This is a genomic window from Nocardia altamirensis NBRC 108246 (genome assembly GCF_001612685.1).
Lineage (GTDB): Bacteria > Actinomycetota > Actinomycetes > Mycobacteriales > Mycobacteriaceae > Nocardia > Nocardia altamirensis.
The window spans coordinates 1-57,671 of sequence record NZ_BDAY01000022.1; the positions used below are offsets into that span (position 1 = coordinate 1).

Annotated in this window: 50 protein-coding genes (1 of these 50 running past the window's edge); 24 read left to right on the top strand and 26 right to left on the bottom strand. The window is 66.7% G+C overall.

Features of this window, described 5'->3' with window-relative positions; translation table 11 throughout:
• Nucleotides 1-519: 519 nt before the first annotated feature.
• Nucleotides 520-1,617, top strand: coding sequence for a helix-turn-helix transcriptional regulator (locus tag NA11_RS14440; RefSeq protein ID WP_084654621.1), 1,098 nt, complete (start codon nucleotides 520-522; stop codon nucleotides 1,615-1,617).
• A gap of 7 nt (nucleotides 1,618-1,624) precedes the next feature.
• Here NA11_RS14440 and NA11_RS14445 read toward each other — a convergent pair whose 3' ends face one another.
• Nucleotides 1,625-3,007: an FAD-binding oxidoreductase gene (locus tag NA11_RS14445; RefSeq protein ID WP_069162390.1), complete on the bottom strand. Its 1,383-nt coding sequence runs from the start codon at nucleotides 3,005-3,007 to the stop codon at nucleotides 1,625-1,627.
• A 68-nt stretch (nucleotides 3,008-3,075) separates the two neighbouring features.
• On the bottom strand, nucleotides 3,076-6,129 hold the full coding sequence (locus tag NA11_RS14450) for an AfsR/SARP family transcriptional regulator (protein ID WP_069162391.1): 3,054 nt from the start codon (nucleotides 6,127-6,129) through the stop codon (nucleotides 3,076-3,078).
• 214 nt (nucleotides 6,130-6,343) lie between these two features.
• Here NA11_RS14450 and NA11_RS14455 point away from each other — a divergent pair, with 214 nt between their 5' ends.
• Both NA11_RS14455 and NA11_RS14460 read left to right on the top strand, forming a co-directional pair.
• Nucleotides 6,344-6,946, top strand: a complete 603-nt coding sequence (locus tag NA11_RS14455; RefSeq protein WP_069162392.1) for a TetR/AcrR family transcriptional regulator — start codon at nucleotides 6,344-6,346, stop codon at nucleotides 6,944-6,946.
• Nucleotides 6,947-7,215: 269 nt separating this feature from the next.
• The gene (locus NA11_RS14460) at nucleotides 7,216-8,268 is read left to right on the top strand and encodes an enoyl-CoA hydratase/isomerase family protein (protein ID WP_069162393.1); all 1,053 of its coding nucleotides are present in this window, start codon (nucleotides 7,216-7,218) and stop codon (nucleotides 8,266-8,268) included.
• Here the strand turns inward: NA11_RS14460 and NA11_RS14465 are convergent.
• Nucleotides 8,212-8,802: a TetR/AcrR family transcriptional regulator gene (locus NA11_RS14465; RefSeq protein ID WP_069162394.1), complete on the bottom strand. Its 591-nt coding sequence runs from the start codon at nucleotides 8,800-8,802 to the stop codon at nucleotides 8,212-8,214. The two genes, NA11_RS14460 and NA11_RS14465, sit on opposite strands and share 57 nt — an antisense overlap.
• Nucleotides 8,803-8,952: 150 nt before the next feature.
• Here NA11_RS14465 and aguA point away from each other — a divergent pair, with 150 nt between their 5' ends.
• From aguA to NA11_RS14490, 5 genes are all read left to right on the top strand, one after another.
• A complete protein-coding gene (aguA, locus tag NA11_RS14470) occupies nucleotides 8,953-10,044 on the top strand; it encodes an agmatine deiminase (protein ID WP_069162395.1) in 1,092 nt (363 codons plus the stop codon).
• The gene (locus NA11_RS14475) at nucleotides 10,041-10,721 is read left to right on the top strand and encodes a VC0807 family protein (protein ID WP_069162396.1); all 681 of its coding nucleotides are present in this window, start codon (nucleotides 10,041-10,043) and stop codon (nucleotides 10,719-10,721) included. Before aguA ends, NA11_RS14475 begins: the two co-directional genes overlap by 4 nt.
• Before the next feature lie 146 nt (nucleotides 10,722-10,867).
• Entirely contained in the window at nucleotides 10,868-12,088 is a 1,221-nt protein-coding gene (locus tag NA11_RS14480) for a cytochrome P450 family protein (protein WP_069162397.1), read from the top strand.
• 127 nt (nucleotides 12,089-12,215) lie between these two features.
• Nucleotides 12,216-14,030 carry a PDR/VanB family oxidoreductase gene (locus NA11_RS46610; RefSeq protein ID WP_245745876.1) on the top strand — a complete coding sequence of 605 codons (1,815 nt, stop codon included), beginning with the start codon at nucleotides 12,216-12,218 and terminating at the stop codon, nucleotides 14,028-14,030.
• A gap of 44 nt (nucleotides 14,031-14,074) precedes the next feature.
• Nucleotides 14,075-14,680, top strand: coding sequence for a PadR family transcriptional regulator (locus NA11_RS14490; protein ID WP_069162398.1), 606 nt, complete (start codon nucleotides 14,075-14,077; stop codon nucleotides 14,678-14,680).
• 1 nt (nucleotide 14,681) lies between these two features.
• Here NA11_RS14490 and NA11_RS14495 read toward each other — a convergent pair whose 3' ends face one another.
• From NA11_RS14495 to NA11_RS14515, 5 genes are all read right to left on the bottom strand, one after another.
• On the bottom strand, nucleotides 14,682-15,122 hold the full coding sequence (locus NA11_RS14495) for a nitroreductase/quinone reductase family protein (RefSeq protein WP_069162399.1): 441 nt from the start codon (nucleotides 15,120-15,122) through the stop codon (nucleotides 14,682-14,684).
• Between the two features lie 59 nt (nucleotides 15,123-15,181).
• Nucleotides 15,182-17,218, bottom strand: coding sequence for a M3 family metallopeptidase (locus NA11_RS14500; protein WP_069162400.1), 2,037 nt, complete (start codon nucleotides 17,216-17,218; stop codon nucleotides 15,182-15,184).
• Nucleotides 17,219-17,327: 109 nt separating this feature from the next.
• Nucleotides 17,328-18,101, bottom strand: a complete 774-nt coding sequence (locus NA11_RS14505; RefSeq protein WP_084654622.1) for a DJ-1/PfpI family protein — start codon at nucleotides 18,099-18,101, stop codon at nucleotides 17,328-17,330.
• Nucleotides 18,102-18,242: 141 nt separating this feature from the next.
• Nucleotides 18,243-19,565, bottom strand: a complete 1,323-nt coding sequence (locus NA11_RS14510) for a bifunctional o-acetylhomoserine/o-acetylserine sulfhydrylase (RefSeq protein WP_069162402.1) — start codon at nucleotides 19,563-19,565, stop codon at nucleotides 18,243-18,245.
• Nucleotides 19,566-19,602: 37 nt separating this feature from the next.
• Nucleotides 19,603-20,163: an OsmC family protein gene (locus NA11_RS14515; protein WP_069162403.1), complete on the bottom strand. Its 561-nt coding sequence runs from the start codon at nucleotides 20,161-20,163 to the stop codon at nucleotides 19,603-19,605.
• Between the two features lie 30 nt (nucleotides 20,164-20,193).
• Here NA11_RS14515 and NA11_RS14520 point away from each other — a divergent pair, with 30 nt between their 5' ends.
• A complete protein-coding gene (locus NA11_RS14520; RefSeq protein ID WP_141717583.1) occupies nucleotides 20,194-22,200 on the top strand; it encodes an NACHT domain-containing protein in 2,007 nt (668 codons plus the stop codon).
• Between the two features lie 38 nt (nucleotides 22,201-22,238).
• Nucleotides 22,239-22,901, top strand: coding sequence for a peptidylprolyl isomerase (locus tag NA11_RS14525; RefSeq protein WP_069162405.1), 663 nt, complete (start codon nucleotides 22,239-22,241; stop codon nucleotides 22,899-22,901).
• An 81-nt stretch (nucleotides 22,902-22,982) separates the two neighbouring features.
• Here the strand turns inward: NA11_RS14525 and NA11_RS14530 are convergent, their stop codons facing one another.
• Nucleotides 22,983-23,795 (bottom strand): MBL fold metallo-hydrolase, encoded by an 813-nt coding sequence (locus tag NA11_RS14530; protein WP_069162406.1) that lies wholly within the window; start codon nucleotides 23,793-23,795, stop codon nucleotides 22,983-22,985.
• A 161-nt stretch (nucleotides 23,796-23,956) separates the two neighbouring features.
• Nucleotides 23,957-24,751, bottom strand: coding sequence for a helix-turn-helix transcriptional regulator (locus tag NA11_RS14535; RefSeq protein ID WP_069162407.1), 795 nt, complete (start codon nucleotides 24,749-24,751; stop codon nucleotides 23,957-23,959).
• Nucleotides 24,752-24,800: 49 nt separating this feature from the next.
• On the opposite strand from NA11_RS14535, the gene NA11_RS14540 reads away from it, so the two are divergent.
• The 3 genes from NA11_RS14540 to NA11_RS14550 all read left to right on the top strand — a co-directional run bounded on the left by NA11_RS14540 (nucleotide 24,801) and on the right by NA11_RS14550 (nucleotide 26,603).
• Entirely contained in the window at nucleotides 24,801-25,232 is a 432-nt protein-coding gene (locus tag NA11_RS14540) for a DUF2000 domain-containing protein (protein ID WP_218023301.1), read from the top strand.
• Between the two features lie 249 nt (nucleotides 25,233-25,481).
• A complete protein-coding gene (locus NA11_RS14545) occupies nucleotides 25,482-25,835 on the top strand; it encodes a hypothetical protein (RefSeq protein WP_069162409.1) in 354 nt (117 codons plus the stop codon).
• Nucleotides 25,836-25,925: 90 nt separating this feature from the next.
• Entirely contained in the window at nucleotides 25,926-26,603 is a 678-nt protein-coding gene (locus NA11_RS14550) for a hypothetical protein (protein WP_069162410.1), read from the top strand.
• A 31-nt stretch (nucleotides 26,604-26,634) separates the two neighbouring features.
• Here NA11_RS14550 and nicT read toward each other — a convergent pair whose 3' ends face one another.
• On the bottom strand, nucleotides 26,635-27,765 hold the full coding sequence (gene nicT / locus NA11_RS14555) for a Nickel transporter NicT (RefSeq protein ID WP_069162411.1): 1,131 nt from the start codon (nucleotides 27,763-27,765) through the stop codon (nucleotides 26,635-26,637).
• A gap of 133 nt (nucleotides 27,766-27,898) precedes the next feature.
• On the opposite strand from nicT, the gene NA11_RS14560 reads away from it, so the two are divergent.
• The 3 genes from NA11_RS14560 to NA11_RS14570 all read left to right on the top strand — a co-directional run bounded on the left by NA11_RS14560 (nucleotide 27,899) and on the right by NA11_RS14570 (nucleotide 30,420).
• Nucleotides 27,899-28,375 carry a Fur family transcriptional regulator gene (locus NA11_RS14560; RefSeq protein ID WP_069162412.1) on the top strand — a complete coding sequence of 159 codons (477 nt, stop codon included), beginning with the start codon at nucleotides 27,899-27,901 and terminating at the stop codon, nucleotides 28,373-28,375.
• A 145-nt stretch (nucleotides 28,376-28,520) separates the two neighbouring features.
• Nucleotides 28,521-30,041, top strand: coding sequence for a catalase (locus NA11_RS14565; protein WP_069162413.1), 1,521 nt, complete (start codon nucleotides 28,521-28,523; stop codon nucleotides 30,039-30,041).
• Between the two features lie 49 nt (nucleotides 30,042-30,090).
• A complete protein-coding gene (locus NA11_RS14570; RefSeq protein WP_069162414.1) occupies nucleotides 30,091-30,420 on the top strand; it encodes a plasmid stabilization protein in 330 nt (109 codons plus the stop codon).
• A gap of 73 nt (nucleotides 30,421-30,493) precedes the next feature.
• On the opposite strand, the gene NA11_RS14575 is transcribed toward NA11_RS14570, so the two are convergent.
• Nucleotides 30,494-31,177 (bottom strand): TetR/AcrR family transcriptional regulator, encoded by a 684-nt coding sequence (locus tag NA11_RS14575; RefSeq protein WP_069162415.1) that lies wholly within the window; start codon nucleotides 31,175-31,177, stop codon nucleotides 30,494-30,496.
• A 343-nt stretch (nucleotides 31,178-31,520) separates the two neighbouring features.
• Between NA11_RS14575 and NA11_RS14580 the strand changes: the two genes are divergently transcribed.
• The 3 genes from NA11_RS14580 to NA11_RS14590 all read left to right on the top strand — a co-directional run bounded on the left by NA11_RS14580 (nucleotide 31,521) and on the right by NA11_RS14590 (nucleotide 34,323).
• On the top strand, nucleotides 31,521-32,279 hold the full coding sequence (locus NA11_RS14580) for an MBL fold metallo-hydrolase (protein WP_245745878.1): 759 nt from the start codon (nucleotides 31,521-31,523) through the stop codon (nucleotides 32,277-32,279).
• Nucleotides 32,280-32,344: 65 nt separating this feature from the next.
• Nucleotides 32,345-33,322, top strand: a complete 978-nt coding sequence (locus NA11_RS14585) for a dipeptidase (RefSeq protein ID WP_245745879.1) — start codon at nucleotides 32,345-32,347, stop codon at nucleotides 33,320-33,322.
• 2 nt (nucleotides 33,323-33,324) lie between these two features.
• A complete protein-coding gene (locus tag NA11_RS14590; RefSeq protein ID WP_069162418.1) occupies nucleotides 33,325-34,323 on the top strand; it encodes a 2-dehydropantoate 2-reductase in 999 nt (332 codons plus the stop codon).
• Between the two features lie 68 nt (nucleotides 34,324-34,391).
• Here the strand turns inward: NA11_RS14590 and NA11_RS14595 are convergent, their stop codons facing one another.
• The 3 genes from NA11_RS14595 to NA11_RS14605 form a co-directional block, all read right to left on the bottom strand.
• Entirely contained in the window at nucleotides 34,392-34,661 is a 270-nt protein-coding gene (locus NA11_RS14595) for a GlsB/YeaQ/YmgE family stress response membrane protein (RefSeq protein ID WP_069162510.1), read from the bottom strand.
• A 274-nt stretch (nucleotides 34,662-34,935) separates the two neighbouring features.
• Nucleotides 34,936-36,312, bottom strand: coding sequence for a flavin monoamine oxidase family protein (locus NA11_RS14600; RefSeq protein ID WP_069162419.1), 1,377 nt, complete (start codon nucleotides 36,310-36,312; stop codon nucleotides 34,936-34,938).
• A gap of 104 nt (nucleotides 36,313-36,416) precedes the next feature.
• On the bottom strand, nucleotides 36,417-36,941 hold the full coding sequence (locus NA11_RS14605; RefSeq protein WP_069162420.1) for a hypothetical protein: 525 nt from the start codon (nucleotides 36,939-36,941) through the stop codon (nucleotides 36,417-36,419).
• Between the two features lie 258 nt (nucleotides 36,942-37,199).
• Between NA11_RS14605 and NA11_RS14610 the strand changes: the two genes are divergently transcribed.
• The 3 genes from NA11_RS14610 to NA11_RS14620 all read left to right on the top strand — a co-directional run bounded on the left by NA11_RS14610 (nucleotide 37,200) and on the right by NA11_RS14620 (nucleotide 40,541).
• Nucleotides 37,200-37,739: an SEL1-like repeat protein gene (locus NA11_RS14610; protein ID WP_069162421.1), complete on the top strand. Its 540-nt coding sequence runs from the start codon at nucleotides 37,200-37,202 to the stop codon at nucleotides 37,737-37,739.
• Nucleotides 37,740-37,929: 190 nt separating this feature from the next.
• Nucleotides 37,930-39,009 (top strand): zinc-dependent metalloprotease family protein, encoded by a 1,080-nt coding sequence (locus tag NA11_RS14615; protein WP_245745880.1) that lies wholly within the window; start codon nucleotides 37,930-37,932, stop codon nucleotides 39,007-39,009.
• Nucleotides 39,010-39,167: 158 nt separating this feature from the next.
• Entirely contained in the window at nucleotides 39,168-40,541 is a 1,374-nt protein-coding gene (locus NA11_RS14620) for a phosphatase PAP2 family protein (RefSeq protein WP_084654623.1), read from the top strand.
• Between the two features lie 5 nt (nucleotides 40,542-40,546).
• Here NA11_RS14620 and NA11_RS14625 read toward each other — a convergent pair whose 3' ends face one another.
• Together NA11_RS14625 and NA11_RS14630 are read right to left on the bottom strand one after the other, a co-directional pair.
• Nucleotides 40,547-42,535, bottom strand: coding sequence for a phosphocholine-specific phospholipase C (locus NA11_RS14625; RefSeq protein WP_245745881.1), 1,989 nt, complete (start codon nucleotides 42,533-42,535; stop codon nucleotides 40,547-40,549).
• Nucleotides 42,536-42,865: 330 nt separating this feature from the next.
• Complete coding sequence (locus NA11_RS14630; RefSeq protein ID WP_069162424.1) at nucleotides 42,866-43,630, bottom strand: alpha/beta fold hydrolase; 765 nt, start codon at nucleotides 43,628-43,630, stop codon at nucleotides 42,866-42,868.
• A 214-nt stretch (nucleotides 43,631-43,844) separates the two neighbouring features.
• Here NA11_RS14630 and NA11_RS14635 point away from each other — a divergent pair, with 214 nt between their 5' ends.
• Complete coding sequence (locus tag NA11_RS14635) at nucleotides 43,845-48,077, top strand: MupA/Atu3671 family FMN-dependent luciferase-like monooxygenase (RefSeq protein WP_069162425.1); 4,233 nt, start codon at nucleotides 43,845-43,847, stop codon at nucleotides 48,075-48,077.
• Here NA11_RS14635 and NA11_RS14640 read toward each other — a convergent pair whose 3' ends face one another.
• The 9 genes from NA11_RS14640 to NA11_RS44775 all read right to left on the bottom strand — a co-directional run bounded on the left by NA11_RS14640 (nucleotide 48,078) and on the right by NA11_RS44775 (nucleotide 57,087).
• Nucleotides 48,078-49,586, bottom strand: coding sequence for an aldehyde dehydrogenase family protein (locus NA11_RS14640; RefSeq protein WP_069162426.1), 1,509 nt, complete (start codon nucleotides 49,584-49,586; stop codon nucleotides 48,078-48,080). It lies immediately after the preceding gene.
• Nucleotides 49,587-50,210: 624 nt separating this feature from the next.
• Nucleotides 50,211-51,614 carry an AMP-binding protein gene (locus NA11_RS14645; RefSeq protein WP_069162427.1) on the bottom strand — a complete coding sequence of 468 codons (1,404 nt, stop codon included), beginning with the start codon at nucleotides 51,612-51,614 and terminating at the stop codon, nucleotides 50,211-50,213.
• Nucleotides 51,607-52,209, bottom strand: a complete 603-nt coding sequence (locus NA11_RS14650) for an energy-coupling factor transporter transmembrane component T family protein (RefSeq protein ID WP_069162428.1) — start codon at nucleotides 52,207-52,209, stop codon at nucleotides 51,607-51,609. The genes NA11_RS14645 and NA11_RS14650 overlap by 8 nt, the downstream gene beginning before the upstream one ends.
• The gene (locus NA11_RS14655; RefSeq protein ID WP_069162429.1) at nucleotides 52,206-52,886 is read right to left on the bottom strand and encodes an energy-coupling factor ABC transporter ATP-binding protein; all 681 of its coding nucleotides are present in this window, start codon (nucleotides 52,884-52,886) and stop codon (nucleotides 52,206-52,208) included. The genes NA11_RS14650 and NA11_RS14655 overlap by 4 nt, the downstream gene beginning before the upstream one ends.
• Nucleotides 52,883-54,010, bottom strand: a complete 1,128-nt coding sequence (locus NA11_RS14660; RefSeq protein WP_069162430.1) for a thiolase family protein — start codon at nucleotides 54,008-54,010, stop codon at nucleotides 52,883-52,885. Before NA11_RS14660 ends, NA11_RS14655 begins: the two co-directional genes overlap by 4 nt.
• Nucleotides 54,007-55,125 carry a class I adenylate-forming enzyme family protein gene (locus NA11_RS14665; protein WP_069162431.1) on the bottom strand — a complete coding sequence of 373 codons (1,119 nt, stop codon included), beginning with the start codon at nucleotides 55,123-55,125 and terminating at the stop codon, nucleotides 54,007-54,009. The genes NA11_RS14660 and NA11_RS14665 overlap by 4 nt, the downstream gene beginning before the upstream one ends.
• Complete coding sequence (locus NA11_RS14670) at nucleotides 55,118-55,702, bottom strand: biotin transporter BioY (RefSeq protein ID WP_174567690.1); 585 nt, start codon at nucleotides 55,700-55,702, stop codon at nucleotides 55,118-55,120. The genes NA11_RS14665 and NA11_RS14670 overlap by 8 nt, the downstream gene beginning before the upstream one ends.
• Before the next feature lie 93 nt (nucleotides 55,703-55,795).
• Nucleotides 55,796-56,143: a DUF2277 domain-containing protein gene (locus NA11_RS14675; protein ID WP_069162433.1), complete on the bottom strand. Its 348-nt coding sequence runs from the start codon at nucleotides 56,141-56,143 to the stop codon at nucleotides 55,796-55,798.
• 62 nt (nucleotides 56,144-56,205) lie between these two features.
• Nucleotides 56,206-57,087 carry a LysR family transcriptional regulator gene (locus tag NA11_RS44775; protein ID WP_069162434.1) on the bottom strand — a complete coding sequence of 294 codons (882 nt, stop codon included), beginning with the start codon at nucleotides 57,085-57,087 and terminating at the stop codon, nucleotides 56,206-56,208.
• A 129-nt stretch (nucleotides 57,088-57,216) separates the two neighbouring features.
• On the opposite strand from NA11_RS44775, the gene NA11_RS14685 reads away from it, so the two are divergent.
• A protein-coding gene (locus tag NA11_RS14685) for an acetolactate synthase catalytic subunit (protein ID WP_069162435.1) crosses the window boundary here: on the top strand, nucleotides 57,217-57,671 show its 5' end (the start). The gene runs 1,273 nt beyond the window's last position; the window shows 455 of its 1,728 coding nt (coding positions 1-455); the start codon lies at nucleotides 57,217-57,219; the stop codon falls past the right edge of the window.

A 57,671-nucleotide genomic window follows, 5' to 3' on the forward strand; every position in this document is an offset into this window, starting at 1 on the left:
GGTTACTTGGCTGTGGTCCGGTCCAAAGATCTTTTAGAAGTGATCTTGGGAAGTTGAGCGGAGAGAAATGGTGCGTGTCGTGCGGCGTGTTGCAACCATAAGACTCCGCTCAACGGCCGTCTGCAACCATTTCTCTCCGCTCAACGGGGCAACAACCATTTCTCTCCGGTCAACGAGGTTCGGCAACCATTCGACTACCGCCCGATGGGCTCAGCAACCATTTGACTACCGTCGATGGTGCCCAGGTTGAGAGTTGGTGCGGTCGTGTCCCGTTCGTGTGGGTGGCGGTTCACGAGTGGTACATGGTCGAGGCATTTACGGCGTGTCGCCTCAACCATGTACCACTCGTGAGAGCGCACCTCATCGAACGGGACGTGGGTGTTCGGGTACGACCCCTCGTGTGCGACCCGAACGCGGCTTGTGGTCCGTTATGACCATTAGCGTTCCGGGTTCGGGGCGCGTCCGACCACCCCTGGTTTCGGGGGTTCACGGGGGTGGGGTGGGGACGATACTGGGGGGATGTCTTCGAAGTCGCTGGATGTGCTGACTGCTGGGGTCGAGCGGGCTTGCCGGACCAGTTCGGGGGCGGTGACGTTGCAGCGGGTTGTTGCGGCGACGCTGCGGGAGGCGGTGCCGTTCGATGCGTGGTGTGTGTTGACCGTCGACCCGGCTTCGATGCTGCCGACGGGCGGGTTTCACCGCGAGGGACTGCCGCTCGAGTACATGAATCAGTTCGTCGAGATCGAGGCGAGGGGTGAGGATGCGCTCGCGTTGCCCACGCTCGCGCGCGGGCAGGAGCGGGCGATGAGCTTGAGTGCGGCGACGGGTGGGCGGCCGGAAACCAGTTCGCGGTATCAGGAGATTCTGGTGCCGACCGGTATGCCGCACGAGATGCGGTTGCTGTTCAGCACGAACGCGAAGGTGTGGGGCGCGCTGGTGATGTTCCGCAGCGCGGATGCGGCCGATTTCTCCGCTGCCGAAGCCGAATTGGCCAGCGCCGCGACCGGAATGGTCGCGGAGGCGATCCGGCGGGAAATGGTGCTCACCGAGGTGGCCGCGGCCGAGGATATCGAAGGACCAGGGCTACTGTTGCTCGATCCTGATCTCGGCCGGATCAGCGCGACCGCGGCGGCCGCGCATTGGCTGCACCAGGTGGATGACGACATCGATAGGCGTCGCGAATTACCTTACTGCGTCCTGAATTTGGCACGGCAGGCGTGGTCTCGCCCTGGTGCTGCCCGCAGTCGAATCCGCACCAGGGCAGGCCGCTGGCTCACCTTGCACGCCGAGCGGTTGACCGGCGCCGACGACCAACTCTCGATCATCATCGAGGCCACCCGCCCGGTCGAGATCGCCGCGCTGATCGCCGACAGCTACCGGTTGACCGCTCGCGAACGCGAGGTCGTCGGCCTGCTCGCGCGCGGGTACTCGCGCACCGAAATCGCCAGAGTCCTCACGGTTTCCGCACACACGGTCGACGACCACATCAAACGCGTCTTCGGCAAACTCGATGTCCGCAGCCGTGCCGAACTCACCGCGAAGCTCTTCTTCGACCAGCATGTGCCGCGCATCGAGAACGAGATCCCGGTGGGCGGCACCGGCTGGTTTCTTCGCTGATTCAGCGCTACGTGTGTTCCGGCGGAATGTTCTGGTTCAGGTGAAAGACGTTGTCCGGATCGAATTGTCGCTTCAGCGCCGTCAGCCGCAGCCACGCGGGTTCGCCGTAGGCCTCACGAACCCGGGACGGCCCCTCGTCGAACAGATGGTTGACGTAGCCGCCGCCGGCCGACCACGGCCGCAACGACTCCCACGTCGCCCGCGTCCACTCCCGGTGCGCAGTACCGAGATCGGTCCGATCGGGCCACATCGCGGCCACCGTGAGCATCGCATCCGCGCCACGGAACCCGAAGGCCGTGTCCTGCGCCGGAACCCGCGCGATCGCACCGCCCGCGATCCGCACCAATATCTGCGACATCGGCGATGTCATCTGCTCGGCCGCGGCGATCAGTCGCTCGATGGCCGTATCGTCCAGCGGCCCAAGCCATTCCGATCGCGCATAGACCGAGAGCCCGGCCGGCGCCGACTCGTCGACCATCGATTGGAGCGCGGTGTAGGGCATCGGGCCGAACCCGTCCACCAGGGGCGTGCCCGCCGTGCGCAGCGGTCGCAGTGCCGCTTCCCCCGCGGCGAGGTCGCCGGTGTAGCAGCCCGACAACGCGACGATCGGCTTCCCGTGCAACTCCGGCGGCAGGAACGGAGCAGGTGGTGCGCTGATCAATGCGGCATTGAGCCCGAGATCGTCGTCGGCGTCCCTGGCAACGTCCAGGAACACCGACAAGGCACCCGCGGCCTCCGCCAGCGGATACAGCGCCACCCCGGCATACATCGGCACCGGAATCGGATTGAGCCGCAACGTGAATCGAGTGACGACCCCGAAGTTCCCACCGCCGCCGCGCAACCCCCACAGCAGCTCGGGGTGCGCGTCTTCGCTGACCTGCATGATCTCGCCGTCGGCGGTGACCAGCTCAGCCGCAACCAGGTTGTCGCAGGTCAGGCCGTACCGCCGGGACAACCAGCCGATGCCGCCACCCAGCGTCAATCCCGCGACGCCGGTGCTGGAGATCTCCCCGCCTGGCACCGCGAACCCGTGGGCTTGGGTCGCCGCATCGAGTTCGCGCCACAGCACTCCCGGCCCCACGTGCACGAGCCGCTGTTCGGAGTCGACATCGATCGATGTCATCAGGCTCGCGTCGATCACCAGCCCGCCTTCGCACACCGACAGTCCAGGCATGCTGTGCCCACCACCGCGCACCGCAATGGCGAGATCGTGGCGAACGCCGAAAAGCACTGCCAGCGAGACATCTTCGGCCGTGACGCAGCGCGCGATGAAGGCGGGAAAGCGATCGATACCGCCGTTCCACACCTGTCGCGCCGCGTGATAGTCCGGATCGCCCGGCTGAATGAGCGTGCCGCGAAAGCCGGCCAGGCCGACAGTATGTTTCGTCATAGCAACAGCGTCGCGAAATCAGCAGACACCAACCATCCCCGATTCCGGGGGATTCGCCTATCTACCGGTCAGCACTGGTGCTTGCAGAGCGTCGACACCCGCGCCACCACCGGCGCCACGGGTATCGACGTCCGGCGTGCGGCAAGCTGTTGCTGTACGTCCTGGAGCCGGTCGATATAGGGCTGCCAGCCGAATCCCGACTTGGCGTAGTGGCCGGTGACCCGGCCCACCAGCACCGCGGCAGCTTCGGTATCACCGGAGGCGACGGCGAGCGCCGCGGAGACGGGCCGAGCGGCCAGCCAGTGCAGGCTGCCGGGCGCCACTTGCGTATACACCGAATCGAGCACTGATTTCGCCGCGGTCAGCTCACCCCGGTGGATCAGCACGTCGGCCAAATCTATGTCGGCCATGCTGATTTCGTGCGCGAGGTAGGACTGGGCTGTGCGGCAATGTTTTTCCGCGAGTTCGAGCCTGCCTGCGGCCACGTCGACTGCGGCACGCACCAATTCATTGCGCGCCAAGACTTTACGATCGTCCAGCTGCCTGGCGTACCTGTCGGATTCGTCCGCTGCCGGCAACGCTTCCGAGTAGCGCGCCAATGCGACAAGTGCCCTGGCTCGATTGCTGAGTCCGCAGGCAAGGCCGTGCTCGTCACCGCGTTCCCGATCGAGCTGTACCGCTCGATGGAAGCTCTCCAGCCCGTACTCGGCCAGTCCCGCGAACAGTTGCGCGGTGCCGCTCGCCTCGGCGAACGACGCCATTCTGACGACGTCGGCGCTGCGGCGCGCCTGTGTTTCACCGGCTTCCAGGGTGGCGACGGCCGCCCCGAGCTGTCCGCGGGCGATGTCGACTTTCCCACGGCGGTACCGGATGTCGAGGGCGAGCGCGGCGTCGCCGATACCGTCGGCGAGTTCAGCGGCCGCGGCGAGGGCGCGGGCCGATTCGTCGTATCGGCCGAGCATCGAGAGGTGCAACGCGTAGCTGTACCACGCGTGCGCCCGCTCCGGGGCGGTGGCGCCTGCCGCGTCGATCAGCGCCTCGAAGTGCCTGCCCGCCTCTTGATGCCACGCTCTGGCCGTCCAAGGTTTGTGCATGGCCGTGGCCAGTTGCAGTCCGCGCAGCGCCCACGGTGCGCCGACCGCGTGCTCGAGCGCCTCCAAGACATTGGGCCATTCGGTGAACACCGTGGCGATCGACTCCGCGGTCTCGAAGCCGTCGGTCTCCCCCGCCGCACGCACAAGGTCAAGGCACCATGCGACGTGTCGTTGCCGGGCGGGCGCACCCTCCCCGGTCACCGCGAGCATGGTCAGCGCGTAGTCACGCACCGTCTCCAGCAACGCGAAGCGGCGCTGCCCGGCGCTGAACAGCACGGTGGCCAGCCCTCGGTCCACCAGACCGGCCAATGCCGGTGCGACATCGGTCTTTTCGAGGCGACCGGACGGCACCACCCATTCCGCGGCCTCCAGCACGAACCCGCCTGCGAAGACCGAGATCCGGCGCAACACCGCCTGTTCCACCGGATCGAGGAGCTCATAGCTCCAGTCCAATGCCGCGCGCAGGCTCGAATGCCGGTCGCTGCCTCCGGTGCGGCGGCCACCCATGAGCAGCCGGATGCGTCCGTCGATCCGTTGGGCGAGTTGGGCAATGGTGAAGGTTTTGGTCAGTCCGGCGGCGAGTTCGATGCCGAGCGGGAGCCAGTCGACCGCCGCGCACACCGCGGCAACGTCGGATTCTTCGGCGGTGATCACCGGGCAGATCGCCCGCTCGCCGAACAAGGTGAGTCCGGCGGCGTGGTCGAGCGGACCGATCCGGATCACCACCTCCCCCGGTAGGCTGAGCGCACGCTGTGACGTCACCAGCACGGTCAGGCCGGGCACCCGCAGCGTCTCGACGATCGAGATGACCTCGCCGAGTACGTGTTCGGCGTTGTCGAGCACCAGCAATGCGCCGGTCAGCGCCGCGCTGACCGCATTGGGACACCCTTCCGGTGTCGCGTCGACCGCGACGGCGATCGCCTGGTTGATGGTGTCGCTGCGATGCAGGGACGCCAGCTCGACGAACACCACGGACCGCCCGGCCTCGGCCACCCCGCGCGCCGCCTCCAGCGCAAGCCGGGTCTTACCGCTGCCCGGCCCGCCGACCAGCGTCACCACCGCGTGCTGCGACAGGCTGCCGACCACCGCCGCCAGCTCGCGTTCCCTGCCGACGAACCCGTCGCCGGCCACCGGACGCACTGTGTCGCTTGCCGTTCGGACCACGTCGGGTAGTCGGAACTCGCTCGGTGTGCCGAAGACATCACTCTGCACCGATCGCGGCGGCTGCAACGCGGGATCGTGCCGCAGGATCCGCAATTCCAGCTCGGCCGTCTCCGGCGTCGGGTCGACGCCGAGCTCTTCCGCCAGCGCCTTGCGCAGCCGGTGCAGCCGGTCGAGGGCATCGGCCTGGCTCCCGGTGCGGTACAACGTCAGTGCGGACAACCGGGCGAGGGGTTCGTGCAACGGGTGCTCACGCACCAATGTGGTGAGCTCCGTGGATATTTCGGCACCGGAACCGAGGTGCAGCGTCGCGTCCAGCTTGGCGACGAGCAACCCGAGCCGCCATTCGTCGAGCCTGGCCGATTCCACGTGGGCGAACGGCGCGGACATCAGGTCGACCAGCGTCGGTCCACGCCACCAGCCCAGCGCCTCCTCGGCGGCCGACCGGACCGCGGCGTACTGTCCGGCACGCTGCGCCGCGTGCACGCGTTCCGCGGCCGCCTCGGCGGCAAGGAGATCCGCGATGGTCGCGGTGGTCCGATATCCCGCAGGCGATCGGGTCACCGCGTCGCCGTGTGGGCCGAGCGCCGCCCGCAGTCTCGAAATCAGTACGCGCAGCCGCTGAATCGGCCGGTGCAGGTCGGCGTCACCCCAAAGGTCTTCTGCCAGACGCTGATCCGGGACCGGAACGCCGCGCGCCAGCGCCAACCTGACCAGTGCCGCGCGCTCGAGCGGCCGGTCGACGCCCATGTCGCGGTTGCCGTCGCGCACCAGCACCGGGCCGAGGATGTGCACGTCCACTCGATCGTGCCCGAGGCCGCGCTCCGACCGCAGATCCAGTTCGCTTGCCACCTTATGGATCACCATGTCATCCCCCTCGGCGAACAAGCGAGTCGCAGGTTCGAGTTTCGCGTCGGCGCAGGCCGGTGTTCGTTGAACAAACTGTCCCACAACAACTTCAACGATCGCGCCCGTCGTTGTATGTCATTGCGAACTCCTCAGTCGTTTCGTTCCCCCAACCCGCTTTGCAAGACGTTGTTACTGTAATGGGATACTTGTCCCATAACAAGAGGAGCGCCCTATGGCAGAGCGTGAGAAGCAGAAGCTGCGCACGCGGCGCGCACTGCTCGAAGCCGCGCGCGAGATCGTCCAGGCGGGCCGCCCGCTGACGATCGCCGAAGTCGCGGACCGGGCGGAGGTCGGCACCTCGACGGTGTACCGGTATTTCTCCACGCCGCAGCAGCTCATCGCGGAGATGCCGCTGCCACTCGCGGACGATTTCCTGGCCGATCTCCCGGAGGATCCCGCCGGACGGCTGCACACCATCATCGACCGCGTGTGCGACATGCAGTTCGGAGACCAGACCGTGTGGCGCACGGCGATGATGATGAGCCAGCAGCGGTGGCTCGAACATTTCGACCGTGCCGAGGAGAACATCCCGCTCCGGCCCCGCGCACGAGTCGAGATGACGCGCACCGCCCTCGAACCGCTGTCGGACGTGCTGCCACCCGCCGCGCTACACCGGCTGACCATGGCGATCCTGGTCGTGTACGGCACCGAGGCGATGGTCTCCGCATTCGACGTCGGCGCGATCGGTCCCGCCGAGGCCCGCGATGTCATGCAGTGGTCCGCGCGGGCACTGCTGGACGCCGCGCTTGCCGAGCATTCCGCGATGAGCCGCTGACACCGCTCGTCGCAATTCGCCATAGCATTCAGCATCGCGGGCTGGCGGGAAATCGCCTACCCCCGATTTCAGGGGGTTGTTCGCGAGAACCGCCATTTGTCGTGCGCATTCGACGTGCAGAACTGGCGCTAGACCGATACTTGTGAGACATTTGACGTACTTGCGTCTCACGACCTTGGAGTGGCCGCCCACCGAGAAGACCGGGGCTGGTGAGGCACGAGCGAACTACCGGGTTGCGCAACGTTCCGATACGCCAAGGAGTTTCGCCGATGAATCTGCTCGAGATTTCCCGCACCGGAGCGGTGCTCACCGCCGCGTTGAACAATCCCCCGTTCAACTTCCTCACCAGCGCACTGCTGGACGAACTCCACGAACTACTCGATGAGGTAGACAAGGATCCGCAGGTCAGAGCCATTGTGTTGACCAGCGCGGTGCCGGAGGCGTTCGTCAGCCACTACGACATCACCGAAATACTGGAGGGCACGAGCCGCGTCGGGCTGGCCGTCGGCCCGCGACTGACCGGCATCGGACTGCGGTTCGTCCGCGCGCTCAATCGCGGTGGCGCGATGCGCAGGCTCCTCGACCGAACCCCGGCGGCCGGGATTCTCGCGCTGCTCCGCTATCACGACCTGGTCGCCCGGATGCGCCGGTCGGACAAGGTATTCGTCGCCGCGATCGACGGCATGGCGCTCGGCGGCGGCTGCGAACTCGCCCTCTCCTGCGACATCAGGTTGATGGCCGACGGGCCCTACACGATCGGCCAGCCCGAAATCCTGCTCGACCTCATGCCTGGCGGCGGCGGCACGCAAATCCTCACGCGCACAATCGGAGCCGGGCGGACCCTCGAGCTCGCGCTGGAGGGACGGCCGCTGACACCGACGGAAGCCGCGGAGATCGGGCTGATCCATCGCGTCGTGCCACCGGAAGCGCTTGCCGCAGAAGCGGCGCTCACCGCCGCACGACTGTCGACCAGGTCGCCGCGGTCGGTCAAAGCGATCAAGGACGCCGTATATCGTTACGGCACTGGACGACTCGAGCGCGGGCTGGCGTTCGAGCGAGCGCAATTCCTCGCGATGGCCAGCCAACCCGGCACCAAAGCCGCGCTCGGCGAATACGCGCGGCTGGTTCAGCTCCACGAACAGGACGGCGGCAGCGTCGCCGAGTTCTCGGAACGCTACCTGCCCTCGCTGGTCGCGGGAGAAATACTGCACGCCGCGGCCCAGGCCGTGCACACGCGAGGCAGCCAGAGCGCCAACGCCATTCGATCACCGCGCCAGCTCGACAAGCCAGTCACGGACCCAGGACCTGGCGAGGCGGCGTGATCGTGCCGGGGTCATCCTGGCCGGTTCGGTAAGGACGGCGACCGAGAGTCCGTCCAGCAGCGCGAGGAGTTCGCCTGCGGCATCGCGAGATTCATCGGCGCGGTCCGGATTCGCCGCGGCGAGGGCCGTGGCGAGCAGGTCTTCGGTTCCCTGCCACTGCCCGCGATGGAGCGCGGCGATGCGCGGATCGTGCGCTGCCCTGGCGACCAGGGCCAGCCACATCCGCGCAAGCCTGTCGTCCGCGCTCGGCGTGAGCAGCAGCTCGGTGAGGCCGAGGAGCCGCTCCTCGGGGCCGAGCGCGGTGACGCCGGATTCGTGGAAGCGCCTGCCCGCCTGCTCGGCCACGTGATGCCAGGCGGCGATCAGCAGATCCGTTTTGGTGGCGAAGTGATACTGCACGGTGCCGATCGCCACCCCGGCCCGGCCTGCGAGATCGCGAATGCTGACGCCCTCGATGCCGCCCTCGGCGATCGCGTCCGCGAGCCGCTCCAGCAATTGACCACGCCGGTCGGCGACGGCGGAACCCTCGACCATCTGCACTCCTCCGTACGGTTGACGGGCCACGGCAAGCCTCCGTCATCGTCTCATACTTTCGTATGAAGTCTGGTTCTCAGCCCATGTCAAGCCATTATACGACTGTATGGTCAAGGCGTTGCACTGAGCTGCGAGCCGAATGGACACCTCATGCGAATCGAACTGAAAACGCACCCCGCCGCCGACGGATTCCGGATGCCCGCCGAGTGGGACCCGCACACAGGCTGCTTCCTGGCCTGGCCGGAGAACACCTACTTCTGGCGGCAAGGCGCGAAGCCGGCACAGGATGTCGTCGCCACGATCGCCGACGCCATCGCCACGACCGGCGAGCAGGTGACGGTCACCGTGTCGGCCCGCCAATACCTGCACGCCCGCCTGCGATTGACCGCCGCGGTCCGGGTGGTCGAGGTGTCGACGGCGAACGCATGGGCGCGCGATATCGCACCGTCGTTCGTCGTGGACGGCGCCGGTGGACTGCGCGGCGTCGACTGGCGATTCAACGGCTACGGCAACCGCTCACCGTACTGGCACGCCGACGACGCCTACGCCGCGAAATTGCTGGATCTCGAACGCGTCGACCGCTATTCGGGACCGGTGGCGTTCGAGGGCGGCATGCTCGATGTCGACGGGCTGGGCACCGGGCTGGTAGCCGAGGAGTGCCTGCTCGACCCCGCACGGTACCGAAATCCGGACCGCGACACCATCAACGCCGCCGTGCGTGACTTCCTCGGCGTCGACAAGCTCATCTGGCTGCCCTTCGGCTTGGTCGACGACGGCACGGCCGGGCACATGGACAACATGGCGCGCTTCGTCGCGCCCGGCCAGGTGCTGCTCGCGTGGACCGACGACGAACGCGATTCACAGTTCGAACGCAGCGCCGCGGCGTTGGCCCGGCTGACCAGCGCGACCGATGCGACGGGAAATCCGTTGACCGTGCACAAGATTCCCATTCCCGGACCGCTCCACATGACCGAGGAAGAAGGCGCGGGCACCGACCTCGGATCCGCGGTGAACCGCGCCGGCGAACGACTTGCCGGTTCCTACGTCAACTTCTATCTCGCCAACGGCGCCGTGCTTGTGCCGCAACTGGATCCGGCCACCGACGCCGAGGCCGTCGCCGTGCTCGGCGCACTGTTTCCGTCGCGCGCGGTGGTACCGCTGCAGACCAGGGATCTCCTGCTCGGCGGCGGCAACATCCATTGCGCGACACGGGAGATACCCGAGCCCGGCGGTACTCGATGAAACGGGACTACGCCAAAATCGCCTGGCTGGTCTGCGATATCGGGCTTTCGCCCGCCGCGTACTACCTCACCAGGGCACTGGGTTTCGAGATCGTGGCGTCGCTGGTGACGGCGACGGCGGTGGCCGCGCTCTGGCTCGCCGTCGGCATGATCAGGACCCGCAAAGCCGATGGGGTCGCCTTCGTCATGATGGCCACCTACGCGCTGATGCTCGCGATGGCGGCGGCGACCGAGGACGCGCGGCTGATCCTGGTGCGTGATCCGCTGATCAGCATCGCCATCGGCGCGCTCTTTCTGGTCAGCTGCCGCACCTCGCGCCCGGCTACCGCCTACCTCGCTCAGCGCTTGCACGAGGAGGAACCGAACGCCGAGCAGGATCCGCGATACCTCTCCGGGCATCGGGTGCAGACCGTGGTGTGGGGCGTCGCGCTCGTCGCCGAATCGGCGCTCCGGATAGGGCTGATCTTCGCCGTGCCCGTCTCGGTGGCGGCGGGTCTGTCGCCCGCGGTGGAACTCGGGCTGACCGCGTTGCTGATCGGCTGGACCATCTGGTACCGCATCCGCCACAGCCACGGGTCCACAACGCCTGGCGCACAAGATGATTCCTCGTCAGCTGCCGCCGAACTCCTGGTCGAGGACGACTCCTACCGGCGCAGTCCGCACGTCGAGGCCTCATGAAACTCGGGCCAGAAGGCAGCGCCGATCCCGTGAGAACGACCAAGGCCCGCCCGTTGACGATTCGGTACCGTGGGTGCCGTGCGGCCGTCGGCGGCCGCACGGGTGGGTGCGATCGTTCGGGATCGCAATAAGCAAGGGAGGGAATCATGGTCGACACGGAGGCCGAGAACCGCATAGAACAGGTCGACAAGACGTTCTTCGACGACCCGCACGAGTACTACCGTCGCTGGCGCGAACGCGGTCCGGTGCTGCGAGTCCAGTTTCCCGTCGGCGAGCCGGTGTGGGTGGTCATCGGCTATGCCGAAGGGCGCGCGGCACTCGCGCACGCACGGCTGCGCAAAAGCATGGCGGGCGTCGCCGAGCTGATGCGCCGGAGAAACCCTGACGCGTCGATGGATTCGCAAGCCATAGCGCTGTCGTCGCACATGCTCAACACCGATCCGCCCGAGCACACCCGGCTGCGCAAGATGATCAACAAGGCGTTCACCGCTCGCCGGGTTGCGGTGCTGCGCCCAAGGATCGAGCAGATCACCGCCGAATTGCTCGACGCGATGGCCGAACACGACGAGGTCGACCTGATCGAGGCGTTCGCGACGCCGCTGCCGGTCACGGTGATCTGCGAGCTGCTCGGCGTGCCGTTCACGGATCGCACGGAGTTCCAGTATTGGACCAAGGTGATCGTCTCGACGTCCGGCGAGGTGGACGAGCGCAACCGCTGTTACGCCGAAATGGCAAGCTACCTGACAGATCTGGTGCAGGCCAAGCGAACCGACCCCGGGGACGACATCCTCTCCGGCCTGGCGCAGACCCGCGAAGACGACGACCAGCTCACCGACCAGGAGCTGGTGGCGATGGCGTTCCTGCTGCTGATCGCCGGGCACGAGACGACGGTGAACCTCATCGCCAACGGCACCTACGCGTTGCTGCGCAACGAATCCCAGTTCGAGGCGCTGCGCAAGGATCCGTCCGCCGTGCCCGCTGCGGTGGAGGAATTCCTGCGCTTCGAAGGCCCGGTCGACTGGGCGACGGTGCGCTACACCGAGGAACCGGTGACGATCGGCGACACCGAGATTCCGGCAGGGGAATTCATCTACGTCGCCTTGTCCGCCGCCAACCGCGACCCTGCGCGCTACCACGATCCCGACGAACTCGACACCACCGGTGACACTTCCGGTCACCTGGCCTTCGGCCACGGCATCCACTTCTGCGTCGGGGCGCCACTGGCCCGGGTCGAAGCCGAGATCGCCTTCTCCGCACTGCTCCAACGGTTCCCGGATCTCACGCTGGCAACGTCGTCGGAGGAGCTGACCTGGCAACCGAGCCTGCTCATCCGCGGTCTCGCTGCACTGCCGGTCAACCTGCGCTAAGAGACGCCAACGCCCTCCCCTCTGATTCGGGTTTCGAACTCAGGGTGTTCCCCGATGTGGACCAGCGCCGGGCTGCACATACTGGATTAGTCGATATCGACTAATCCAGTATGCAGAGGTCACACCGATGTCATCGCAGACTCGCACCGCCGTACCGACGACACCGACACCCAGTCGGCGGAACGCACGAATCGTGTTGTCCAGCTTCGCCTTCTTCATGCTCGTCGCCGCGGTGCTGCCACCGCTGTTCCCGCCGACCATCGCTTGGGCACACCGGCCGATGTCCTACCTCCTGGCCGCGCTCAGTGCCGGTCTGGCGCTCCTGATCACCGTGCGGCCAGCGACGCCGCGCACGGTACTGCTGACGATCGGCTGGGTGCTGGTCATCGCGACTGTGCTGCAAGCCTTTGCCGTCGGCGACGTGGTCGCCATGTTCGGGACCTGGCTGGTGGTGCCCGCGCTCGCGCTGCTCGCCGGACAGTTGCGGCCGCGCGGGCGCAAGGTATTGCTCGCCGCGCACGTGCTCTCCGGCGCGCTCTGGGCAGGCATCGGACTCACCGTGTGCGCGATGGCGGTTGCCGCGATGCACGCAGGCGACGTTCGCAGCAGCGCAGCAATTTACGAGCTGATGGCGGTTTTCGACATCACGCTGCTGCCGTGGGCGAACTTTGCCACTATCCTCACCGGGCTCGCCCTCGGGCTCACCACCGGTTGGGGGCTGCTGCGGTACTACTGGGTGGCCGGCAAAATGGTTATCGCCGTTGGCATTCTGATGATGGCCTTCGGATTCGTGCACGACACTTTGGAAGTAGCCGGGGAACAGGCCGAGCACTTGGCGGCAACCGGCGGGACGACCGCCGATCTGACCAGCGCCGCCGACGTGGTGCTGTGGAGCTTTGTCGCGGCGACGCTCGGTCTCGTTGTCGCGATACTGCTGTCGCTGTACAAGCCGGGCGGGCGGACCCGGCGTGGACGACGGCTGTTGCCCGCCAAGAGCATTCGGCAGCCCGAGCGCAAGGCGACGGTCGCCGACATGCGGCCGATCGCCGACGATACCGTGGCCCTTACCCTCCGCGCCGAAGACGGTGCGCCACTGCCGACCTGGGCGCCCGGTGCGCACATCGATGTGGTGCTGCCGTCCGGACGGGTTCGGCAGTACTCGCTCTACGGCGACCCCGCCGATGCCGACAGCTATCGGATCGCGGTGCTGCGCGAGCCGAACGGGCGTGGCGGATCGAACGAGATCCACGCGATGCCGGTGGGCACGACGATCGGTATTCGCGGACCGCGCAACAACTTTCCGCTCGTGGACGCCACGGCGTACCTGTTCGTCGCCGGTGGCATCGGGATCACCCCGTTCCTGCCCATGATCGACCGGCTCGAGCGCGCGTCGGCGCCGTGGCAGCTGCTCTATCGCGGACGGTCGTTGTCCAGCATGGCTTTTGCCACCGCGCTGCGGCACCAGTACCCCGGCCATGTCGCACTACTGCCCAGTGACGCACACCCGCGTCCCGACCTCGCCGAGGTACTGGGCAAGACCCCGACCGGTGTCGCGGTGTACGGCTGCGGGCCGCAAGGGCTGCTCGACGCACTCGAGGCGGCCATGGCCACGCAGTGTCCGCACGGGACACTACAGGTCGAGCGATTCGCCGCCACCGAACGCACGGCCGAAAACCTGCCCTTCGAGGCCGAGTTGCGGCGCTCGGGTGTCGTGGTGCCGGTGCCCACTGATCGGACGCTGCTCGCGGCCATCGAAGACATCGTGCCGACGATCGACCGTTCCTGCGTGGACGGCATCTGCGGCAGCTGCGCGACCAGGGTGCTCACCGGACGTCCCGACCATCGCGACGACGTCCTGCAACCCGGCGAACGCGAGCGCACCGATATCATCTATCCCTGCGTCTCTCGTGCACACGGGAAGCGCATCGTGCTCGACGTGTAGCGAGGTCGCTTCGTCGATGGTCCGCGACACGAGGAGGATCCGCGGTGACACAGCGGGATCCGCTCCGCAATCTGCTCGCGGTAACCGTGCTCGGATACCTGCTCGAACGCCCGATGCACCCCTACGAGTTGGGGAAACTGCTCAAGCAACGGAACGCCGGTCTCAGCTTCGACTACAAGCACGCCTCGCTCTACATGGTTGTCGAGCAGTTGAGCCGCGCCGGATACATCGAACCCGATCGGGTCGAGCGCGACGGGCAACGCCCCGAACGAACCGTGTACCGCTACACCGCATCCGGCCGAGCGCGACTGCTCGACCGGATGCGCGAACTGGTGTCGGTGCCCGCCACCGAGCATCGGCAGTTCGAGGCCGCGCTGGCGCTGATCGTGACCCTGCCGCCGCAGGAGATCCCCGAGCTGCTCGAACAACGCAAGCAGGCGCTCACCGAGCAGGCCGAGCGGCAGCGGAAGTCGTTGCGCAACAACGAAGTCGACCCGCTGTTCCTGATCGAGTACGACTATCGCCTCGAGCTGATCCAGGCCGAACTCCGCTTCATCGAACGGTTCAGCGAGCTGGTCAGGAAGGAGCCCGCCGCGCTCGGCGACTTCTGGCAGTCGCTGCATGCGCGCTGGGGTCCGGCCGCCACCTGAGTCAGTTCGCGGAGCCGACGGGGGTCAGCAGGACGAGCGGAATCTCGCGAGTCGTCTTCTCCTGGTACCCGCCGTAGGTCTTGTACGAGGCGACCACGCGTGGCCACAGCTTCGCGCGCTCTTCCGGCGTGGCGGGCTTGGCCTTCATCGGCTGGCGCGGTCCGTTGCGCACCGACACCAAGACGTCGGGGTTGTCGCGGAGGTTGTGGTACCACGCCGGGTGGACCGGGTCGCCGCCGCGGGAGGCGACGACGACATAGGTGTCGCCGTCGACGAGCGGGGCGGTCAGCATCACCGCGTGCGGGCGACCCGATTTGCGTCCGGTCGTGACCAATTCGATCGACGGCATGCCGCCGAACTCGCTGCCCAACTTTCCGCAACTGACCGCCAGCAAGAGCCGGTGTCCCGTGTTCATGGCTTTCAATGCAATGTTCGGAGGCATGACGTCCTTTCGGTTTACCGTTAAAGTATCTGATACTCACGGTAACGGTCTATAGTCCGTTAGTCGGAGAGCCCGCGCCGGATCAGCAGCGGCTCGATCTCGGGCGCGCGTCCTCGAACCGACTCGAACGCCGCCATCGGGTCCACCGAACCGCCCATGGCCAGCAGCTCGCGCCGGAACACCTCGCCCTTCGCCCTGATCGACGCGGCGCCGTCGCCGAACCACTGCACCGTGTCGGCGTCGAGCACCTCGCTCCAGATATAGGAGTAATAGCCTGCCGCATAGCCGCTGGCGAAGATGTGGGCGAAGTACCCCGTGCGATACCGGGGTGGGATCGCTGCCATCGAAACGCCCGCTTTGCGCAGCGCCTCGTCCTCGAATGTTTCGGCATCCGTGCCCGCCAACGCTTCGCCGCCGGAGACTCGATGCCAAGCCCAATCCAGCAGTGCCGCACCGAGATACTCGACAGTCCGGAAACCCTCACCGAACCGCCTGGCCGTCGCCATCCGTTCGATGAGCTCGGCGGGCATCGGTTCGCCGGTCTCGTAATGCTTGGCGTAGTTCGCCAGCACCTCGGGGCGATCCATCCACATCTCGTTCACCTGCGACGGGAATTCGACGAAGTCCCTCGGCACCTCGGTCCCCGAGAACGAGGGGTACTGGACATCCGAGAACAGCCCGTGCAGCGCATGGCCGAACTCGTGGAACAGCGTCCGGACGTTGTCCCAGGTGAGCAGAGCAGGCTCGCCTGCAGGGGGTTTCACGATGTTCAGGTTGTTGACGACCACCGGCCGCGTTCCCAAAAGGCCTGACTGGCTGACCAATTCGTTCATCCACGCGCCACCGCGCTTCGACGGGCGGGTGAAGAAATCACCGAGGAACAACCCCAGCGCGCTGCCGTCAGCGTCGAACACCTCGAAGACCCGCACCTCCGGGTGGTAGCCGACCAGATCATCCCGCTCCAGCACGGTGATCCCATACACCTGCTCGGCGGCGAAGAACACCCCGTCACGCAGCACCCGATCAAGTTCCAGATAAGGACGCAACGCATCGCCATCCACCGAGAACCGTTCGGCCCGAACCTTTTCCGACCAGAACTGCCAATCCCACGAGCGGAGGTCGGCGTCCTCGCCGTCGGATGCTTGCATTGCCGCCGACAATTCCGCGGCCTCCCGCTCGGCGTTCCCGACCGCGGGCGGGACCAGCCTGCCGAGCATCTCGTCAACCGCCTCAACAGTTTTCGCCGTCTGGTCGGCGACCGAGTACGCCGCATAATCCGGGTAGCCGAGCAAGGTGGCCTGCTCTGCGCGCAGCGCGGCGATCCGGATCGCGAGGTCGTTGTTGCCGCTCGCGCCACGCCCCAGCGATGCCGTCATGACCCGCTGCCGCACCTCCCGGTCCGCAAGTTCGGCGAGGACAGGCTGATTGGAGACGTTCTGCAGACTCACCACCCATGCTCCGGCGTGCCCCAGTGTGCCGGCGTTCTCCGCCGCGGCAGCCACCGCCGCGGGCGCGAGCCCGACCAGGTCCTCCGCCTTGTCGACGACAAGCGCGGCCGCCTTGGTATCGGTCATGATGTTCTGCCGGAATTCCGTTGCTGCCGTGGCGAGTTCGGCGTTGAGCTCACGCAACCGCCGCTGCCCCTCGGCATCGAGCCTGGCCCCGGCCCGAACGAACCTGCGGTAGTACTCCTCTACCAGCCGTCCCCCCTCCGCATCCAACCCCAGCTCGTCCCGGCGCTGGTACAACGTCTCGACCCGCGCGAACAGGCCCGCGTCCAGATAGATCGCATCCCGATGCGCCGCCAGTCGCGGCGACATCTCCGCGTCGATCGCATCCGTCCCCGCACTCGCATCGGACCCGGAAATATTGAAGAACACATTCGCGACCCTGGTCAGCAACTCCCCCGACTGCTCGAGCGCCACAACCGTATTCGCAAACGTAGGCGCTTCCCCACTCCCGACAATCCCAGCCACCTCACCCAACTGCTCCGCCATCCCCCGCTCGAACGCGGGCACATAATGCTCCTCGCGAATCTCCGCAAACGGCGGCAGCTGATAAGGCAGCGCACTGCGCTCAAACAACGGATTGCTCATCCCTGCACCCTATGCCGATCCCCCACCTCCGCCCCGGCACGCCCGGCCACCCAGCCCCGCAATCAGCAACAATCACCAGGTCAATCACGACTGCAGACGAAGTTCGGGGTCAGCGTTGGGCGGGGCGCTTTCGGGAGGTGAGGTGGCGGCGGGAGCGGGCTCGGGCGAGGGCTCCGTCCCAGAGGAGGCGGGGGATGGCGATGCCCTCGCGGAGGACGGTGCGGGGTTCGGCGGCGAGGAGGTCGGCGGCTTCGCGGGCGACTACCGCGGCGACCTTGCGGCGGACCGAGGCGGAGGCCTTGGACATGTGGCCGCTGTCGAAGGGGGGTTGGGGGTCGTATTCGATGAGAAGTTGGATGGCTTCGGCGGTTTCGCGGTTGGCGATCTCAGCGGTCAGCCAGAGGCCGAGGTCGATGCCTGCGGAAACACCTGCGGCGGTGACGATTTTGCCTTCGCGGACGATGCGATCGTCGGGGCGTGGGGTCACGCCCAAGGCCGACAGCGCGGGCAGACCCGCCCAGTGGGAGGTGGCGGACTTGCCTGCCAGCAGACCGGCTCGGGCGAGGATGACCGAACCGGTGCAGACGGACGTTGTCCAGAGGGTGGTCTTGTGGACGCGGCGTAGCCAGTCGGCCAGACCCGCGTCTTCTGCGGCAGTCGCGGTGGCAGGTCCGGAACCACCGATGAGAACGATGTCAGGGGCCGGGGTTTCCTCGAACGAGTGGGTGGCGGCGAGGATCAGGACGCCGCTGTCGGTGGTGATCGGGCCTGGTTCGTTCCAGACGAACCGGATTTGCACGCCGGGGACCAGGCGGAGGACCTCGTAGGGTCCGATCACATCGAGCGCGGTCATGCCCGGATAGAGAACGATAGCGATCTGCACAGCACCTCCCGTGGATATGTACGGGACAGTACTACGCGGACCTCGCAGTGTGGAGAACTACCTTTCGTACTCCGACGCAGCAGACGCACAACTGATTCGGCGCCCGACCCTCATAGAAGGTCGAGCGCCGAATCGAATTCACTACCCGACCGCGGCGAACCCGACGCGCAGGTCGGCGAGGATGTCCTCGATCCCCTCGATACCGACCGCGAGGCGAACCAGACCCGGCGTGACGCCAGAGGCAAGCTGCTCCTCCGGGGTCAGCTGAGAGTGCGTGGTCGAAGCCGGATGAATCACCAGCGACCGCACGTCACCGATGTTGGCGACATGACTGTGCAACCGCAGCGCCTCGACGAACCGCTTGCCCGCGTCGACACCACCGGCGAGTTCGAAGCCGACCACCGCGCCGGTCCCCTTGGGCGCCAACGCCTGTCCACGCTCGTACCACGGCGAGGACGGCAGCCCCGCGTAGGACACGGACGTGACTTCCGGCCGGTCCCTGAGGAATTCGGCAACCTGCTGCGCATTCGCCACATGCCGTTCGACCCGCAGGCTCAGCGTCTCCAGACCCTGGCTGATCAGGAACGCGTTGAACGGCGACACCGCGGCACCGAGATCACGCAGCAACTGCACCCTGGCCTTCAGCGCATACGCGGGCGCACCCAGGTCGGCGTACACCACACCGTGGTAGCTCGGATCCGGCTCGACGAAGCCGGGGAACCGCGGCGCGTCCCCGGCCCGGACGGTCCAGTCGAAGGTACCGCCGTCGACGATGACACCCGCGATGGCCGCACCGTGTCCACCGAGGTACTTCGTCGCGGAGTGCACGACGATATCGGCGCCATGAGCCAGCGGCTGAATCAAATACGGTGTGGCAACGGTGTTGTCGACGATGAGCGGAATACCGGCGGCGTGCCCGACTTCCGCGATCCCGGCGATGTCGAAGATGTGGTTCTGCGGGTTGGAGATCGTCTCCCCGTAGAACGCCTTGGTGTTCGGCCGGATCGCTGCCTGCCACTGCGCCAGGTCATCCGGATCGTCGACGAACGACACCTCGATGCCGAGCCGAGGCAAGGTGTAGTGGAAAAGGTTGTACGTACCGCCGTAAAGCCTTGGGCTGGAGACAATGTGGTCACCGGCGCTGGCGAGGTTGAGAATCGCGAGGGTCTCGGCCGCCTGCCCGGACGCGAGCAGCAGCGCTGCGACACCGCCCTCCAGTGCGGCAATGCGCTGCTCGACCGCGTCCTGGGTCGGGTTCATGATGCGGGTGTAGATGTTGCCCGGTTCGGCCAGGCCGAAAAGCTTTGCCGCGTGGTCGGTGTCGCGGAAAGTGTAGGAGGTGGTCTGGTAGATCGGCAGGGCACGCGCGCTGGTCGTCCCGTCGGGCACCTGGCCTACATGGATCTGCTTGGTCTCGAAGCTCCAGTCGGCGGACGGGTCCTGCGACACAGCGGGTTCGGTCATCTCTGCTCCTGGTTGTCCAAAGGTGATGGTACGCGGCTCAATACGTGATCAGAGTGGTATCGACCGGAGTGCTGCCGGTGGTGAGATCCAGCACCGGGCAATGTGCGTCGACCGCTTGGCGCAGTTCGTCGTAGCGCTGCGGCGTCTCCGGACCGCCGATGCGGACCGTCACCCGCACGGCCTGAAATCCGGGCCGGACGGAGTCGTCGAGGCCGAAGAATCCTCGGACATCCAGATCACCCTCGGCATGTATTTCGAGCTCGTCGACGGTGATTCCGAGGCGCTGGGCCCAGAACCGGTACGTGACCACATGACACGAGATCAAGGCCGCCAGGTAGACCTCGACCGGGTTGGCCGCAGTGTCCGTGCCGCCGAGGGTCGCGGGCTCGTCCACCCGGATCGTGTGGGTGCGGGTGCTGATCGCGCTGCCCACAGTGCCTTCGGGGGTTCCGGTGGCATGGAAAACCACCAGCGCGTTCGCGGGGTCGGCCGCGACCGCCCGCGCGGTGGCGTCGCCGATGTCGTTGAGCGGAGTGCTCAGGTCAGTGGTCACGGCAGTGACGCTAGGAACAACACCGCCGGTTGACGATGGTTTCATTCGGACTGAGCCCAAGTGTGGACCTGACCGATGGCAGACTCATCCTTCGTGACGGGTGGGCCGGAAGTGGTGGCGATACGAGCGGGGGCGGGCGTTGCGAAGCCGATCGGCAGCTGGGTGTTGCGCAAGGTTCGGCCGGATATCTCGCGTGCCGCGCTGATCACGCACGCCGACAACCTCGCGGATGCGGTGCTGCGCAGGGAGACGATCCTGCGTGATCAGCTGCGTGTCGGTCCGGACCGGGTGATGGATCTGGAGTTCCATTCCTCGAAGAGCACCGCGCTTGCCCCGGCCGGTGAGGTCGGGAAATTGTCGGAACTCGGCGGATACTTGCGGAAGACCGCAGCGCAACGGCTGATCGTGCTAGGCGAGCCAGGCGCGGGCAAGACGGTGGCGGCGATCCACCTACTGCTCGATCAGCTCGCCGATCGCGCAACCCTTGCCGATGCCGTGCGTGCCGATGCGCCGGTGACGATCCGCGTCAACGCGGCCGGATGGGATGGCAATCAACGGTTTTCGCGGTGGTTGGCGAATCAGCTGACCATCCATTACGGGATGCACAGCAGGATCGCGCAGGCGCTGGTCGATACCGGCCGGATTCTCCCGATCCTCGACGGGCTCGACGAAATGGACCCAGTGGGCGACACCGCACCGCGAGCCACCGCGACGCTGGATCGACTCAACAAGGTGCCGTGGCGAAATCGGCCTGTCGTCGTCATGTGCCGCAGCGCGGTGTTCGCCGCGATCCGAGCGGCCCGTGGCGACAACGGATTACACGGCGCGGTCAGCATCACCCTGCAGCCGCTGAACGCGACCGACGTCTACTGCTACCTCGAGGACTACTTCCACCAACTCGGAATCCCCAGGGAGCAGTGGGCTTCGGTCACCGACCAGCTGGCTGAGGCGCCGAACGGACCACTCGCCGAGGCGCTGCGCAGCCCGTGGCTGCTCGGGCTGGCGGCCGACGCATTACTGCGCGACACCCCGCACCGGCTCGCGCGGATCATGTCCGTCGATCAGCCCGACGAGATTCGGAATGTGCTCCTGGACTCCATGGTTCCCGCAGCGCTTGCGGGGACCGAAAGCACCGGCCAGGTCGGCACCTACACCGAGGAAGGCGTGGACATCTGGCTCGGTAATCTCGCGGATCACCTCTACCAGGAACGCACCAGTGGACACGGCGGGTCCGATATCGCGCTCGATGAAATCTGGCGGCTCGCCGGAAAGTGGCGCGTGGCCCTTGCCCACATCACCCTCGCCGCACTGGTCTTCGGCCTCGCGGCCGGGCTGGTCACCGCCTTTCTCCCGGAAATCCGGCCGGTGCTCACGTTCGGTTTGGCGGCGCTGATGGTGGGGTTGATCGCGAGTCTGTACAACAACGACTCGACCGATGCCATCCCGGGATTCGGCAAGCGGTCCACCCGGCTCGCCTGGCGGGTGCCCGGCCACTCCCGGTGGCGCAGAGGAGTACGCAGCGGACTGACGGTGGCAGCGTTCACGACAATCGTCATTGGTGTTGCCCCGGTGAGCAGTTGGCTGCTCGGCACCATTTCGGCGGGGTCGGCGGCAGGAGGGTTGCTGGTGTTGCTCGCGTACACGTCGCAGTTCGCCCTCGCCACCGGCCTGGTGGTCGCCTTCAGCACCGACACCGACGAACGCCTCGCGCTCGGACAAGACGAGCGGCGGCTCATCCGGGACGGTGTCGTCTTCGCGCTGACGGCCGGATTGATCTTCGTGGTCGTCCTCGGGCTCGGCGGAGTGGTCACCGACGTGCTGATTGCTGGGGATTCCGGATATATCCACGGCTCGCCTGGCGACGGAATGATCGGTGGGCTCGTGGTCGGGTGTTTCACGCTGTTGACCTTCGGTCTCGCCGCGCAGCGATATCTGGTGGCGTCCTTGATATTTCGCTGGACCGGAACCTTTCCGGCGAGGCCCGCGGTCTTCCTCGACTGGGCTCGCAATACCGGGCTGCTGCGCGTCACCGGCGTCTCTTATCAGTTCCGCCACGACATGCTCCAGCAGCGGCTGGCGTAACCCGCACATCGAGTCCTCGATCGTCGTAAGGTCCCTGCATGAGATCGCGTTGGGCTCTTGCTGCTGTTGCCTCCCTGTTCGCCGGGCTCGTTGCCGCCGCTCCGGTGCAGGCGGCACCGAAATTCCCGGTCGTCACGTGTGCTTTCACGCCGACCGCACCGGATAATCCGGCCGCGCGGCCGGTGTCGCCGCCGCTGCCGGTGGCGCTGGCGATCGGGACGGCGCGCGTCACGTTCGACACCAACTATGGGCCGATCGAGGTCGAGCTGAACCGGGCCGGTGCGGCGCCGTGCGGTGTGCAGAACATGATCAGCCTGGTGGCGCAGCGGTTCTACGACAACAGCGAGTGTTGGCGGCTGACGAACTCGTCGCGCCTCGGCGTGCTGCAATGCGGCGACATCTTCGAGGTCGAAAAGGGCGGGCCTGGTTACCAATTCCCCGATGAGGTGGACGGCACCGAAACCTATGAGCGCGGCACGATCGCGATGGGTAATCAGGGGGCGGGGACCAACGGCAGTGAGTTCTTCTTCGTGCACTCCTTCGCCAACATTCCCGCGAACTACTCGGTGCTCGGCAAGGTTGTCCGCGGGATAAGTGCGCTGGATCGGATGGTTGCCGCAGGCATCACGCCGAGCGAGCGTGGACAGCTCGACGGCGCGCCCGCCGCGCCGGTGCAGATCAAGTCCGCGTTCATGCACTGATCCAGCTCCCGGAAAGGACGTGGGTCGCTGGACCCACGTCCTTCCACGTTTTATTTACTGCCTACGTTTGGGACCACACATCTACGTGAGGTGGTCGAAATCCCCACGCACCCAACGGATATAACGGTCAGCCGAGCGGCGAATGACGGCGCGGGCGTCGGACTGGATCATCTTGCCGAAATTGTCGTAGAGGCGATCGAACTCGAACTCCTCGACAGCCGCGGTGACGCGTTCGACCACGGTGGGTGACAACGGAATTCGGTTGGGATAGCTGCGCATGAAAGCGACCGACTTCCGGTCGGGATTGGCCTGGATCGTGTCCGCGCTCATCAACACACCCTTGCCACCCGCGCCCGCCGCCCAGTGCGCGACCGCACTTCCTGCGAAGTGACCGCCCAACTGGCACAAGGTGATTCCCGGCAACAGCTCGACCCGACCTGACCACGGGCGAATGACCGGATCCGGCCGCGCAACCCACTCCAGGTCCGCTTCGGCAACCAGCACCGGCACCCCACCCAGCGCCCGGCTCCACTCCACCTGAACGCCGTAGTGATGCGGGTGACTCGGCACGATCGCGACCACCTCGCCGAGCTCACGAACCTGACGCACCGCGTCCTCGTCGACATACCCGGTCAAGTCCCACAACAGATTCCCCGCGGGCGTCCGCAGTAGATGCGACTCCTGCCCGATGCCGACCGTCGGCTCGACCGTCACCCCGAACAGATCCGGTTCCAACTCCCGCACCGCCACCTTGTGCCCCGCAGCGGTCAATTCGTCGAGCGTGGTCCACTGCTGACCATCGGCAGGCACCCACTGCCGCTCGTCCGCACAGATACGACACACCTGCGCCGCCGCATCATGCTCGACCCCACAGGTACTACAGATCTTCCACATATCCGCCCTCTTCGCCTCAGTACACCCACCCTCGTTTCTACCCTCGATCGCCTTCACCGCACGCAGGTTTCGCGCCGAGGGGGCACTGGTGTAAGTGGCTTCTCGCACGATGCCGCCACCAGTGCCCGGTGATCAATCGACCAACTCGAAGGGCCGGAGGCTCAGGCGTGGGAGCGGGCGAAGCGGGCGGGGGTGGTGCCGACTATGCGGCGGAAGTGCCGGGTGAGGTGGGGCTGGTCGTAGAAGCCTGCGGCGAGCGCTACGGCGGCGGGTGGGTGGCCGTCCAGCAGGAGGCGGCGGGCGTGGTCGACGCGGCGCGACATCAGGTACTGGTGGGGCGGAATGCCGAAGGTGCGGGTGAAGGCACGGACCAGGTGGCTGGGGTGCGCGTGCACCTGTTTGGCGGCCGCGTCGAGAGTGATGCCGCGGATGAGGTTTTCGTCGAGGAGGTCACGCAGGCCGTGCGCGACGCCGCGGACCGGTGCGATGGCGGCGGGTTCGCGAGGGCGTAGGTGCAGTCGGAGGCGTTCGGCGATCAGCGCCAGCCTGCTTTCGGCTTCCAGCTCGTCACCGCGCCGACCGAGGGCGGTGTGCACTTGGCCGACGCGGCGGCGCAGCAGCGGATCGGCGAAGTCGGGGCCGTCGGCGGCGGAGCCGATGTAGTCCAGGTCCAGGTGGGTGTCGTCGAGGTACAGGACGCGCTTGCGGAAGCCGTGTGGGGTGGCGGGCGAACCGTTGTGCGGAATGTGCGGCGGCAGCAGCGAAACCGTGTCGGCGAGGGTGCCGTGCTCGTGCCGGTTCAGGTCGTAGCGGATGGCGCCGTCGTCGACGATCAACAGGGTCCAGGCGTCGTGCACGTGCATCGGGTAGGCGTGCTCGGTGAAGTGGGCGTGGAAGACCTCGACCACACCCGCGACCGGTGGGCGCCAGGCCCGCGTCCGCTCGCTGCTCACCATGCAAGAAACGTACAAGACCGGGCCTGCCCCGACCCGGCAGCCTGGCGTGATGGGAACCGAGAACACCACAGTCCGCTTCGACACCAAGATCGCCGTGCTGCTGCGCACCGACCTCGCGGTCTGGCAACGCCTGAACGTGACCGCATTCCTGGTCAGCGGCCTCGGCACACACGTGCCCGAGGTGATCGGCGAGCCGTACACCGACGCCGACGCCACCCCCTACCTGCCGATGTTCCGTCAGCCCGTCCTCGTCTTCGAAGGCGCCAAAGAAGTCCTGACCGCCGCCCACGACAAGGCGGTGACCCGCGCACTCCCCACCGCCCTCTTCACCGCCGACCTGTTCGCCACCGGCAACGACCAGGACAACCGCGCCGCCGTCGCCGCAGTCCCCCGCACCCACCTCGACCTCGTCGGCATCGCCGTCTACGGCCCCAAGAACGCCGTCGACAAAATCCTCAAAGGCGCACGCATGCACCCCTAACCACCAGGCCCGACGAGTGGCACATGGCTGCGGCAAAACGCGAGAAGGCCGCTCCGTGGTGTGCCACTCGTTGGTCGTTGCGGCGGGCGAGAGGTTTCGAATGTCTTGTGGGCGGGAATCTTCCACAGCGCCGAGGCTTCTGGTCGTCGTCGGCTGAACGGGAGACAGACGTGGAGGTTCAATCCTGGCACGCTGAAAAGTGCTTGAAGATTTGAACTTTCTACCGAAATGAGATCCGAGGAACCAGCCATGACCAGCGCGAAACATGCCGGACTGCTGCTACTCGAGGCACTTGCCGCCACTGTCGTGTGCCTCGGTGTCGCCACCGCGGGCACACCGGCGATCAGCCAGGCGGCGCCCAACACCGGCGCCGTCGACATGAACGACTACTGCAACTGGCGCTACGGGGGCGCCACTGCGCAAGTGCTCGACCCGCATAGCGCCTTCAGTTGGAACTGTATGCACGGACCCGCCGTCGCGGGCGGCGTCGACGTCGACGTCCAGTGCCGCAGACAGTACGGCGCCTTCACCTTCTCCCGCTTCGGCGACACCAGAGACCCGTACAGCTGGTTCTGCCAGTGGACGAGGACGAGCCCCGGATAGCGTCGACCGTTAGCGGCGCGCCGAATCGGGTATTGCGAGCACCGATGTCATGGTGTCCTGCGAGGTCCGGTCAACGAGAGGCAGTAGGCGATGTTCACAGGGGTTGTCCGCAAGTCCGCCGAGTCACTGCTCGATACCGGGTCGCGGGTGCAGGCGCCGCTGGCCGTGAAGTACGTCGACTTCCTGCGCAGCAGGCGGCCTGATCAGTCGCCTGCCGAGGTCGCGCGGCGGTTGGAGTGGCAGTACCTGACGACCGTGACGACCAGTGGCGTGGTGGTCGGGCTCAGTGCGGCGGTGCCGGGGATCGGCACACTGATCGGGCTGGCCGCGACCGCCGCGGAGACCGTGTTCTTCCTCGAAGCGTCCACGGTGTACACCCTGGCCGCGGCGGCCGCGCACGGCGAGGACCCGGTGCAGAGTCCGCGGCGTCGTGAGCTGGTGCTCGGCGTTGTGCTCGGCGAAGGCAGTGCGGAGGTGTTGGCGCGCAGCACCGCCCGCCGGGCCAAGAGTTGGGACACCGCGCTGGCCGACAAGATTCCCGGTCTTCGGAACATGAAGGATTCGGCGTCGAAGCGTTTCCTGGTGCGCTTCGCGGCGAAACGTGCAGTCCTGTTGTTCGGGCGCGTCTTGCCCGCGGGCATCGGCGCGGTGGTCGGCGGCGCAGGCAACCGCGCGCTCGGCAAGGCCGTCCTCGCGAACGCCCGCCGCGAACTCGGGGCCACTCCCCTGGCCTGGCCGAATTCCACCGGGGCGTATGACGCGGTGTAGCCAGGCGGACTGAGCGACGCACAGCGGTAGCTCAGTCCGCCTGCCGACTGACGGGCTGCAGCTGCGTCGACCACTTCTCCTCGATGCGCCCGTATCGCCAGATGAGCAGCGCCGCCACCCAGGTGATCACGAACAGGCCGACGATGACGTATCCGAGGATGTTGAGGTCGAGTCCGCCGACCCAGTCCCAGAATCCGCCGTGCCAGCCGAATTCTTCGGCAAGCAGCGCCAGCAGTTCGATGGTGCCGATGATCAACGCGACCGCCACCGACAGCGCGGTGATGGTGATGTTGTAGTACACCTTGCGCACCGGCTTCGAAAACGCCCACCCGTAGGCGAAATTCATGAACGACCCGTCGATGGTGTCGAGCAGGCTCATGCCCGCCGCGAACAGAATCGGCAGGCAGAGAATGGCATACCAGGGCAGCCCGACCGCGGCGCTGGTTCCGGCGAGCACCAGCAACGCCACTTCGGTCGCGGTGTCGAAACCGAGCCCGAACAGCACGCCGACCGGATACATCTGCCACGGCTTGGTGATCGACTTCATGATGCGGCCGAAGAAACGATTCATGAATCCGCGATTGTTCAACTGCTCCTCGAGCGCGGCCTCGTCGTAGTGGCCGGAACGCATGTCCCGGAACACCCGCAGGATGCCGACCAGGATGACGATGTTGATGATCGCGATGATGTAGAGGAACGTGCCGGAGACGGTGGTGCCGATCAGCCCGGTGTAATGCTGCAGCGCCGAGGAATCGTCCTCGACCGGGCCGACGATCGCCTTCACCCCGACCGACAGCAGCAGCGCGAGCGCGAACACGACGGTCGAATGGCCGAGCGAGAAGTAGAACCCGACCGAGAGCGGACGCTGCCCGTCGTTCATCAACTTTCGGGTGGTGTTGTCGATCGCGGAAATGTGGTCGGCGTCGAAGGCATGCCGCAGGCCGAGGGTGTAGGCGGTGAGGCCGACGCCGATGCCGAAGGTCTTCTCGCCGAGGCTCAGCTGCTGCGGGGCGACGAAGGCGACCAGGGTGACCCAGCCGATGACGTGTAGCGCGATGATCACCCCGGCCATGCCGGCGATCCCTGCCCACTCCTGTGGACGTAGTGCGGTGCGAATCGTGGAGAGACGGGAGGCTTTTCGGTCGGCAACCGTTTTCGTCATGGCATGTCCTCTGGAGAGTTCTCGCTGTTCAACCGTAAGCCCGCGCCGGTTCTTGTTGCCATCGATTGGCAAGAAGGAACCAGGAAAAAAGGGTAATTGGCACCGACCCGCGCTCGACGGGGACACTGGCTGCATGGCAAGCCGTATCGCGCCGACCCCTGGCTCCGATCCCGCGAACGCCGATCGGGAGCCGCACTTGCGTTCGCTGCTGCGCGAGCACGGATTGCGCTGCACCGCACCGCGTCTGGCGGTGCTCGCGGTGCTCGATGCGCAGACCGTGGCAGGCCACCTCAGCGCGGCGCAGATCCATCAGCGGCTCCTCGAACAGGGCCGCGAAGTGGACGTCACCACGGTGTACCGGACGGTCTCGACGCTCGTCGAGATCGGCATCCTGCACACGCTGACCGTCGACGACCGCGCGACCTACGGCCTGGCCGACACGCCACACCACCACGCGGTGTGCACCCGCTGCGGCAGGTTGATCGAGGTACCGGCCGCGCATGTCAGCACGGCGGCGGTGCAGGCAGGCCTCGGTAGTCAGTTCACCCTCTCCGAGCGCACCGCCCTCACCATCCACGGCCGCTGCGCCGACTGCCAGCGCGAGGCCTGACCTGCGCAGTCGCCGGAACTACCCGATCGGCAACGGCCCGTGTTTGGTCCTCGATTCGCCGGGCATCCGGCACACGTGCCACCAGCCAGGCACGCCGACCGCGGCGCGGCCACCAGCGGCCAGCGCCCGGCAAAGGAGGAGGAAGATGCCGAATCCGAATTTCACCACCGACGATGCCGGTATTCCGGTACCGAGCGACGAACACTCGTTGACCGTCGGCCCCGACGGCCCGATCCTGCTGAACGACGCCTACCTGATCGAGAAGATGGCGGCCTTCAACCGGGAACGCGTCCCGGAACGGCAGCCACACGCCAAGGGCGGCGGCGCGTTCGGCACTTTCGAGGTGACCAACGATGTCAGCGCCTACACCAAAGCCGATGTGTTCCAACCCGGCAAGAAGACCGAAGTGCTTGCCAGGTTCTCGACCGTCGCAGGCGAGCGCGGCAGCCCGGACACCTGGCGCGACCCGCGTGGCTTCGCGCTGAAGTTCTACACCGAGCAGGGCAACTTCGACATGGTCGGCAACAACACGCCCGTCTTCTTCGTCCGTGATCCGATGAAGTTCCAGGACTTCATCCGCTCCCAGAAGCGCCGCGCCGACAACAACCTGCGCGATCACGACATGCAGTGGGATTTCTGGACGCTGTCACCGGAATCCGCGCACCAGGTGACCTGGCTGATGGGCGACCGCGGCATTCCGCGGACCTGGCGGCACATGAACGGCTACTCGAGCCACACCTATCTCTGGTACAACGCGGCGGGCGAGCGGTTCTGGGTGAAATACCACTTCAAGACCGATCAGGGCATCGAGTTCTTCACCCAGGACGAGGGCGATCAGATGGCGGCGATCGACACCGACTATCACACGCGCGACCTGTGGGAACACATCGACGGCGGCGAGTTCCCGAGCTGGACGCTGCACATGCAGATCATGCCGTTCGAGGAGGCAAAGACCTACCGCTTCAACCCCTTCGACCTCACCAAGGTGTGGCCGCACGGCGACTACCCGCTGCACGAGGTCGGCAGGATGACGCTCAATCGCAACCCGGCGGACTATCACACCGAGATCGAGCAGGCCGCGTTCGAGCCGAGCAATGCGGTGCCTGGCACCGGACCGAGTCCGGACAAGATGCTGCTCGGCAGATGGTTCTCCTATCCGGACGCGCACCGGGCCAGGATCGGCGTCAATTACAAAGAGCTGCCGGTCAATTCGGCACACGCCGCCGAGGTCCGGTCGTATTCGAAGGACGGGTCGATGCGGCACCACAACCCGGGCGACCCGGTGTACGTGCCGAATTCGAAGGGCGGCCCGCACGCCGACCCCGCGGTGTCCGGTCCGGTCGTCGGCTGGCACTCCGACGGCGACATGGTGCGCACCGCATACGCATTGCGCCGCGACGACGACGATTGGGGCCAACCGGGCACCATGGTCCGCGAGGTGCTCGACGACGCGGCCCGCGAGCGGCTGGTCGACAACATCGTCGGCCATCTGCTCAACGGCGTCACCGCGCCCGTGCTGTCGCGGGCGTTCGACTACTGGCGCAATGTCGACAAAGACCTCGGCGACCGGATCGAAGCGGGATTCCGGGCCAAGGCCGACGAGCGCGACCCCAAGGCCGAAAAGCAAGCAAACCCGGCCCGTTCCTCGGCCAAGGACAAGGCCTGACGGTTTGCTGACAAACACTCGGGCTATCCGATCAGCAAGGAGGTGCGAAATGCCGAATACCTGGAGTAACAAGCGAGAACGGCAGTACAAGCACATCGTCGAGTCGGAAAAGGATCAGGGGGCAAGCACCAAGCGCGCCAAGGAAATCGCCGCCCGCACGGTCAACAAGAACCGCGCACAGTCCGGCGAATCCCGAACCGCAAGCCGATCCTCGACCAACGACATGTCGCCACAACGCCGCGGCGGCAAGCGATCCGGCACCAAGGGCCCGAAAGGCCCGACCCGCGATCAGCTGTACAACGAAGCGCGCCAACGCAACATCAAGGGCCGCTCGACAATGACCAAGGGCGAGCTGGAAAAGGCCCTCGGCCGCAAGTAGGAGTCACCGCAACACCTTTCGGCACTGCGGCACATCGCGATGGGGCAGCGGCGGCGCCGGTCGCCCGAGTGGCCTACTCGCCCTGGGGTTTCGGGTAGGCGCCGGACAGTTGTGCGGCCTCCTCGATGCGGCCTGCCTCGACGAGCTCGCCGAGAAACAGTGCGCGGATGGCGCGTTGCAGGCCGACGCGATCGACCTCCAGGTTTTCGCGGGTCAGTGCGTGCATCGCGTATCCGTCGACCAGCGCGGCGTAGGACTCGGCCGCACCTTCGGGATCGGTGGCCCCGACCGCGGTCAGCGCGGTGGTCGCGACCTGCCGTAGCGCGGCGAGCGCGTCGGCGACCATCGCGCGGTGTTCGGGGTGCCGACCGGCCTGCAGGTAGGCCTCGAAGATGGCCATGCTCTGCGTGCGATTGGCGGCTGCCGCACCGGCGAACAGCGCCGCCATCCCGGCGAAATCTAGCTGCTGCGTCGCGAGCACGGTGTTGAGCGAGGACATCACCCGCACCCGTTCGGCGGTGAAGACGCGGAGTGCCTCTGCCGCAAGCTCGTCGATCGACTCGAAGAAGTAGCTGATGGTGGCCAGCGGCACGCCGGCCTGCTCGGTCACCGCCCGATGCGTGACACCGGCCATGCCGCGTTCGGCGACCACCTCGACCGTCGCGGCCAGCAGCGCGTCGCGGCGGGCGGTGCTCGAGGCTCGGTGCCTGCGGGCCCGCGGCGGGGCTGCCTGCTTCGGATCGGGTTCGGCCGACATACCGTCGATCCTAGACACCCCATCGTGGATTCTAGCTGCAGCTATGCCGCAAGTCTGGAAGATCTTCTAGACTTTGCCAGGTTTGTCGGGCATGCTGAGGACAGCGCGGCACCGCCGCCATACGCGACGCATCTCGACCGCCTCGCGAAAGTCGAATACATATCCCGGAGCGCGCGGCCTGCCTCTTCGCCGCGAAATACCGCATGCGCGTAGTGCGCCGACGCTAGGAGTATCGATGCGGATCCATCACCTCAATTGCGGCACCCTGCGACCGCCTTCGCCTCGGTTGGTGAACGGGACAGGATCGCTGTTCGGGCGCGGGAAATGCGTGTGCCATTGCCTGTTGATCGAAACCGACACCCAGCTCGTGTTGGTCGATACCGGCATCGGCCTGCGCGATGTCGCGCAGCCGACCAAGACCCTCGGCGCCGACTTCGTGTGGGGCGTCCATCCCATCCTCGATCCCGACGAGACCGCGATCCGGCAGATCCAGCGGCTCGGCTACCGCGCAAGCGACGTCGGGCACATCGTGATGACGCACCTCGACATCGACCACACCGGCGGCCTGCCCGATTTCCCGCACGCGACCGTGCACGTCAACGCGGACGAAATCGCCGCTGCCCGTAAGCCGCTCACGTTCATCGAACGTCGGCGCTACGGGGGCGCGTCCTGGGCACACGGGCCCAAATGGGCCGAACATCGCACCGAAGGCGCCGACTGGTTCGGGTTCCGTGCCGTGCGCGAGCTGCCCGGTCTGCCCGCCGAAATCCTGCTGGTCCCCCTCGATGGTCATACCCGCGGACACACCGGCATCGCGATCGACACCGGCGCGAGCACGGGCCCGCGTTGGCTGTTGCATGCCGGTGATTCCTATGACCATCACAATCAGCTGGCCGCAGACCCGAGCTGCCCACTCGGGTTGAAAGCGTTTCAGTATGCGCTGCAATCCAATAGGTCCAATCGCCTGCACAATGTCGAGCGCCTTCGCGAACTCGCCACCACCGGCGAAGTCGATATCTTCTGCGCCCACGACCCGGACGACTTCGACCGCTTCGCGCCGACACTGTCCGACCGGCAACTCGAATCCGCAGCCCGGCTATGAACGAATTGAGCCTCGTAGCCGCATTATCGGGCCGATCACCGATCATCGATTTGCACGCGCACGGCATGAGCATCATTCCCGGCTGGCTCCGCGCCCTCGGTAAGAAGGCGGTCTCGATGCCGTCCGCCCCGCTCTCCGTGCTGCGGGACGAGCACGTCAACCTGTCCGTGCTCACCGCGGTCGGCGATCCGCTCGGCACCCGGTGGCGCTCCCGGTCGCCCTGGTCGGCGGTCGTCGATCAACTGTCGGCAGCGCGCGCCGAGGCAGCGGCGGCAGGCGTCACCGTGGTGACCGAGGCAGCGTCGATCACCCACTCCAGCGGGCCTGCGGTCATCCTCGGCGTCGAGGGCGCGGATGTCGTTGGCGCCGAGCCGGATCGGTTGTTCGAGTTGCACGAGATGGGCGTGCGCGTGCTCGGCCTGGTGCACTACTCGGACAACAAGCTGGGCACCATCGGCATGTCCGCGTTCGGCGGCCGGGGTACCAGGGCGGTCCGCGGTGGGCGCCGGTCCGCGGGCCTGAGCCCGCTCGGCAAAGAGGTTGTCGCGGAGATGAACCGGCTGGACATGCTGATCGATCTCGCGCACGCGGATTTCGCCACTACCATGTCGGTCTGCGAGCACAGCACCGCCCCGGTGGTCAGCTCACACACCGGCGTGACCGGCGCGCAAGACTTTCCGAGGTTCATCAGCGACGCGGAGGTCGAGGCGATCGCCGCGACCGGCGGCGTGATCGGCCTTTCACCGTCGCGCATCGGTTCCTACGCCATGCAGGACCTCGACGACTTCGCCAGGCACGCAGCGCATGTGGCACAACTGGTCGGCGTCGAGCACCTCTGCGTCGGCACGGATATGAACGGTGTCATCGGCTATCTCGACGGATTCGACGGGCCACGAGACCTACCCATGCTCGCCACGGCGCTGGCGCACACCGGGTTCGACGCCGCCGAGGTGCGCGGGATCCTCGGCGACAACGCGCTTCGCGTCTTGAAAACCGTTCTGTCACACAGTGGTCAGCCGGTCCCGCAACATCGCGTGCGGTAACCATGCGGTTCGCTGTCGTCGGCGCGGGCAGCGTCGGTTGCTACATCGGCGCCCGACTCCAGGTCTGCGGCCACACTGTCGTCTATATCGGGCGTCGGCCGATCGCCGACGCGGTCGCGACGCACGGTCTCGAAGTGTCCGACTATCGCGGGTGGTCCGCGACGGTGGACCGGAACGACTGCTGGTTCACCGACGAAATGGCCATGGCCGCAACGGCCGACGCCGTGCTCGTCACGGTCAAGTCCGCGGCAACCAGCGAGGTGGCCGCACTTCTCGGCCGCGGACTATCGCGGCATACGTCAGTCATCAGCCTGCAGAACGGAATACGCAACGCGGCGGAGCTGGCCCGTGAATGTCACGGCGTCGCCGCGGGCACGGTCGGCTTCACCGTGGCGCGGGTCGGGCCGACGCATTTCCGGCAGGCCAGCAAGGGCCGACTCACGATCGGCCCCGCGGCGACGGACGTCGCGGCGGCACTGACCGCGGCGGGCCTGCCGACCGGGACGCGCAGCGAGATGCTCCCACTCCAATGGGGAAAGCTGGTGCTGCACTTGAACAACGCGGTGAACGGGCTGTCCGGGTTGACCCTCGGCGACCAACTGGCCCAGCGCGATTTCCGGCGGGTGTACGCCGCGGCAGTAGCCGAGGCGCTCGGGGTGCTCCGCATCGCAGGCCAGCCGGTCGCGAGCCCGCTCGCCATCCCGCTCGCCGCCGTCCCGCGCATCCTGCGCGCGCCCGATTCCCTCTTCGCCCACGCGGCAAAACAATTCGTACCGCTGGACCCGACAGCGTGCTCCTCCATGGCGGATGACCTCGCCGCCGACAAACCCACCGAGGTCGACTACCTCAACGGCGAGATCGTCGCCATGGCAGCCCGATTGGGCAACACCGCACCCGTCAATGCCGCGCTGGTCAAGCTCATCCACGACACCGAACGCACCCGCAGGCGCCCATGGTCCGGCGAAGCGCTGCTCGCCGCCGTCGGCGCGACGGCGCAGTAACCACATTGTCGGAAACGACACCGCGGCCGGTGTCGAAACACCGGCCGCGGTCATCGAATCGGGTCAGATCAGCGTGAGACGCGCCCGGTGACCAAGCGGACCAGGAACAGCAGGATGACCGCGCCGCCGAGACAGGTGAAGAAGCTGAACCAGAGGCCGGCGCCTTCGACGTCGACGCCGAGCAGCTTCAGTAGGAAGCCGCCGAGGAGGCCGCCGACCACGCCGACCACGATGTTGAGCAGGATGCCCTGCTGTGCGTCCGTCTTCATGATCTTGCTGGCGATCCAGCCGGCGATACCGCCGATGATGATCCATCCGAGGATCCCGAGACCGAGCATGATGTCCTCCACTTGATGTGCTGCCGCGCTCGCGGTGAGCGCGCCGTCCGGGCGAATACCCGCCGACGCGTGCGTCACACAGGCCCCGGCAAAGGTCACACCTCGCGCACCGGGGCTATCGCCGCGGCCGATCAGGTGACCCGCGTGAGACGCCGAAAGCAAGCCCCAGGGTGGGGCTATCCGGAGTTACCTGCGGTCGGGACATAATCGCCCTAGTCCAAGATTGTTCCCTATTTCCGAGGGCCGAGTCGAGGGTTCGGCGCGGACTGTCGCGCTATCGCGGCTCGTCGGACAGCGCCGTGAGAATCTCGTCCGCCGCGCGCTCACCGGAACGGATCGCGCCGTCCATGTAACCCATCCACACGGTCGCGGTCTCGGCGCCTGCCCAGTGCACCCGACCGACGGGCACCCGCAGCGCACGGCCGTACGCGGTCCAGGTGTTGGGCGGGAAGAACGCACCGTAGCAGCCGCGGCTCCATTCCTCTGCGGCCCAATCCTTTTCGAGGTATGTGCGCGGCCGCTCCGCTTGCGCACCGAAGAACCGGACGAAGGCGGCGAGCACCTCGGCCCTGCGGTCGGCCTCGGTGCCACTGGCCAATTCGCGGGCGGTCCGCGCTTCCAAGAAGGCGAGCAGGACGCCGGGGCCGCCCTCGGCGGGCGAGTTGTCGAACACCGCTTTCACCGGGCCCGCGGTCGCGATCACCTGGCCGGACAGACCATTGTCGCGCCAGAACGGCGCGTCGTACACCGCCATGCATTTGATGACCGACCCGTTCGGTGTGCGCTGGGTCAACAGATCGCGATCGGTGGGCAACTGCGGCGAGTAGGTGAGCCTGCCCGACAGCGCCGGATTCATCGCGACGATCACCCGCCGCGCACGCACCGCGACGGTGTCTCCGTGCACGATCACCGAGGACGCGGTCTGCGCGATCCGCCGGATCGGCGTCGCCAGCAGCAGGTCTTCCCGCGGCATCCTGGCCGCCATCGCCAGGGCGATCCGCTGCGAGCCGCCGACCACCCGGCTCTCCTGCGCGCCGCCGTCGGTGTCGATCAACCGATCGATGCCGCCCGCGGCGTGCACGTAGGCGAGCAGATGCAGCAGCGACACCTCGGCGGGATCGGCCGCCCACACCATTTCGCACATGGTGGTGATCACCGCACGGCCCGCGGCGCTGAAAACCCCACGCCGCATCCAGGTTTCGACGGTTTGACCATCCCACTCGCCCGCCCGTGCCGCCTGCCACGGCGCCGCAGCAGGCACCGTCCGCGCCATCCGATCCAGGCGCTTCAGCGCCACGAAACCTTCGGCGAGCCCCGGCGCCGGGATCAACGGGAACCGCCCACGAAACCGATGCAGCCGACCCCGATGCTCGAAGAGGTGCCGACCCGCATTGTGGGTGGGATAGATCCCGAGGCCGAGTTCCTCGATCACCGCCAGGATCCGATCCTGACCGGGGCCGACCCACTGACCGCCGACCTCGACGACGTGTCCGTCCCCGATCGGATGATTCAGCGTCCGGCCGCCGACCCGGTCCCTCGCCTCGGCGAGCACTACGCGTGCACCGTTGTCGCGTAGTCGGCGCGCCGCGCTCAATCCGGCCAGACCGGCACCGACGACCACCACATCGGCTTCCCGCGTCACTGCAGTCATGTGCCGTCCGTCCTCGCCGCCATGGGGTACCGCTGTCGAGTATCGGCGATGCCACGCTGTCGAGAACAGGTGTTAAGCCGCTCTTGTCAGCGCAACGGGCGTGCTCAGTCCTGTCCGACGCTCGAGGCCTGGTCGAGCAAGGTCACGCCCAGTTCGACGAGGAAGTCGGCATGCACGGTCGACAGGGTTTCGGCCGTCTCGTGCCCGGCGAGGATGTAAGTGTCGGGATCGGCCTGACCGGCGATGAACTGTTCCAGCGCCGCGTCGTCCTGCCCGAATTCGCGGAGGCGATCGAGGTCCATGACGACCTCTTTGTGCATCATCGTGCCGCCCCAGACCTTGGTGGCGGTGGTGGTGAGGGTGAAGTCCTTGGTCTCGTCGTGCATACGCTGATAACGCGGCCAATCCTCGGCAACGACGGTGAAGCGCATCGGAACGACGTTGTCACCGATCACGAAATCCGCCGCCATGCGGTCGCCGAGCCGAAGCGGTCGCTCGACGGTGCCGCGCACCGTGGCACTGGCGGGTGACCACATTTTCGCCGATCGTTGCGGCGCTTGCCGTTCCCGTATCGCGGCGAGCGGCGCTGAAATGAAATAGTCGACTTCCACTTCTCTGAAATCCGCCATGGCGGCCTTCCTGACGTGCCGACGGTGGACGACTTTCGACGATCGATGTTTCGTCAGTCAGTATTGCCGATCGGCGTAGCCGCAAACAGTCAGCTACCACTCGTGTCGCGCGGGCCATGCACCTTCTGTGTACAAAAGGCCCGGATATCGCGGTCATTAAGAACTTAACGTAGTTCTTCGAAAGTCACCTGGATAACGTGGTATTACGCCGCCTGAGGCGGTGGTCGGGAGTGTGCGCACACGGAGAGGCCGCGGTTCGTGATCAAAACTGCGCTGATCAAGTCGGTGGCCTTCCTCGGCGCGATGGCCATCCTATTCGGCGGCGCCGCAGTGGTTTCCGGCTATGTCGTACAGACAGGGTCGGATCTGGAGCGCGACCGCGCCCTCGGACTGGTGCTCCTGCTCGGCGGTATCGCGTTGACGGCCGCCGGCGTCCTGCTCGATCGCCGATTTCAGCGGGTCAGCAGGCAGGTCGAAGGCGGGACCTTGCTGTACCGCGCCGACCTGGCCTGTCGGCGTGGCGACCTGACCGACGCCGAAATCTGGTACCGCCGAGCGGCCGACCTGGGGAACACCGACGCGATGACCCACCTCGGGCACCTCCTGTTCGCGGAGGGTGAGCTGGCCGAGGCCGAATTCTGGTACAGCAGGGCCGCCGCGCGCGGCAACGACGACGCCGTCGCAGGCATCCGGCGGGTCATGTATCACCAACATGCCGGGCGGGCACTGCCGCACTGCGGCTGTGCCGAGCATCGGAATAATGGTTGGGTCATAGAGTTTGATCAAGATCGATATTAACGCTGGGAACTTCATATCCAGTTGAACATCCTTGCCGACACCGAACAAACCCTGAATGCTCATCGAAACTTCGATTTGTCCGACTTACCGGGTCGTCTGACGAACGATCCAGAAGGAGTCTGGGGTGTCGCTTTACCGAAAGACTTTGATTGTTTCCTTCGCACTACTGTGTGGTCTGGGGACTGCTTCCGTGCCGACCACTGCGGTCGCCGAGCCGGGGGCGGCAGCGGTCGATACCGACGGTGACGGGTTGGCCGATGATTGGGAGAAGAACGGATATGACGCCGATGGCGACGGGAAGATTGATGTCGATCTCCCGAAGCTCGGCGCGAATCCGAACCACAAGGACATCTTTGTCGAGATGGACTACATGAACGGGCGCCTGCCGACGACGGCGGCACTCGACCGTGTCGTCAGCGTCTTCGGCACCGCGCCGGTCACCAACCCGGACAACAAGCCAGGCATCAACATCCATCTGGACGCGGGGAACGCCAGGGGCAACACCTACAACCTCGGCGGCGGGAACCAGGTCCCCACCGATAGTGATTTGTCGCCCGTGGATTCCCAGGTCCAGGCCATCAAGCGGACCCATTTCAACTCGAAACGCGCCGCTGTCTTCCATTACATGATCTGGGCGGACTCCTACAACGGCGGTTGCAGCAGTGGCATTTCGCTCGGCATCCCTGCCGATACCTTCATCGTCTCGCTCGGCCCGAAGTGCGGCTGGAATCCCGGCGACGACGGAAATGTCGGCACGTTCATCCACGAGCTCGGCCACAATCTCGGCCTGAAGCACGGCGGTTCCGACCACACCAATTACAAGCCGAACTACCTCAGCGTCATGAACTACAGCTTCCAGTTCGCCGGCGTTCCCAAGACCGACGGTGGCGCCGACTTCGGCTACTCCCGCGTGAATCCGCCTGCGCTGAACGAGAATTCGCTGCAGGAGCGACAGGGTCTCGGCCCGACGGCGGCCCCGTGGAAGACCACCTACTTCTGCCCCGACGGCACCAGGCGGCGTACGCAGAACGCGGCGTCGCAGCCGATCGACTGGGATTGTGACGGCAGCATCGACACCAATGCGGTGCGCACCAGCATCAACAACGACAGCAGCTATGGCACCTTGCAGGCCCAGAACAACTGGAGCTCGCTGGTGTACACCGGCGGCGCCGTCGGGCCGTTCGCGCCGGAAACCCGGACCGCTCCCGAGCAATCGCCGGAGGAAATGACCAAGGAGGACTTCGACAAGTTGCAGCGCAGCCTCCGCTAGCTCGCTCGATCCACGACGGCGCGGCCTCCGTGTGAGGCCGCGCCGTTCGTGCGCGTCCCGACCGAACGGCCGCCGTCGAAGCTCCGACGCCCGCTCCCGCGTCGACATCCCGTAATCAGCCTGCACGGTGGTGTTCATCCGATGTTTACGATGTCCGGATGCTTACTCACGACGCGCAACGCAGCTCGCCCCCACCGCCCGAGCGAGTGGATGTTGCGCGGCACGAGCGGCACTTTCGACCACTGACCATCTGGTCCGGCATCGCCGCGGCGGTGCTCGTTCTCGTTGCCGGACAGCTCATGTCCGCTCATATCCACGCGCTCGGCCCGTTGACCAGCCTTTTCCGCGACTACGTCGGGACGCCCAAGTCGGCGACCACCTCGTGGGCCGGCTTCCTGCTCGCACTGGTCGGCGTCACGACCCGGGTGCGCGTGATCGCCTTGGCCGCCGCGATCGGCATCGATCTGATCTTCGTGGCCATCCGGGCGATCGAGGGCGCCAAGTTCACGGTCGGCAACGGTCCGACGATAGTGCTCACCGCGCTCGCGGTGCTCGCCGTCGTGCGGTGGCACGGCGCCAGGCGCGAAACGGCGTTGCGCACCATCGCACTCGGTGCGCTGCTCATCCTCGCGACCAAGGTCGGTGAGATCTGGTTGGACATCACCGCATGGGCCTGCCCGCTCGTCCTCGATCCGTACACGCAACTGGCCGATCAGGCGCTCGGCAATCCGTCGTGGCTCGTCGGCCATGCGCTCGACGTGGCAGGACCTGCGGCAGTCGGGTTGGTGCGCTGGGTGTACTTCGAGCTGCCCGTCGCGGCCATCGTGGTCGCCGTCTGGCAGCTGCGCGGGGTGACCGCCGGTCGATGGCCACAGCATCATCTGGTGCGCACGTTCTTGGTGCTCGGCCTCATCGGCCCGATCGGATACGTGTTGTTCCCCGTGGTCGGCCCGATACTCGCCTTCGGACCGGAAGGGCACGGCATGGAGCTCGCCGACGTCTGGCCGAATACCATTCCGGCGCTGCCGTTCCCGGTGGATTCGATGCCGTTCGACACCATCACCCCGCGCAACTGCATGCCGTCGCTGCACACCGCGTGGGCGCTCGCGCTGTTCATTCATTCCCGGCGCGGGCCGCTCTGGTTGCGTTGGGGTGGGGCGTTCTGGCTGGTGGGCACCCTCATCGCGACACTCGGGCTCGGTGCACACTACGGCGTCGATCTCGTTGCGGGCGCGGCGTTGTGCCTGACCGTCGAGTCCGTGCTGCGCGATCCGGCGCGGGGGTGGGATCGCGGCCGGATCCAAGTGGTGATCATGGGCGTCGTCACGTTCGCGGGCGTGCTGCTGTGCACCCGCTACCTCGCCGAATCGATGGCGGCACATCCGATCCCGTTCGGTGTCGCGATCCTCGGCACGCTCGCCGCGCTGGTTGCCATGTTCTATGCGGCCTGGTTCGGACCGAACAGTGCCAGCGAACCGCCCGTCACCGCATCCGTTACCCGCGAACAGGTCGATGCCGTGTCCAACCCCTGACCCGATCATCCGGTGACGCTGGCCTGGCCGTTCTCGATGTGCCCGCGGAAGTGGCGCTCGTAGGCCGGGTCGACGTCCACAGTCAGCGAAAGGTCGTACCAGCCCTTGCCGTTGCCGAGCGCGTTCCAGGTATCGGTGGTGGTCTTGCCTGCCGCGATCTTGTAGGTCCACGGACCGTCTTTCCGGTAGCTGTTGGCCTTGACCGTGACGGTGGCCTGCTTGGTGCCCTTGTTCGTCATCGACAGTTGCAGCTTGTTGTCCGGCGTGTAGCCCGCGATCACTTCCAGCGGTGAACTCGCGGTGCCTGCCAGCCGCCAGAGGAACCGATTCGGGCCGTGCACCGCGATGGCGTATTTCGTGCCGGGATAGAACTTGATGTTCCAGGTGTCGGAGACGGCGTCGCCTGCCTTCACGTCGTAGCGCCACGGCCCGTCGGTGCGGCCGTCGGCGCGATAGGCGGCCAGCTGGAGGTCAGCCGTGCCGGTGTTGCGGAACGTCGTGGTGAGAGCGCCTCCGGCAGCGAGGATTCCGGTCACCGTCGGGGCATAGGGCAGCGGCCTGGCCGGCCTGGTGCCCGGTTCCTGGGTCGGCGGCTGTTGGCTGCCCGTTGCCGGTGGCGCAGGCTTCGGCAGCGAACTCTGGGTCGCATCGGCTTGCGCCCTCAGTGCATTGGCGTCGGGCAGCATCGGGATGGTGACGTCCGGCTTGGCGAAGTCGAAGCACCCGGTGAGGTCGCCGCAGATGGACCGGCGCCACGCCGAGATATTGGGCTCGGCGACGCCGGTCCACTTCTCCAGGAAGCGGATCACCGAGGTGTGGTCGTACACCTGCGAATTCACCCAGCCGCCGCGGCTCCACGGCGAGATCACCAGCATCGGCACCCGCGGGCCGAGTCCGATGGGCTGGCCGTTGACGTACTCGCCAGGGGTGCCCTGCGGCGCCATCGGCGGCGGCACGTGATCGTAGAATCCGTCGTTCTCGTCGAAGTTGATCAGCAGGGCGGTCGAATCCCACAGCTTCTGATTGCCCCACAACGCTTTCAGCACCGCCTGGGTGTAGGCCGCGCCGTCGCAGGGGCGGGCCGCCGGATGCTCGGAGTAGCCGTAGGGCGCGACGACCCAGGAAACCTGCGGCAGCCGTCCGGCGGCACAGTCGGCGACGAAATCGGTGAGCACGTGGCCGACGTCTTTGCCACGACCGGAATCCGGCTTCCAGTTGTTCTCGCCGAATACCTTTGCCCGCGAAGCCAGTTCGGTGTTCTTCGGATCGTGGTAGGCATCGAACAGCCACAGCGGATTGTCACCGTAGTCGCCGACGAAGGGATGGCGGCCCGAGTCGTCGCCGATCTCGTCGTTGGCGTACACCTTCCAGCTGATCCCCTTGGCCAGCAGGCGCTCCGGATAGGTGGTCCAGCGATAGACCGGCTTGTAGTTCGGCGGGTTGCCGGTTGCCGGTCCGCCGAATTGCCCTGCGGCGTCGATGGTTCCGGTCCAGTGATAGAGCCGGTTCGGCGTGGTCGGGCCGAGCACCGAACAGTAGTAGTGGTCGCAGACGGTGAACGCGTCGGCCACCGCGCGGTGGAACGGGATGTCGGCCTTGGTGAAATAACCCATGGCCATCTCGCCTTTCGCCGCGATCCAGCCATCGCTCCAGCCGTCACGGACCGCGCGGTGCTGATCGTCCCAGCCGTGCGGCAGATCGCCGGTGTCCTGGCCGTCGACCACCGTGGTGTCGATGTGGAAGGGCAGCAGATAGCCGCCGTCGGAACGGCCGGAATCCGGCTGGTAGTAGAGGTTTCGGCCGTCGGGCTTGACCAGGGCACTCGCGTCGGCGAGTCCACGCACCCCGCGCATCGTGCCGAAATAGTGGTCGAAGGACCGGTTCTCCTGCATCAGGATCACCACGTGCTCGACATCGTTCAGTGTGCCGCGTTTGCCAGGCGCGGCGAGCGCTTCGGCCATGCCGGACGGCAAGGCTTGCAAACCGGTGGTCACCGCGGCCGCGCCGAGCGCGCCTCCGATGAATCGTCGCCTGGGAAAACTCGAACCGCTTCGGGGCACCGCATTGCCTCTCGGTCTGACAGAGAACGTGCACAGCAAATGGCGTTCGCGAATCTCATGCCGATTTTCTGGGCCGTAAACAAATGCGCCGTAAACCCCCCATTACGTAAAACCGAATGAGTCGCGTCCGATCAGTGCGAGAGAATTCTCGACCGGCACTGCTGCGGCAACGTGGGCGCATTTGTCATGAATTGACGATGGAATGGTACAACGCGACAGAAAGTTTGTCGCGCGCACCACATCGACGACGATCGAATGTCTCGATCAGGAGGCCCGATCCGCGGCCAAGAACGGCAGCACGACGGGCAGCACCGCGGCCGAATCACTCCATGCGGCGACGTGACCCAGCCCAGGCACCGAAGTGAACGGCGTGCCAGTCCGCTCGGCAAAGGTGTGCATGGCGTCGTGCCACATGTCGTCCGCACCGGCGTACATGAGCATCGGCACGTCGACCTCGGCCAACTGGGCATGCAGGCCCGGCTCGGTGGAGAACGCCGCGTAGTTCGCGCGCAGCGCCGCCGGGTTCGCGGCCTCGATCACCGCGGCCAGCGTGGGGTCGGCCGCGGAGCCCTGTTCGATCAGCGGGTACATGTCGGCGTCGGCAGGCAGTCCGAGTTCGCCGCGCATCAGGTCCAGCGCCGAATCGAACCCGTCGATGGGGTCGAACGCGCCGGCGACCAGCCTGGTGAGGCGTTCGGGCGCGTGCACTGCCACGGCGAAGCCGGTCAGCGCGCCGAGCGAGTATCCCCAGTACGCCGCCTTGTCGGCGCCGACCTCGTCGAGCACCGCGGTGATCGAGTCGGCCCGCTTGGACAACGCGTACGCCGCTTTGTCCTGCGGTGCGTCACTGGCGCCGAGGCCGAGCGGATCGACCAGGATCACCGTGTGGGTGGTCGCCAGGACCGAGGTATAGCCCGCCTCCGTCCAATGCGCACCGATCTGAAACATGCCGGGGTGCAACACCAGTGGCGGTCCATCCCCGAAGACCTCGTAGGCGATCTTCAGTCCGTTACTCCGTGCGATGGGCACTGACCACTCCTTATCCACTAACGGTCGAACGTCTCGACGAGGGTACCGACCGCACTACACACGACGACTTCGGCAAGGCTTGCCCGTTGTTCTGAGGGCTTGCCCGGCCACCGGGCCACCTTGTTGACTGGTCCGAAGAGCCGATGAATCGAATACGTCGATCGTGCGCTCTTCGCCCCCGGCGTGCGCCCACGATCGCCTCACGGGGAGTGTTGTGTCCTTGCGCCGTCCTTCGACGCTGCTGAATGTGCTGACCGACCGGGCCGCCGAGACGCCCGACAGACCAGCCTTCACCTACCTATCGGAAGGTGGCGGTGCGGACACGCTCACCTATCACGAGGTGTACGCGGCTGCCGTCGACCTCGCGACGAAGGTGCGCGATATCGGCGCCCCCGGCGACCGGGTGCTGGTCGTCTCGGTGTTCGGGCCGCACTTCCTCGCGTCGTTCTTCGCCTGCCTGCTGGCCCGCCGGATCCCGGTTCCGGTCGCGAATCACCAACCAGGAGCGGCCTTCTCGGACCTGGCCGCGCTCGCGACGATGGCGGCCGACTGTGCGGCGACGACCATCATGGCGCCGCGGGCGACGGTCGAGGCGCTGCGCGCGGCGAGCCTGGACTACCCGCCGTTACCGGGGCTGGCGTGGGTCGCCAACGACGAACCGACCGGACACGTACTGGCGCAGCCGATTGCGGCCGATCCGGGGGATATCGCCTTCCTGCAGTACACCTCCGGTTCGACACGGACGCCGCGCGGGGTCATGGTGACCCATGCGAATCTGATGCACAATCTCGGCGTCATCGAGCGCACCTTCGGGCATACGCCGGACAGCAAGGGCGTGATCTGGTTGCCTGCGCACCACGACATGGGGCTCATCGGCGGGTTGTTGCAGCCGCTGTACGCGGGTTTTCCGGTGGTGCTGATGTCGCCGGAGGCCTTCGTGCGCGACCCGCTCACGTGGCTGCGCGCCTTGTCCGACCACGGCGGGACGACCAGCGGCGGGCCCAACGTCTGCTACGACTACAGCGTCAGGCGGGTGTCTCCCGACGCGGTGGCCGAGCTGGATCTGAGCAGCTGGGATGTCGCGTTCGTGGCCGCCGAGCCGATCAATCAGCGTGCGCTGCAACGCTTTGCGGACCATTTCGCACCCGCCGGGTTCCGTCGCGAAAGCCTGCTTCCCGGTTACGGTCTTGCCGAGTCGACCTTGTTCGTCAGCGTGACGGACCGTGGCGCCGGTGTGCGCTCGACCCAGGTATCGGGCCGCGACATCGTCAGCTGTGGCGTGGTCGCAGGCGGCAGCGCCGTCATTGCTGACCTCGACGGCCGACACCGCGTGGCGTCCGGTGAGATCGGCGAGATCTGGTTGACCGGGCCGAGCGTCGCCGAGGGGTACTGGAGTCGGCAGCCGGAGACCGAGGCGGCCTTCCACGCCCGACTGCCCGGCGATCCGGCCACCTATCTGCGCACCGGCGATCTCGGTTTCCTGCGCGACGGCGAGCTGTACGTGACCGGCCGGGTGAAAGAGCTGATCATCATCCGTGGCCGCAATATCGCGCCGCAGGATATCGAATGGACCATCGAGACACAGCATCCCGCGCTGCGTCGGGGCCGGTGCGCGGCCGTCGGTGTCGACGTCGCAGGGACGGAAGCGCTCGCGGTGCTGCTCGAGGTCGACGAGGGCAAGCTCGACCAATCCTTGGCGGAGCTGGAAGCCTCGATCAGGCAGGCGATTTCGCACGACCACGGGCTCGATATCCACCGTGTCGTCTTCCTCGCTCCCGGCCAGCTGCCGAGAACAACCAGCGGCAAGGTGCAGCGGCTGAAGGCCAGAGACGAGTTTCTCGTCGAGAGCGTAGCCGAGCAGCTGACCGGCTGGCTGGCACAGCTGATCGGTGTGGCGCCATGGGCGGTCAATGCCGAGCGGCCGCTGACGGCAATGGGTTTGGACTCGGTGAAGGCCAGCGAGTTCGGTACGTATGTGGAGCGCAAGTTCGGCTATTCGGTCGCGCCGGAGCGGCTGTTCGAAGGCCTGACGCTCAACCGGCTTGCGGCCGACATCGAGGCGCGTACCGTCACCTCGGCTCAGCAGATCGACCCGCCGGACCTCATCGAGCCGATGCCGCTGGCGCCGGTGCCGGAAACACGCAGTGCCCCAGTCGAGTTCAGCCTGTTCTTCTTCGCCAGCGATGCGGAGCCCGACAATCAGGATCGGTACGGCCTTTTCCTCGACTGCGCCGATTTCGCCGATGTCAACGACTTCCGCGCGGTCTGGCTGCCGGAGCGGCACTTTCACCGTTTCGGTGGGCTGTTCCCGAATCCGGCCGTACTCGGCGGTGTGCTGGCGCGCACGACCGAACGGATCCGGATCCGCGCGGGCAGTGTCGTCCTGCCGCTGCACGATCCGGTGCGCGTCGCCGAGGAGTGGTCCGTCGTCGACAACCTCTCCGGCGGCCGGGTCGATATCGCGTTCGCGACCGGATGGAATCCGGACGACTTCGTGCTCGCCACCGACGACTACGCCGACCGCGAGCAGGTCATGCTCGCAGGCGCCGACCAGGTGCGGCGACTGTGGCGCGGGGAGGCAATCACCCGGCCGAACGGCAAGGGCGAGCAGATCGAGGTGCGTACCTTCCCACCACCGGTCCAACCCGAATTGCCGATGTGGATCACCTGTAGCGGCGGGGTCGGCCGGTTCGAACAGGCCGGGGAACTCGGCGCAAATGTCTTGACCGCGTTGCTGTTCCAGGATGTCGACGAGCTGCGCACGAAGATCGCCGCGTACCGCAAAGCCAGGGCGGCGCACGGCCACGATCCGCACGGTGGGCACGTCACGCTGATGCTGCACACTTTCCTCGACCCCGACGAGGACTACGCCAGGCAGGTGGTCGAGCAGCCGTTCAAGGAGTATCTGCGCGACTCGGTCGATCTGTGGCGCCGCGGCGCGGAGCCGCTGAACAACCTGAGCGAGGCCGAACAGGGTCGTGTCCTCGACTACGCCTTCGCACGCTACTTCCACACGAGTGCGCTGCTCGGCACCCCTGACCATGCCGTGCACCTGATCGACGAGCTGGTGTCGGCCGGTGTCGACGAGATCGCCTGCCTGGTGGACTTCGGCGTCGACCGGGCGCGGGTCCTCGACAGCTTGCGGCATCTGGCGGACCTGCGCGACCGATGGCCGACCGCTGCGGCGCCGACGCCGCCCGCCGACGAGGATCTCGGGGTGTCCCTGCGCAACCGGCAGGCGCTCGCGCTGCGCACCAGCGGCGGCGTGCTGGCCAAGGCCAGGGACTTCGATCTGGCCACCCGGTTGCGCGCGGCGGATCTGCTGCCGTTCTATCCGGATCTGAGCGAATCCGACGGTGCCACCTGCCAGTTCGAGGGCAGAGAGCTGATCATGTTGGGCTCCAACAACTATTTGGGGCTCACCGCGGATCGCAGGGTCCGCGAGGCGACCGCCGCGGCGGCGCTGCGGGACGGGCCGAGCGTCACCGGATCCCGCCTGATGAATGGGTCGACCCCCGCGCACGGCGAGCTGGAGCGCAGGCTCGCGCGCTTCGTCGATCGGCCGGACGCACTGTTGTTCACCACGGGATACCAGGCGAATCTCGGCTTGTTGTCGGCCTTCATGGGTCCGGGCACAGCGCTGCTCGTCGACGAGGAATGCCACGCCTCGATCTATGACGGTGCGGCGATCGGCGGCTGCCGGTTGATCCAGTTCCGGCACAACGACAGTGCCGATCTCGACCGCAGGCTCCGTGCCGAGGCGGGCGGGCTGCCCGCGATGGTCATGGTCGACGGCGTGTATTCGATGTCCGGTGATATCGCAAGGCTGGCCGAGATACGCGCGGTGTGCGATCGGCACCAGGTGCCGTTGGCGGTGGACGACGCGCACGGTCTCGGCATGATCGGCGCGACCGGACGCGGCGTCGAGGAGGAGCTGAGCATGGTCGGCGCGGCCGATCTGCTCAGCGGCACCTTCTCCAAGAGTTTGGCCTCGGTCGGCGGCTGGCTGGCAGGCCCGAACGACCTGCTCGACTGGGTGCGGTATTACGGTCGATCCCAACTGTTTTCGGCGGCGATCTCGCCACCGGCCGTTGCCGCGGCAACGGCCGCACTCGAGATTCTCGAGGCGGAACCCGATCGGGTCGCGACACTGCGCGGACTGTCCTGGTACTGGCGTAATGGCCTGTCGGAGTTGGGCTTCGACACCGGCACCGCGGGCACCACCATCGTTCCGGTGTTCCTCGGTGACGAAGTGCTGTGCCTCCGGTTCGCCAAACGCCTGGTCGACGAGGGCGTTTACGCCAACTGCGTGATCGCGCCCGCGGTGCCTGCCGAGCGACCACTGATCCGGACCACCGTCACGGCGGTGCACGAGATCGACCAGCTCGATCGGGCGTTGGCGGTATTCGAGCGGGTGGGCCGGGAGCTGCGGGTCATCGGCGGGTGATCAGCCGCGCCCGTACAGAATTCGGGCAAGGGTGGCGAGCATCCGATTGTCGACCGGACGGCGAGTGAACGTGGTCGTCCGCACCGGACTCGGAAACCGCTGCCTGGTAATCGCTTTCGCGGCGGTCCATTCGCGCAGACCGTCCGGCCCGTGGATCCGGCCGAAGCCGGAACGGCCGACCCCGCCGTACGGGAGCGCGGGCACCCCGGCATAGGCGACCACCGAGTTGATCGAGGTCATGCCGGAGCGCATGCGGCGCGCCAGTTCCATAGCGCGGGAGCGGGCGAAGACCGCGCCGCCGAGGCCGAATCCGGTGGCGTTCGTCTTGGCGAGTGCCTCATCCATGTCCGCGACGGCGGTGACGACGAGCACCGGACCGAAGGTCTCTTCCCGGATGACCAGCGCGTCTTCGGGCACGTCCACCAGCACGGTCGGTTGGATATATCGGTCGCCGATGCCGTCGAGGCCACCGGTCAGCGCGCGGCTGCCGCGCTCGTGCGCGTCGGCGAGGTGCCGTCGGACGACCGCCACCTGCTCCGGCATCGTGATGGGGCCGACCGGTTGTCCCACACCGGCTTTCACGGTGCCGACCAGTTCGACGACCTTGCTGACGAAGGCAGCGTAGACCTGCTCGTGCACATACGCGCGCTCGACCGAGATGCAGACTTGTCCGGCATTGCTCATCGCACCCCACACCGCGGCGTCGGCGGCGGCCGCCACGTCGGCGTCCTCGTCGACGAGCATGACGTCGGTGGCGCCCGCGTCGATCAGCATCGGGGTCAGCGTCTCGGCGCAGGCGGACATCACGTTTCGCGCGGTGGGCAGCGAGCCGGTGAAGCTGATCTTGTCGACGCCGGAGCGACACAGCGCCTCGCCCGTCGCATCGGCGCCCGTGATGGTGTGCAGCAGCCGATCGTCACCCGCGACCCGGCGAAAGCTGTCGGCGAGCCACTCGCCGACCTGCGGGGTGTACTCACTGTGCTTCAAGACCACGGTGTTGCCGCCTGCCAGGGCGTAGGCGGCGGTGCCGACCGGACCGAAGAGCGGGAAGTCCCATGGACCGAGTACGCCGATGACCCCGAGCGGTTGGTACTCCACCGTGGCCCGCTGATTCATCATGAACAGTCCAGAGGCGGTTCGCCGCGGCCCCAGTACTTTTCGCGCATTCTTGGCGGCCCAGTCGATATGTTGGGCGGCCACGATCACTTCGATTGTCGCGTCCTCCAGCGATTTACCGTTCTCCGCGTGCAGCAGGTCTACCACTTCGTCGCGCCGCTTGATCAACGCCGATCGCCAGGACGTCAGTATTCGCTTGCGCTCACCGAAGCCGATCTCCGCCCACGACGGCTGTGCCTCGCGCGAGCGCTGCACGACCTCGTTGACCTCGACGGCAGTGTGCACCGGGTAGGTGCCGATCACCGCGCCGGTGGCCGGATCGAACGACCGGAAGGTCTCCCCGACCCTGGCGGAGAAACGTTCGTCCACCACGCTCGATTGCTTTTCGATCATCCTCGAAATCCTATCGACCGGCGGCCATCGAGTCGACCGTATTGCCGAAAAACGATACGGCCGGATCCGAAATTCTCATTATTCGAACTGGCATGCGGCGATGAATAAGACAACCCCGAAACCGCCCGGAATTCAGCTCGGATAATTCTGTCGAATATATCGGCACATTTCACATTCGATCGACGACCACGCATCGCGGCCGTCACCACTCCAACAGCACAGAATAACTCGCCAAATCTCGCCTGTGTCAGGAACTCTCAAATTCAGCACCCCGCACAAGCCGACCTGGCCGAATGCCATATCTATCAACATACCGGTCGTTATTTTTACTCGGAAACTCTCTTGTGACAATGTGTAACCAAGAGGAAATAACAATGGCGGTAAGCTCCCTCTCGAAGAAAGGAGAACCTTTCTTCGGTAACGAGATCTAAGGAGACAACAATGGGTTTGCTCGCCGGTTTGATCGACGTTGTCGGAAGTGTTCTGCACCTCCTCCTCGGAGGACTCTGAAAGCGCATCACTCGGTGCGTTAGCTCAATAACCCTGCTGTGAGCTACCTGCCCCGTGTCGCGCGGACACGGGGCAGGACCACCGTCGAGCCCTGGCTCGCCCGAGGCAGGCTCGCTACGAGTTCGGACCCGCCGCTGCCCCGCGGTGGCCGCCGAAAACCACGGCCAGCGCTTGGCGGTCGAGTTTGCCGCGCGGCGTACGTGGAAGGCTGTCCATCGTAAGAAGCTGGACCGGAATGCTCGGCGTCGGCAGCGTTGCGCGCAGATGACGCCAGATAGCGTCCAGGTCAGGGGCATTCGCGTCCACCACGATCGCGGCTGCGGGCGCCTCACCCATGCGTGCGTCGGGGATGCCGATACACGCGGCCTCGGCAATGCCGGGCAGTGCAGTGAGCGCGGCCTCGATGGCGGCCGGTTCGACGTTGAGCCCCGCACGGATGAGCATCTCGCTGTCGCGACCGAACAACCGGAGCTGGTCACCGGCCACCGCGCCCCGGTCCCCCACCGACATCCACCCGTCGGCCGGGCCGTCGACCACGCCGCGCTCGGTGAGGTAGCCGTCGAACAGCATGTCGCTGCGCACGAATACCAAGCCGTCCCGGATATCCACCTCGACACCGTCGAACAGTTTGCCCGCCGATTTCTCGTCCTCGGCGCCGAGACCTCGATCGAACGAAACGAAGCTCAGTTCGGACGCGCCATAGAAATGGACGAGGGCGGCATTCGGCAAAACCTCTTGCAGCGCTTGCCTTCCCGTACGCGGCCACCGCGCCGCCGAGGACAACACCTCGCGAACTCGTTCGAAAGGACCTGTCCCGGAGCGGACTACGTCCCAGGCCACGGTGGGCACCGAATACAGATGTGTCGCACCGTCGTTCAATGCCTCAACGGCGGAACGCAAGTCCACTGTCGCACCACGCGTCAGCGCGTGTAATGCGCCGTACAGGAAATGCGTGTGATCGAGAACGCCGGGCACCGACACCCGATCGCCACCGCCGATATCGAAGGTGGCGTCGGAACGATCGAGGGTCGTCGACCACGACTGTTGGTTGCGCACGAACAACTTCGGTTCGCCGGTGGTGCCGGACGTGACGCCGACCAACAGCTCGGTCTCCGGTCGTGCCGTGCCTGACTCGCCCGCCGATGCCAGCCCGGCCACGGTCCGAATATCCCCGTCGAACCCCAGCTTCCGCACCCGCCGATGATGCGGCGGTGCGGCGACAACGGCGCCGGGCTTCGCGAGCTCGAGCACCCGGCTCAGCTGGTTCGGCAGCAGATGCCGGTGCAGCAGCACCACGCTCACCCCGGCATGCATCGCCGCTGCCACCACGACCAACGACTCGACATCCGAAGTCGGCAGCACGGCAACCCGATTCATGCCATCGAGCCCAGCGGCGGTGCGGGTCACCCGCGACCAGAATTCGCGATAGTCGACGTGCTCCCGCGCGGAGACGACGGCGCTCGACTCGGCGTATTCGGCGGCGTGCCTGGCGATCCGCTCGGCAAGCAGCTCAGTCATCGTCCACTCCTCTCGCGGCGAGGGCGTCACCCATCGCGTCCGCGGTGCGTAGCGCCCGCACCAGCACCGGCGTGACCAGCGCCGTCATCGACCAGTCCAGGCCGCGGGCCCGCCGCGCCTCCGCGACCTCGTGCACGATCCCGGCCAGCAGCGGCACACACCGAATGGCCAGTGCCAGTAACAATCCCACCCGTTCCGGATCGACGCCGATCCGGCGCAGCGGTCCGAGTGACCGTGTCACGGTGTCGAGCAGATCGGTCACCCGGGTGGTGAGCGTGACCAGCGCGGCGAGCGCCACCGAGACCAACAGCACGCCACACACCACGACGGCCCGCGCCGGCGAGGTGAGCCACACCTGGAACGCGGCGATGATCAACAACATCCACACCACCGGCCGCAGTTGCGCCACCGCGACGCGCCACGGAATGCGGGCAACCGCGAACAGCCCCGCCACCGCGATGCCGACCGCGCCGACCTGCACCGGGGTCTGCACGAACACCGTTGCCGCCACGATCGCCACGATCAACAGCAGTAGCTTGGCGCCCGCGGGCATCCGGTGCAGCAGCGAGTTCCCCGGGCGGTACAGCCCGATCATTCGACCAGTGCCCGGTAGGCGGGGACGGCGGCGTCGGGTGTGCCGTCGAACGCCACCGCGCCGTCATCGATGACGATCACGCGTTCGAAGCTGTCCAGCAGCGCCAGCTGGTGTGTCACGACGATCACCTGCTGATCGACGGCGTCGAGCGCGTCGGCGACGATCCGCGCGTTGCGCAGGTCGAGCAAGGTGGTCGGCTCGTCCGCGATGATCACCTCGGGCCTGCGGATGAGGACGGCGCCGATGGCGAGCAACTGCTTCTGGCCGCCCGAGAGCAGATGCGCGGGATGGTCGGCGTGCTCGTGCAGGCCGAACCGCGCCAACATCTCGTCCACTCGTGCCGCGATCTCCGGCTTCCCGAGACCGGTCCGCCGCAGCGAGAACGCGAGATCCTCTGCGACCGTTGGCATCACGATCTGGGTGTCGGGATCGGTGAACACGAAACCGACCTTGCGCCTGACCTGCGCACCCTTCCGTGCCGCGTCGACACCGTCGACGGTGACCGTGCCCGACGTCGGTTTCAGCAGACCGTTGATCATCCTGGCCAACGTCGACTTGCCTGATCCGTTCGACCCGATGATCCCGACCCGGCGCTCAGTGATGCGAAGCGAGATATCGCGCAACACTTTTCGATCCCCGAACGCATGACTCACCGAATCGAAGACGATCTCGGTCACGACACCCGCTCCACCAACATCGCGATCCCCTGCCCACCGCCGATGGCGCACGCCGCCAGGCCGAGCCTGGGTCCGTCCGCGCGCAACATCTGACTTGCCAACCGCACCAGCAGAATCGCGCCGGACGCGCCCCACGGGTGGCCCATCGCGATGGCGCCGCCCTGCGGGCAGAGGAGGGATTCGTCGAGCCCCAATTCGTCCGACACCGCGAGCACGACCGTGGCGAAGGCCTCGGTGATCTCGACGATGCCGAGGTCGGCCACCTCGAACCCGGTGCGCTTCAGCAGTTTTCGGATCGCGGGCACCGGACCGAGCCCGGGGTACGCCGGATCGGATCCCGCGACCGCCGAGCCGAGTATCCGGAGCGCGGGCAGCCCGGCCGCCAGTGACTCGCTGGTGACCGCGAGAACCGCAGCGCCATCGGAGATCCCGCACGAGTTGCCCGCGGTCGCCGTGCCCTCGGCGCCGAAACTGGGGCGCAGGCGAGCAAGCCGGGCCTGCGTCATACCCGTGCGGATGCGTTCATCGCGCTGCACCGCACCGATCGGCACGATCTCCGCCGAGAAGTCGGCGGCCGCGGCGAGCGTGTGGGAGCGCGCCGCGTAGGCGTCCTGCCGCTCGCGGCTGATGCCGCGCACCCGGGCAAGGTCGTCGGCGGCCGCACCCATGTCGGGATCCGGAAAGCCCGGTGGCGCAAAGGGAGCGCGGGTATATCGCACGGGTTCGGCGCCCGCGTCCGGTGGCCAGTAGCGCCACGGCGCGGTGCTCGCCGATTCGACGCCGCCCGCCAGAATGAGCTCGTCCGCGCCGCTGCGCACCCGCAGCGCCGCCTGCATGACCGCGTCGAGTCCGGAACCGCACTGACGGTCGACGGTCACGCCGGGCACGTGTTCGCCGAGTCCGGCCAGCAATGCCGCGATCCGCGCGGGATCGCCACCGGGCCCGAGGCAGTTGCCGAGCACCACATCGTCCACCTCGGCGCCGACGCCTGCCGCACGCAGCGACGACACCACCTCGCGCAACACCGGGGCGGCCAGCTCGGCCACGGTGCGGTCGGCCAACCCGTGCCCGGCGTTGCCGATCGGTGTTCGACGCGGCGCTACCAGAACGGGGACCGGACTCATGTCAGTAAGTCTTTCAGCTGCCCTCGGGCCACCTTGCCACTGGCGGTCTTCGGCAACGCGGACAGCGGCACCCAGCGGCGCGGCATCGCCTCGCGCCCCAGCACGGCGCGTGCCTGCGCGCGCACCGTGCCTATCCCGATGCCGTCGTCGAGTTGTACTGCGGCCGTGACGGTTTCCCCGAACACCGCGTGCGGTGAACCGATCACCGCGACCGCGACGACGCCGTCGAGCGTCGCGAGAATGCGCTCGACGTCCTCGGCGACCACGGTGGTGCCGCCGACGTTGATCGCCGATTCGCCCCGACCACGCACCGTCAGCGCACGGTCGGCGCCGAGCTCGGCGAGATCGCCGACGCCGAACCATTCGGGCGCACCGAGCACGCGATACGGGGTCCGCACGTAGAGCAGCCCGTCGCGGATCTGTACGTCGACGCCGTCGAGCAGGCGCAGCGGTTCGGGCACTCGTCGTGCCGCGACCAGGGAAACCTCGGCGGACCCGTAGTACTCGATGATCTCGACGCCGTGCGCCGCCGCAGCCGCACCCTCGTCCAGCGCGATGCCTGCCACGATCGCGGTCCGCAGCGTCGGCGCCAGGCCGATCACCTCGCGCAGCACTGCGGGCACCGCGTGCACCACGGTGGCCTGCGCCGGATCGTCGGTGACGCACGCTCCGACCCACAGCGCGTGCAGCGCGCCGAACAGATGCATCGTCGCGTGCAAGGGCCCGGTGATCAGCACCCGATCGGCGGGCGCGACGCCGGTGATCGCGGTGAAGGCCGGGAAGCTGTCGTACCAGGACGCCGCCGTGCGGGCCAGCGGCCGCGGCCTCCCGGTCGAGCCGGAGGTCGTCACCAGCAGAAACGCCGACGGCGGAATGCTCGGGCGCTCGGGCCTGGCAGCAGGGTTTTCGACACGTACCGGCACGCCCAGCCTGGCGGCGGCGCACACGCAGATCAACGCCTCGGGCACCGACAGCGTCGAGGCGTCGTAATCGCCGGACCCATGCCGTTCGATCCATTGCTCGATGGCACGGTCGAGTTCGCCGTAGGTGTAAGTGCGGCCGTCGAATTCGAGGGCAGGCTGTTCGCCGGCGCCGCCGAGTTCCCGACTACGCACGAATCAGGCCCGGGTACGCGCGGTGCACTCCCTTCGCGACCACTGTCGCGACAACGACCTTCGCCAGATCTCCAGGAATGAACGCGAAATTCGTGCTGATCGCGTGCGACAGGTCCAGGTCGGTGCGAATCAACAGCCCGACGGTGCCGAACAGATAGATGACAAGCAGCCCACCGAGCGCGTTGATCAGCAGGCCGAGCACGATCGGATACTTCGGCAGGATCCGGTAGGTCAGCAGCCCGATGACGAGGGCGGCGGGGGCCCATCCGACGAGATATCCGGCGCTGGGTCCCGCCATCGCCGTCAATCCGGTGCGGCCACCGGAGAGCAAGGGCAGCCCGATCATCGTCAGCGCCAGGAAGACGAGCACCGCCGCGGTCCCCTTGCGCGCGCCGAGCACGGCACCGGCCAGGATGACGCCGAGTGTCTGCACGGTGATCGGCACACCGCTGAAGCCGACCGTGATGGCGCCGGGCAGGCCCATCGCCGCGATCAGCGCCGCGAAGACCGCGATCTGCGCCATGTCTCGCGCGGAGAGGGCGAAACGCGCCCCCCGAGAGTTCTCGACTCCAGCCACGACGAACTTCCTCCCGCTCACGCTCTTGAACGACGTTCAAGATAGCAGGCGGGTGCACAGGGGATTCACCTGCGCATGGCGATCCCGAACGGGCTAGTCGTGCGGGTGTGCGTGGTCGTGGTCGTGCGGGTGTGCGTGGTCATGTGGGTGCGCGTGGTCGTGGGCATGCGCATGCTCGCGGGCGCGGATCCGCGCCTGCACCTCGGGACGCCGCAGCGGCGGCACGGACTTCGGTGGCACCTTGCGCTCGGGCAGTTCGGCGAGCAGCCTGGTCGTGATGGCCGCGATGTCGGCAACGGCCGCATCGACGGCGGCCTGGGTCGCGGCCGAGATGCTGGACAAGCCGCCGACCTTGCGTACGTATTGCAGCGCCGCGGCCTGGATCTCCTCCTCGGTCGCTGCGGGCTCCAGCCCTCGAAGGGCAGTGATGTTTCGGCACATACCTCGAGGCTAATCCGCCCCTACGACACGGTGCCCGGTTCACAGGCGCACCCATCGCCGGGCTACCCGCTGCGCCGCCACCAGTCCAGGAAGTGGGCGAGCGCGGGCGCATCCGACTCCCGCATCCACGCAATGCTGATGGCGATGCGCGGCGGGTCGGTGCCGAACGGAATGACGACGATATTCTCGTGGGCGATCCTGGTCGCCCGCTTCCGGTCGAGCACGCTGATTCCGGTGCCGCCGGAAACCACGTCGAGGACCTGTTCGGCGTCGGATTCCTCGCCGACCAGATTCGGCGCTCCGTCACCCCAGATATGCCCGACCAGTTCGTCGTAGAAATCGGGCCCGGTTTGCCTCGACCACAACACAATTGGCTCATCGACGATGTCCTCGATGGCGACAGTGTCGCGCACCGCAAGCGGATGCTCCTTCGACACCACCACCGCGGCCTCTTGGAGTCCGATCAGGTGCGTTTCGACGCGCGGGTGTGCGATATTTCCGCGCACGAAAGCGACGTCGATCTCCCCCGATTCGAGCAGGTCGAGATTCCAGGCCGTCCATCCGGTAATCGTCGAAACGGTGATGTCCGGAAACTCCTTGCGGAAATCCCGAATTCGCTGCGAGATATCGCTGTCGGAACCCGATCGAGTGAAGGCGACCTTAAGTTCACCCGCCGTCCCCGACGCCCTGGCACGGACCGACCGCTCGAGATCAGCGGCGGCCGTCAGGAGTTGCTGAGCGCCCGCCTGCAGCGCCAAACCGGCCGGTGTCAGGACGAAAGCGCGGCCGCTTCGGGTCAGCAAATCGACCCCTAGCTCCTTTTCCAATGCTTTGACCTGCTGAGACAGGGCGGGCTGGGTGATATGCAACGATTCGGCCGCCCGCCCGAAGTGTCGGTGCTCAGCTACCGCTAGGAAGTAACGCACGCGACGCAGATCGTCCACGCCGGTCAGCCTAGCCAGATAAGCGTTTCTTATCAACGGGAAGTAAATACGTATTGGACCTGCGGTCCTTCGTGGCCCGAGACTGTGTCTACCGAGCAGTGCTAGTCCGCTACCGCGAGAAGGTATCCGATGCCTACGACAGTCGCCACCGCCATCGCCGAAAGTCTGCGAGCCAGGGGAATTACCGAGTTCTTCGGCCAGAGTCTGCCGTCGCTGCTGGTTTTGGCCGCCGAGGATCTCGGCATACGGCAGATCGTTTACCGCACCGAGAATGCGGCGGGCACGATGGCCGACGGTTTTGCCAGGGTGTCGCGGCATTGTTCGGTCGTCGTCGCACAGAACGGGCCTGCCGCAACGCTTCTCGTGCCGCCGCTGACCGAGGCCGCGAAGGTGTCCATTCCTGTCGTCGCGCTGGTGCAGGACGTGCCGAGTCCGTTTCGCAACAAAAATGCGTTTCAGGAAATTGATCACCAAAGCCTGTTTTCCGGATGCACCAAATGGTTCGACCGCCTCGATGATCCGGCGCGAGTCCATGACTATGTCGACGCGGCCTTCCGGGCAGCCACCAGCGGCAGGCCAGGTCC

Excerpts from the sequence above, each read along its gene's own strand:
- NA11_RS14495 (WP_069162399.1), bottom strand. The coding sequence starts at position 15,122 with ATGCCTCCGAACATTGCATTGAAAGCCATGAACACGGGACACCGGCTC.
- NA11_RS14550 (WP_069162410.1), top strand. The coding sequence starts at position 25,926 with ATGTTCACAGGGGTTGTCCGCAAGTCCGCCGAGTCACTGCTCGATACC.
- NA11_RS14510 (WP_069162402.1), bottom strand. The coding sequence starts at position 19,565 with ATGACCGAACCCGCTGTGTCGCAGGACCCGTCCGCCGACTGGAGCTTC.
- NA11_RS14475 (WP_069162396.1), top strand. The coding sequence starts at position 10,041 with ATGAAACGGGACTACGCCAAAATCGCCTGGCTGGTCTGCGATATCGGG.
- NA11_RS14595 (WP_069162510.1), bottom strand. The coding sequence starts at position 34,661 with ATGCTCGGTCTCGGGATCCTCGGATGGATCATCATCGGCGGTATCGCC.
- NA11_RS14520 (WP_141717583.1), top strand. The coding sequence starts at position 20,194 with ATGGCAGACTCATCCTTCGTGACGGGTGGGCCGGAAGTGGTGGCGATA.
- NA11_RS14440 (WP_084654621.1), top strand. The coding sequence starts at position 520 with ATGTCTTCGAAGTCGCTGGATGTGCTGACTGCTGGGGTCGAGCGGGCT.
- NA11_RS14535 (WP_069162407.1), bottom strand. The coding sequence starts at position 24,751 with ATGGTGAGCAGCGAGCGGACGCGGGCCTGGCGCCCACCGGTCGCGGGT.
- NA11_RS14525 (WP_069162405.1), top strand. The coding sequence starts at position 22,239 with ATGAGATCGCGTTGGGCTCTTGCTGCTGTTGCCTCCCTGTTCGCCGGG.
- NA11_RS14515 (WP_069162403.1), bottom strand. The coding sequence starts at position 20,163 with ATGAAACCATCGTCAACCGGCGGTGTTGTTCCTAGCGTCACTGCCGTG.
- NA11_RS14450 (WP_069162391.1), bottom strand. The coding sequence starts at position 6,129 with ATGGTGATCCATAAGGTGGCAAGCGAACTGGATCTGCGGTCGGAGCGC.
- NA11_RS14545 (WP_069162409.1), top strand. The coding sequence starts at position 25,482 with ATGACCAGCGCGAAACATGCCGGACTGCTGCTACTCGAGGCACTTGCC.
- NA11_RS14675 (WP_069162433.1), bottom strand. The coding sequence starts at position 56,143 with ATGTGCCGAAACATCACTGCCCTTCGAGGGCTGGAGCCCGCAGCGACC.
- aguA (WP_069162395.1), top strand. The coding sequence starts at position 8,953 with ATGCGAATCGAACTGAAAACGCACCCCGCCGCCGACGGATTCCGGATG.
- NA11_RS14575 (WP_069162415.1), bottom strand. The coding sequence starts at position 31,177 with ATGTCGGCCGAACCCGATCCGAAGCAGGCAGCCCCGCCGCGGGCCCGC.
- NA11_RS14590 (WP_069162418.1), top strand. The coding sequence starts at position 33,325 with ATGCGGTTCGCTGTCGTCGGCGCGGGCAGCGTCGGTTGCTACATCGGC.
- NA11_RS14605 (WP_069162420.1), bottom strand. The coding sequence starts at position 36,941 with ATGGCGGATTTCAGAGAAGTGGAAGTCGACTATTTCATTTCAGCGCCG.
- NA11_RS14640 (WP_069162426.1), bottom strand. The coding sequence starts at position 49,586 with ATGATCGAAAAGCAATCGAGCGTGGTGGACGAACGTTTCTCCGCCAGG.
- NA11_RS14460 (WP_069162393.1), top strand. The coding sequence starts at position 7,216 with ATGAATCTGCTCGAGATTTCCCGCACCGGAGCGGTGCTCACCGCCGCG.
- NA11_RS14650 (WP_069162428.1), bottom strand. The coding sequence starts at position 52,209 with ATGATCGGGCTGTACCGCCCGGGGAACTCGCTGCTGCACCGGATGCCC.
- NA11_RS14645 (WP_069162427.1), bottom strand. The coding sequence starts at position 51,614 with ATGACTGAGCTGCTTGCCGAGCGGATCGCCAGGCACGCCGCCGAATAC.
- NA11_RS14560 (WP_069162412.1), top strand. The coding sequence starts at position 27,899 with ATGGCAAGCCGTATCGCGCCGACCCCTGGCTCCGATCCCGCGAACGCC.
- NA11_RS14570 (WP_069162414.1), top strand. The coding sequence starts at position 30,091 with ATGCCGAATACCTGGAGTAACAAGCGAGAACGGCAGTACAAGCACATC.
- NA11_RS14455 (WP_069162392.1), top strand. The coding sequence starts at position 6,344 with ATGGCAGAGCGTGAGAAGCAGAAGCTGCGCACGCGGCGCGCACTGCTC.
- NA11_RS14620 (WP_084654623.1), top strand. The coding sequence starts at position 39,168 with ATGCTTACTCACGACGCGCAACGCAGCTCGCCCCCACCGCCCGAGCGA.
- nicT (WP_069162411.1), bottom strand. The coding sequence starts at position 27,765 with ATGACGAAAACGGTTGCCGACCGAAAAGCCTCCCGTCTCTCCACGATT.
- NA11_RS14530 (WP_069162406.1), bottom strand. The coding sequence starts at position 23,795 with ATGTGGAAGATCTGTAGTACCTGTGGGGTCGAGCATGATGCGGCGGCG.
- NA11_RS14660 (WP_069162430.1), bottom strand. The coding sequence starts at position 54,010 with ATGAGTCCGGTCCCCGTTCTGGTAGCGCCGCGTCGAACACCGATCGGC.
- NA11_RS14600 (WP_069162419.1), bottom strand. The coding sequence starts at position 36,312 with ATGACTGCAGTGACGCGGGAAGCCGATGTGGTGGTCGTCGGTGCCGGT.
- NA11_RS46610 (WP_245745876.1), top strand. The coding sequence starts at position 12,216 with ATGTCATCGCAGACTCGCACCGCCGTACCGACGACACCGACACCCAGT.
- NA11_RS14585 (WP_245745879.1), top strand. The coding sequence starts at position 32,345 with ATGAGCATCATTCCCGGCTGGCTCCGCGCCCTCGGTAAGAAGGCGGTC.
- NA11_RS14465 (WP_069162394.1), bottom strand. The coding sequence starts at position 8,802 with ATGGTCGAGGGTTCCGCCGTCGCCGACCGGCGTGGTCAATTGCTGGAG.
- NA11_RS14540 (WP_218023301.1), top strand. The coding sequence starts at position 24,801 with ATGGGAACCGAGAACACCACAGTCCGCTTCGACACCAAGATCGCCGTG.
- NA11_RS14480 (WP_069162397.1), top strand. The coding sequence starts at position 10,868 with ATGGTCGACACGGAGGCCGAGAACCGCATAGAACAGGTCGACAAGACG.
- NA11_RS14445 (WP_069162390.1), bottom strand. The coding sequence starts at position 3,007 with ATGACGAAACATACTGTCGGCCTGGCCGGCTTTCGCGGCACGCTCATT.
- NA11_RS14500 (WP_069162400.1), bottom strand. The coding sequence starts at position 17,218 with ATGAGCAATCCGTTGTTTGAGCGCAGTGCGCTGCCTTATCAGCTGCCG.
- NA11_RS14565 (WP_069162413.1), top strand. The coding sequence starts at position 28,521 with ATGCCGAATCCGAATTTCACCACCGACGATGCCGGTATTCCGGTACCG.